This is a genomic window from Paraburkholderia sp. RL18-101-BIB-B (assembly GCF_046026985.1).
Taxonomy (GTDB): Bacteria; Pseudomonadota; Gammaproteobacteria; order Burkholderiales; family Burkholderiaceae; genus Paraburkholderia.
Window position 1 is genome coordinate 230,414 of the sequence record NZ_JARESV010000005.1, and the last position, 57,671, is coordinate 288,084.

Genomic DNA, 57,671 nt, shown 5'->3' on the forward strand with positions numbered 1-57,671 from the left:
CCCCGCGCCTGCAACATAGCAAGTCGTGCGGCGTGATCGTGCTGACCGCGGCGAATGGCGGCGACGCCAATGCGCTGATCGCGCGCTGGAAGCTCTGCGACGGCGAGACGTTATCTGTCGCGCTGAATCTCTCGAAAGAGAACGTGGCGTGCGCCGAAATTCCGGCCGGCAAGGTGATTTTCGAAACGCCGCCACGCGTGCGCGAACAGATCGACGTCAAGGTGTTGCCGCCGTACACGTTCGTCGCGTGGCTGACCGGCGACGTCTGCGACTACGCCATCGGCCACGATGCTCGCATTGCGGGCCAACAGGAGCGCCACGCGTGACTACCCGACGCCCTAACAACACGATCGTCACTCTCGCCTCGCGCGCCGGCTTCGAGGTGGAGTGGCAGGACGCGCACCATACGACGCAGCATGTGCCTGAGACCACACTCGCCGTGCTGCTCGAGCGGATGGGTTTGCCGTGCGGCAACGCCACGCAAATCCGCCAAAGCACTGCCGCGCTGGAAGCAGAATTGTCGGGCCGCAAACTTCCGCCGCTGATGACCGCGGAAGTCGGGCGCGGCATTGCCTTGCACGTCGCGGCGATCAAATCCGGCATCCATTATCGGATCGAGCTTGAAAGCGGCTCGATCATCGACGGCAGGTTTACGGCGCCCAAAGGTGAGGAAGCGTTGCTCGCACCGATCGACGAGGCCGGCTATCACACGCTCGTGATCAACGATCAACGCGTGACGCTGGCCGTGGCGCCGCCGCGCTGCTATACGGTCGCCGACGCCTGGCGCACGCTGCACAACGACGATGACACCGGCGACAACAGGACCACGCCGCCGCTGTGGGGCATCGCCGCGCAGTTATACGGCTTGCGCCGCACCGGCGACGGCGGCATCGGCGACTATTCGGCGCTTGCGCAAATCGCCGTCGGAAGTGCGAAGCGTGGCGCGCATGCGCTCGCCGTCAGCCCGACTCATGCGATGTTCAGCGCGGAGCCGGAGCGCTTCAGTCCATATTCGCCGTCGTCGCGTTTGTGGTTGAACGTCACGCATATCGATCCCGCCGCCGTGTTCGGCGCGGATGCGGCCCATGCCGCGCTCGAAGCCGCACAGGCCGGCGACACATGGTCGAAACTCGAACGCTTGCCGCTGATCGACTGGCCGAACGCGGTCGTGCTGAAGCTGAAAGTCTTGCGCACGCTGTACGAGCATTTCTGCACGCACGAACGCGTGCAGCACACGCCGCGCGCGCTGGAATTTCACGGCTTCTGCGAACGCGCCGGGCGCGCGCTCGAAGATCACGCGCGTTTCGAAGCGCTGCAGGCGGCGCAACTCTCGCAAGAAGGCGGCAACGGACATTGGCGCAACTGGCCCGAGGCATTGCGCGATCCGCGCAGCCCGGAAGTCGAAGCCTTCGCCGAGGCCAATCGTCATGAGGTCGATTTTCATCTGTTTCTGCAATGGCTCGCCGCCAAGGGTTTGTCGCACGCACAACATGCGGCGCGCGATGCCGGCATGGCCGTCGGCCTGATCGCCGATCTCGCGGTGGGATGCGATAGCGCCGGCAGCCATGCATGGTCGTATCGCGACGACATGCTGCAAGGCGTATCGGTCGGCGCGCCGCCGGATCTGTTCAACCAGGCCGGCCAGGCGTGGGGACTCACCACGTTCTCGCCGCGCGCCATGCGCACGCAGGGCTTTTCCGCTTTCATCGACATGTTGCGCGCGGCGTTCGCGCATGCCGGCGGCATCCGCATCGATCACATTCTCGGCTTGCGGCGGCTGTGGCTCGTACCAGAAGGCGAAAGCGCGCGTAACGGCGCTTATTTGCGCTACCCGCTCGAAGACCTGCTGCGTTTGATCGCGCTCGAATCGTGGCGGCATCGCGCGATCGTGATCGGCGAAGATCTCGGCACCGTGCCGCCCGGTTTTCGCGAGCGGCTAGAGGAGCACGGCATCGCCGGGATTCGCGTGCTGTGGTTCGAGGGCGCGCACGACGGCAAAGGATTCAAGCCGCCTTCGGCTTGGGATCGCAATGCGGTCGGCACGACGACCACGCATGATCTGCCGACGGTCGCCGGCTGGTGGCGCGGCAGCGACATCACGTGGCGCAACAGGATCGGCCAGACGATGGCGCGCGCTGACGGCCGCGATCCGGAGGAAGCGGCCCAGGAAGTGCGCGCGCAAGACCGCGCCGAGTTGTGGCGCGCGTTCCAGCAAGCGGGCGTGGCCGCGCCCGACGTCGCGGCGCCGCCGCCCGACCGCGCGCCCGTGGACGAAGCGCTCGCCTTCGTGGCCGCGACGCCCGGCCCGCTGGTCACGTTTCCGCTCGAGGATCTGCTCGCGCAAGTCGAGCAGCCGAATCTGCCCGGCTCGATCGACGAGCATCCGAACTGGCGGCGCCGCGTGAACGTGCCGATCGACGAACTGTTCGAGGACGACACTTTCTGCGACCGGCTGCTCGCGGTCGATCGCGCGCGCCGCGCCGCGACCGCCCCGGTTCCTTCCGCCAACGCTTCTTCGGAGCCTGATACGCCATGACCGTCCCGCGCTCCACGCTTCGCCTCCAGTTCCACCGAGGCTTCACCTTCGACGATGCCGCGAAGCACGTCGATTACTTCGCCGCGCTCGGCATCAGCCACGTGTACGCGTCGCCGATTACGACGGCCGAACCGGGCTCGATGCACGGCTACGACACCGTCGACTACACTCAGGTCAGCGCCGAGTGCGGCGGCGAGGCGAGCCTGAAGCGCCTCGTCGATAAACTGCGTGCGCATAACATGGGGCTGATCATCGACACCGTGCCCAATCATATGGGCGTCGGCGGATCGAGCAACGCGTGGTGGCTCGACATCCTCGAATGGGGCCGTCATAGCGCTTATGCGCGGCACTTCGACGTGGACTGGCATTCGCCCGATCCCGCCTTGCGCGGCAAGGTGCTGGTGCCCACACTCGGCGCGCCGTACGGCGAGGAACTCGCGGCAGGCCGCATCGCGCTGCATTTCGCGGCCGACATCGGGCGCTTTTATATCGGCTACGGGCCGCACGTGTTTCCCGTGTGCCCAACCGATTACGCGTCGATTCTGCAAAGCGCCGACCGCGCCGATCTCAACGCGCTCGCCGAGCGCTTCCACGGACTCACGACGCAACCGACCGATCATCCGCGCGCCGCCGAAGGCCGCGACATGCTGCGCGAGTTCGTCGCACAAAACGGTGCCTCGGCGATCGAAATCGCGCTGCAGGCGTATGCCCCTGACGATCCGGTGACGCGTGACCGACTGCATCGGCTGATCGAGCGGCAGCACTTCCGCCTGGCGTGGTGGCGCACCGCGTCCGACGAGGTGAACTGGCGGCGGTTCTTCGACATCTCCACGCTCGCCGGTGTGCGCGTGGAACGGCCCGAAGTGTTCGAGGCCGTGCATGCGCTGCCTTTCCGTCTGTACCAGGAAGGCGTGGTGGACGGCTTGCGGATCGATCACGTCGACGGCCTCGCCGAGCCGCGTGAATACTGTCAGCGTTTGCGTCAGCGTCTCACGGAACTGCGCGATACCGCGCCGTATGTGGTGGTCGAAAAGATTCTCGGCCGCGGCGAACCGCTGCGCGACGATTGGCCCGTGGACGGCACGACCGGCTACGATTTCATGAGCGACGTCGGCGCGTTGCTGCACGATCCGGCGGGCGCCGAACCGCTCGCGCAAACGTGGGCCGAACTGACCGGCCGCAGCCCCCGTTTTGCAGACGAAGCGCTAATCGCGCGCCGCAAGATTCTCGCGGAAAACCTGTCGGCGGAGCTCGACCGCGCGGCGCGCGCGTTGCATCGCATTGCCCGCGATTCGCTGACCACGCGCGATTTCACCTTCACTACGCTGCGGCGTGTGTTGACCGAACTGGTCGTGCATTTTCCGGTGTATCGAATCTATCCGCAGAACGGTCTGCGTAGCGCGGCGGATAACGTTTATTTCGAGCAGGCTTTGGAGGGCGCGCGACGGACGCTTTCGCGCGCGGATCTTGTCGCGCTCGATCGCGTGAATGCGTGGCTCGGCGGTAGCGCGGAAGAACCGCCGCCCGGACGAAGCGGCGCACCACAGCAACAAGGCCAGAACGGCACACCGCCAAGCCATGCCGGTTCCGCGCGACGCACCGCGCAGACGCTGTTTTCACAACTGACCGCGCCGGTTGCCGCAAAGGCGGTCGAAGATACGGCGTGCTATCGCTATGGCCGGCTGTTGTCGCGCAATGAAGTCGGCTCGGACCCGGGCGAGTTCGCGCTGTCGGTCGAGGCGTTTCACGCGGCGAATCTGGAGCGTTCGCAGCACTTCCCGCACGCGATGCTCGCAACGGCCACGCACGATCACAAACGTGGCGAAGACGTGCGCGCGCGGCTCGCTGTGTTGAGCGAGATCGCGCAGGACTGGAGCGCGACGTTGCGCGCGTGGTCCACGTTGAATGCGCCGCATCGTCGCGCGTTCGATGGCAAACCCGTCATTAGCGTCGGCCAGGACACGACCTACCAATGGGCGCCCGGCCCCGCCGCCGAAGCAATGCTCTATCAAACACTAGTGGGCTGCTGGCCGCCGGATTTGCAACCAGACGATGAAGCCGGCGTGAAGGAACTGGCCGAGCGCGTCGCGCAATGGCAATTGAAGGCGCTGCGCGAAGCCAAACTGCAAACCAACTGGCTCGCGCCCGACGAAGGGTACGAGGCCGCCTGTCGCGATTTCCTGTTCGACATCCTCGCACCGCAGCGGCGTGACGGCTTCCTGAAGGCGTTGTCCGCGTTCGTCACGAGAATCGGCCGCGCCGGCGCGCTCAATAGCTTGCAACAAACCGTGTTGCGGCTGGCATCGCCTGGGATTCCCGATCTTTATCAGGGCACCGAGTTGTGGGACTTCAGTCTGGTCGATCCGGACAACCGCAGACCCGTCGATTTCGCCAAGCGCGAGGCGTGGCTCGTACAGACGCCGCCGTCGGAATTCCTGCCGAGCTGGCGCGATGGACGCGTGAAGCTCGCGGTAGTGCAGCGCGTGCTCGCGTTGCGAGCGCATTTGCCGGAGTTGCTGAGCCAGAGCGAGTATTTGCCGCTCGCCGTGCGCGGGAAGCACGCGTCGAGTGTAATCGCGTTTGCGCGGCGGCATGGCAATGCGTGGGCCGTGGTGATAGCGAGCCGGCTCGCGGCCGGCTTGCTCGGCGACGATGGCGATTTGCCGATGGTCGATCCCGCGAAATGGGAGGACACGGCGCTGGAGATGCCGTCCGATCTATCCGCGCGAGCGCTGTTCGACTGGCTGAGTCCCGCTGCGCCGAAGGTCGATGAAAACGGTCTGCTGTATCTGCGCGATGCGCTCGGCGCGATGCCGATCGCTGTGTTGGTGGAGGACGGCGTGCCGCGTAGTTGATCCTCTTGATCTTCTGGGCGAAGGCGGTTGGAGCGTATGTGCTCTGACCGCCTTTTTTATGGACCTGGTCGGAATGAGGCGTTATTCCGCTGAAGTGCTCTGCTCTTCGTGTCCCGCCACACGCGCCCTTTGTACAATCAGGATGTGAAGAATCAAGGGAAGCGCTGATGACGTGTTTCAGGCTTCCGTCGGCTAACCTAGCGTCCCGCTGCCCACAACAGTGAAAGTCCCGAAGACAACATCAAGCCGTCGACGACCAGTTTGAAGGTCGAGGGGCTCATACGAACCACAATCAGCCGCGCGGCAAACGAGCCGACCATGAGCGCAGAGCCGGTGATCAAGCCATCGATCACCACATGCAAAGGCAATGCGCCGAAATGATTGAAGACTGCGACTTTGGCGGCATAGACGGTCAAGGAGCCCGCCGCTTCGGTCGCGAGAAAAGCGCCCTTTACGAGGCCGTAAGACATGAACACCGGCACTGTGATCGGCCCGGTGGACACAACGATCCCGGTGAGAAAACCCACCACGCCGCCGATCAGGGAAAGCTGCCACAAAGAGAACTTGATATCCCGGCGCGCGAGCCAGCGCCGCGTGGGCACCATCGCGACGAAGAACAAACCCAACGCAATTTCGACCGCGTGCGGCGGCAACGCAAGCAGCGTGCGCACACCGAGTGCCGCGCCCGGCACGGCGGTCACGCAGTAGGCGCCGCACGCCCGCCAGTCGATCTCGCGCCACCACGCGAGGACCTTGCCGAAGTTGCCCATGATCGCGGCGATCGCCATGATCGGCACCGCCTGTTGCGGACCGAACAGCATCACGAGAACGGGCATCAGCATCATCGACGAGCCGGTGCCGACCACGCCGCTCAGCGTGCCGGCCAGCAACCCGACGCACAGCACCAACAGATATCCCATGTCGCCCCCGATGGTGTGGACGACAATTCTACCTGTGGCGTGTTGCAGCGCTATCGCGGCTTAGCCGCCTTCGTCATCGAAGGTTTTCGGATAGACGCGCACGAGCACGATCCGCGGCCCTTTCATCTTCTTGACGACGACGTCGAAGCGGTCGAACTCGACGCGCTGCCCTTCGGTGGGCAGATCGTTGAGCGCCTGAATCACGAGGCCGCCGACCGATTCGGCCTTGCCTTCGTCGATGTCGATCCCCAACGCGCGTTCCAGCGACACCACCGGCAAGCTGCCCTTGCCCATCAAGGTGCCGTCGTCCATGCGCGTCCAGTCGGCGTCGCCTTGACGGAATTCGTCGTGGATCTGGCCGACCAGTGCGCCGAGCAGATTGTCGAGCGTCAGGAACCCGATCGGCTTCGAACGCTTGTGGCCGACCAGCGCGAAGTGCGGCGCACCTTTGCGGAAGCGGCGAAACAGTTCGAGCGCCGGCATCTCCGGCGTCACGTACTGCACGGGCCGCGCGTATTTGGAGAGATCGTCGAGCGTGCTGCCCGCATGGCGGGCCAGCAACAGATCCTTCAAATGGATCATGCCGGCCACGCGTTCGCCCGATGCGTCTTCGAACAGCGGATAGCGGCTGAAGCGATGCCGCGCCACCACCTGCATGTTTTCGCGCAACGGCAGATCGCGCCGCAAACCGACCATTTCGTAGGCCGGACGCATGAGGTCCGACACCGTCATGCGCGAAAAATCCAGCGAGTGCGCGATCGTGTTCCACTCGTCCTGACTGTAGGCACCGTCCGGCGAACCCAGTTCCGTTGCGACGTTGGCGCGGCGGCCGCGCAGGATCAGCTTGAGTTCGTCGGTTGAGTAATGCGAGTCGTGGCCGTGATCGGCGTCGAGCCCGGCGAGTTTGAGCACGGCATTCGCGCTCGTATTGAGCACCCAGATCGCCGGATACATGGCCCAGTAGAAGCCGTACAACGGCGTAGCGGCCCAGAGCGAAACCTTCTCCGCCTCACGAATCGCCAACGACTTCGGCGCCAGTTCGCCCACCACGATATGCAGGAACGAAATACACGAGAACGCGAAGAACAGCGAAATGCCGTGGATCAGCTTCTCCGATTCCACGCCGAGCAGCGTGAAGAGCGGCGTGAGCAGTTCCGCGAAGGCGGGCTCGCCGATCCAGCCGAGTCCGAGCGACGCGAGGGTAATGCCGAGCTGACAGGCGGACAGATAGGCGTCGAGGCGGCCGTGCACCTTGCCCAGCAGCCGTCCGCGCATGCCGTGTTTGGCGGCAAGGCTTTGCACGCGCGTCTGCCGCAGTTTGACCAGACCGAACTCAGCGGCAACAAAGAAACCGTTGAGGGCAACGAGAAACAACGCACCGATAAGGGCGACGACCTGGATCAAAGCGAAAGGCTCCGGCAACAAAAGTTGTCAGTATAGAGGGTGAAAGCTCGGTGAAATCTGAATCGCGCAAACGAAGTGGCTGAGTCCAACCGTTCACTTTGGTGCTGTTGCGCTCAGCGGGATGCGTAGCGCAAGCGTGGCCGTAGCGTTGCCGCCCGGCTCGCTGCCGGCCGCGTCGACTTGCTCGAAACTGCCGCCGTGCGCTTCCGCGACGCGTTTGCACAGCGCCAGCACCCACGCGATGCGTTTCGCCTCGCGCGGCTCGCGCGCCTGCTTGCGGGCAAACGCTTCGAGCACATGGGGCAAGGCGGGATCCTGCAACGCGGCGCTGTTCGTGTCGTACGCGAGGCTGGCGTGCCATGCACTCGTGTCGGCTTTCGTGGACAGGACGACCGTGGCGCCTTCGGGGCTCGTTTCGACCGCGAACGTCAGCATCAGCCATAGCGCGGCGGCAAGGCGCTCGCGGTCGCCGTTGAGCTGCTCGGTGGCGAGTTGCGAGTCGAGCGTGACTTCCACACCGCGCGTCCGGGCCAGACCCGAGCGGACTTCTTCCACGGTTTCATCGAGCAGCGGATGCAGCGGGAACGAAGCGTAGGCGAGCGCCAGCGATTTGGTTTCCGCGCGCGTGGCGTCGACGATCGTCTCGAGCAACTTGACCTGCTGGTCCACGCCATTGCGAATGCCGGTGACGGCACGCTGCGCGTTGGGGTCGTTCGCGTCGAGCTTGCGCTCCAGCACGTACGCCCAGCTATGAATGGCATTCAACGGACCGCGCAGATCGTGCGACACCAGCGAGAGCACATGGTCACGCATGAACAGCGCGGTTTCCGCGCGGAGATGCGCGGTACGTTCGGATACGGCGAAGCCGGAAGGCACCGGCTTTTCGCCGGTAGTTCCGGTTGAAGACGTTGTCACGATCGAGCCCTCTCAGGCAGTGCATGATGATTGAAAGAAGCCCCATTATAGGCATGCCGTCCGGCGCCACCAGCCTGGCCGGACGGCCAATCAGCACGCAATCCGCGTGCCACGCGGCAATCCTCGGCATGCGGCGCCAACACGCCTACAATGTCGGTTTTTACGTTTTTGACCTGAGGAGCGACACATGTCGACTGTGACTACCGAATCCGGCTTGAAGTACGAAGACATCGTTGAAGGCACCGGCGCCGAAGCGGTGGCCGGCAAGACCGTCAGCGTGCACTACACCGGCTGGCTGACCGATGGCCAGAAGTTCGACTCGAGCAAGGACCGCAATGACCCGTTCGCTTTCGTGCTGGGCGGCGGCATGGTCATCAAGGGCTGGGACGAAGGCGTGCAAGGCATGAAGGTCGGCGGCACGCGCAAGCTGACTATTCCGCCGCAACTCGGCTACGGCGTGCGCGGCGCGGGCGGCGTGATTCCGCCGAACGCCACGCTCGTGTTCGAAGTCGAATTGCTCGGCGTCTAAGCTTTCGCAGTTCTGTCACCGCGCACCGTCGATGATCCACGCCGCCGTTACCGCTCCTACCGTTTCGCTGCGCCGCTACGGCGCGATCGAAGCGTCGGACGTGCACGACTTTCACCAGGTCGTGCTCGGGCTCGACGGCGCGATGGTGATGGCGGTGAACGGCGTCGCGCAACGGCTCGACGCCAGTACCGCCTGGCTCATCCCGGCGGGCGCGCGGCACGATTACGCCGGCGTCGGCGAGAACCGGCAGTTGGTGCTGGATTTGCCGGCCACTTCGCTGGCCGTGCCGGAGCGTTTGTTCGACCGCGCGCGGCCCGTCTCCGTGGAAGGCTCGCTTGCGCAACTCGTGCATCGCATCGCGGCGCACGCTACCGGCGGCGTTCTGGGCGACGATCTGGATACGCGGCGTTTTCATTGGGACGCAGCCGCGCGCCTCGGCGCGGCGTTGGTGGCCGATGCGGGCACCACGGCCGGCGCCCAGGCAGCCGGCGCGGGTCTCGACTTTGCGCGTATCGACCGCTGGCTGCGCGCGCATTTATCGGAGCCTTTGCGGATCGCCGACCTCGCCGCGCATTGCGGCTTCGGCATGCGGCGCTTTCATCAGCTTTTTATCGAGGCCTTCGGCGAGACGCCGCATCGCTATTTGCAGCGGCTGCGGCTCGATACGTCGATCACGCTGCTCGCCGACCCGCGCCTTTCGTTGACGGATATCGCGCTGGACATCGGCTTCGGCGATCAGAGCGCCTACACACACGCGTTCACACGGCGTTTCGGGCTGGCGCCCGGTCAGTGGCGCGCGTTGCGCCACTGAGTTTTCACTGCACACAGTTTCACTGCGCGAGCCGCCTGAGCGGCCCGCCTGTCCTTCATTGAGCCTTCGCTCGAACCTCGCTCAACCCGCGAGACCGCGCTCCAGATCGCCGCGGATATCGCCGGCATTTTCCAGACCGACTGCGAGACGAATCAAGCCTTCGCTGATCCCCGCCGCCGCACGCGCTTCCGGCGTCACGCGACCATGCGTGGTCGTGGCCGGATGCGTGATGGTGGTGCGCGTATCGCCAAGATTGCCGGTGATCGAGCAGATCTTCGTGTTGTCGATCACCCGCCATGCATTCGCGCGCATCTGCTCCGGCGTGTCGCCCTTCAGTTCGAACGAGAGAATCGCGCCGCCCGCCTTCTGCTGACGCATGGCCAGCGCGTGCTGCGGATGCGATTCGAGCCCCGGATAGAACACGCGATTCACGGCCGGATGCGTTTCCAGCCAGCGCGCGATTTCGAGCGCATTCGCCGACTGCTTTTCAACGCGCAGCGACAGCGTTTCCATGCCCTTGAGCAACACCCAGGCGTTGAACGCGGACAACGTCGGCCCGGCGCTGCGGACGAACGGGAATACCTTTTCCATGATGAACTGCTTCGTGCCGACCAGCGCGCCGCCGAGCACGCGGCCCTGACCGTCGAGGAACTTGGTGGCCGAATGCATCACGACGTCCGCGCCGAGCTTCAGCGGCTGCTGCAAGGCCGGGCTGCAGAAACAGTTGTCGACCACGAACAGCGCATTCGACGCCTTGGCGATCTTGCTGATCGCTTCGATATCGGCGACTTCGGTCAGCGGATTCGACGGCGTTTCGAGGAAAAACATCTTCGTCTCCGGGCGCACCGCGCTTTTCCACGCGTCCAGATCGGTCGGATCGACGAACGTGGTCGTGATGCCGAACTTGCTGAAGATCTGCGAGAACATGCCGAGCGTCGAACCGAACAGCGCCTGCGAGCTGACCAGATGGTCGCCCGCCTGCAACGCCGACATCACCACCGACATGATCGCGGCCATGCCCGACGCCGTCGCCATGCAGGCTTCGCCGCCTTCGAGCGCGGCCAGACGATCCTGGAACATCGAGACGGTCGGGTTCGTGAAGCGCGAGTAGGTGTAGTTGTCTTCGGAATTCTTGAATTTTTCGGCGGCATCCGCGGCACTCGCGAACACGAAGCTCGAGGTCAGGAAAATCGCTTCCGAATGCTCGTTGAAGTCGCTGCGCACCGTGCCCGAGCGGACTGCCAGCGTGTCGAAGTTCAGGGAGTCGTCCATGTTGGTTCTGGTTTCCAATGTTCCATGGCTGCGTTCGGCGTTTGCGTCTCAGATGAACTGGGACGCGCGTATCAAGCCGAACGGCAGCAACAAAAAAGCCCGCTTTTGCGTCGGCATAAGCGGGCTTCATGTGCGGGGGAAAGCTGGAGCGGAGGTAGATGAATGCGGCTTTTCCACCATTCGCTTTAGCTGTTTCGGGTTGCCCCGCGTCCGCAAGCTGAGTTCAAATCGACGCAAGCCGTCATGCTAACACGCTCCCGGCGCGGCGTGCAGCGCGCCACGCCGGGAGCGGCCTCATTCAAGCCGCGCTCAACCTACCGACAGTTGCAAATGCAGTTGCGAACGGGCCGGGCCGCCGCCGTCGATCGCTTCGCTCGCGGCGTCGCGGTCCGATTGCGAGGACGGTGCGAGACGCGCGGTTTCGATGCGGTCAAGGTACTCGGTCGTGACGTCGCCGGTCACGTAGTTGCCGTCGAAACACGACGCTTCGAATTCCTTCAGCGCCGGGTTGATATCGCGCACCGCCTGCTTGAGCGCGTCGACGTCCTGATAGACGAGGTGGTCCGCGCCGATCATGCGCGCGACTTCGTCGTCCGAGCGGCCGTGGGCGACGAGTTCACCGCGCGTCGGCATGTCGATGCCGTAGACGTTCGGGAACTTCACCGGCGGCGCCGCCGAAGCGAAGATCACCTTGTTCGCGCCGGCATCGCGCGCCATCTGCACGATTTCATGCGAAGTGGTGCCGCGCACGATCGAGTCGTCGACGATCAGCACGTTCTTGCCCTTGAACTCGATGCCCATGGCGTTCAGCTTCTGGCGCACCGACTTCTTGCGCACGGCCTGGCCCGGCATGATGAAGGTGCGGCCGACGTAACGGTTCTTGAAGAAGCCTTCGCGGTATTCCACGCCCAGTTTCTTCGCGACCTGCATCGCGGCCGGACGGGACGAATCGGGAATCGGCATCACGACGTCGATTGGAACGTCGGGCAGCTCGCGCTTGATTTTCTCGGCGAGGTAGTCGCCCATGCGCAGACGCACGTTGTAGACCGGCACGCCGTCGAGCACCGAGTCCGGACGCGCGAGATACACGAGTTCGAAAATGCAGGGGTTCAGGCTCGGGTTCGTGGCGCATTGCTGCGAGTGCAGATTGCCTTCGATGTCGATGAAAATCGCTTCGCCCGGCGCCACATCGCGCACGAACTCGAAGCCGATACCTTCGATCGCCACCGACTCCGACGCCAGGATCCACTCGACGCCTTCCGCCGTTTCCTGCTTGCCGAGGCACAGCGGACGAATGCCGAACGGGTCACGGAAGCCCAGCAGACCGTAGCCGGCGATCAGCGAGACGATCGCGTACGACCCGCGCACCCGCCGATGCACGCCCGACACAGCCTTGAACAGCGCGGCCGGATCGAGTTGCAAGCCCGAGCTGGAGAGCTGCAATTCGTGCGCGAGCACGTTGAGCATCACTTCCGTGTCGGAATTGGTATTGATGTGGCGGCGATCGATGCGGAACATCTCATCTTTCAGTTGCTGCCAGTTCGTGAGATTGCCGTTGTGCGCGAGGATGATGCCGAACGGCGCGTTCACGTAGAACGGCTGGGCTTCTTCTTCGCTCGACGCGGAACCGGCGGTCGGGTAACGGACCTGGCCGATACCGGTGGTGCCGGGCAGGCTGCGCATGTTGCGCGTGCGGAACACGTCGCGCACCATGCCGTTGGCCTTGTGCATGTGGAAGTTGCTGCCGTTCGCTGTCGCGATGCCGGCGGCGTCCTGACCGCGGTGCTGCAGGAGCAGCAGGCTGTCATAGATCAGCTGGTTGACCGGAGAGTGGGAAACTACGCCTACGATGCCGCACATGGCATGTCCTTCAAAGGTACGAAATTCGTCATGGCGGCCGCTGCCTGCGATGGTGTCCCGAGAGACTTCTTTCGGGGCGTTCGCGAAGCTACGCGACCGAACGTAAAGGCAGCCGGTTTGCGCCGGAGTCCTGCTGCGTCTCCCTAGCCACTCGCCTGATCGTCACACTCGGACGTAAGCAGCAAGCGTCTCGGGAAGCAGCGGTTTCATTACGTGCACGCCCTCGACCGCATAGGGCCGAAGCAGGGCGTTGCGCCAGAATTCCTGTTGGGGCAGTTCGGTCAAGCCAGCCAGGGCGACCAGAATCAGCACCAGAATGACCCCGCGCACGAGGCCGAACATCAAACCGAGCGAGCGGTCCACGCCGCTCAAGCCGGTTGCCTGCACGATGCGGCTCAAAAGGGCGTTCAGCACACTCGCCACCAACACCACACCGACCACCACCAATGCAAAGGCCAGCAGCCATTGGGTCAACGCGCCGCCCGGCCAGTTGGACGGGATGAACGGCACGATGTAACCGACAAAGCGGCAAGCAATGAAAAACGCCGCAATCCAGCCGATCAGCCCAAATATCTCCGACAAAAACCCGCGCCATGTGCCGCGCAGCGCCGACAAACCGATCACCGCCATTACAGCGTAGTCGAAGGCAGTGAACATCGCTGGCTTACTGTGCAGCGCCGCTGTTCGCGCCCGACGTCAAGCCGACCTCGCGAACCTTTGCGATGGCGGCGCTTGCCGCTGCACGGTCGGCGAACGGGCCGGCACGCAGCAACGTGAGCGTGGAGCCGTCAGCCTGCTTTCGATGTTCGGTATATGCGGGCACACCCGCCGCTTTCAACTTGGTGGCCCAATTGCGCGCGTTGGCGTCATTCGCGAAGGCGCCGAGCTGCACAGCGAAACGGCTGCCCGGCGGCGAAGCCGGCGTGCCGGAATTCGCGTCCGCGCTGGCGGCCGTGTTTGTGTCGTCCGAGCTTGGGGCTTGAGCAGCCGGTGCGGTCGCGGCGTTATGCGTGACCGGCGGTTTCGCCGCCGGCTTGGCAGCCGTTGCGGGCGCCGCAGGCGTAGTGTTGGCCGCCACGGACGGCGCTTGCGGTCTCGCCGCCGGCTTGGCCGCGGACGCCGCTGCGCTCGTCTCCGCGCTCGGTTGCTTCGCGGCGCTGGATTGGCCTTGCTTGGCTGCCGTTGCCGGCGCGAGACCGGATGCGGCGAGTGCCGCGTCTGGCGTTACAGGGTTATCGGGCGCCACACCGGCCTGCGTGTCTTCCGCGGCCTTGGCAAGCTTCGGCGCCGGACGGTTTGGAATGTCGATGGAGATGTCGTCTGTGACGGGCTTGGGGTGCGAGTCCAGCACCATCGGCAGGATGACGACCGCCGCCACGACCATCGCGATCGCGCCGACGAGGCGGCGACGCGCACGCTGCTTTTCCGGCAACGTAGGGTCGAGCAGCATCGCATCGGCGTCGACGGTGCGCTCCGTGCGGCGGGTTCGCCGCTCCACGCGCTCGCCACGGGCGGCCCGGGTGGAACTGGTATTTGCGCCGCGCCGGGTGGGCGCGTCGTCTTTCTTGCCGAACGAGAAAATTCCCATGAATCGCTTGGTTCGAGCCTGGCGCCCGTTCAGTGTTGCTGCGATTTACGGTAGGCCATCACGCCTGCTACCGTATAGAAACTGCCGAAAACCACGATTCTATCATTCTCTGACGCTCGTTTTAGCGCGTCTTGGAAAGCCTCTGCCGGTGTGGCGTAGCGCGTCACGCTGCTGTCGGCGCCCTCGCCCACGCCCTGCTCGCGCAAGGCCGCTTCGAGTTCTTCCGCGGACGCCGCCCGCGGCGTCGGCAAATCGGTCACGCACCAGTGATCGATTTCGCCTTTCAGGTGCGTCAGCACGCCGGCAATGTCCTTGTCGCGCATCGCGCCGAACACCGCGTAGGTGTACGGGAAGAAGCCCATGTTGCCGAGGTTTTGCGACAGCACCGCGGCCGCGTGCGGATTGTGGCCGACATCCAGCACGACGGCCGGCTTGCCCGGCAGCACCTGGAAGCGGCCCGGCAGTTCCACGTTGGCGAGGCCGAGGCGGATGTCCTGCGCCGACACCGGCAAGCGGTCACGCAGCGCCTCAAGACCGGCGAGCGCCGCCGACGTGTTGATCAACTGGTTCGCGCCGCGCAGTGCCGGATAGGCCAGCGCCGAACGCCGCAGGGTCGGGCCGACGTAGCTCCATTGCTGGCGCTCGCTGCCGGCTTGGCCCTCGTAGCGGAAATCGCGGCCGAACAGCCACAATTCGGCGCCGATTTTTTCCGCGTAATCGATCAGCGATTGCGGCGGCACCGGGTCCGCGCAGATCGCCGGCTTGCCCGGACGGAAAATGCCGGCCTTTTCGAAGGCGATTTTCTCGCGCGTGTCGCCGAGATACTCCGTGTGATCGATATCGATGCTGGTGATGATCGCGCAATCCGTATCGAGGATATTGACCGCGTCCAGGCGGCCACCGAGGCCGACTTCGAAAATCACCGCGTCCAGTCCGCGCGAAGCGAACAGGCTCATGATCGCGAGCGTCGTGAATTCGAAGTAGGTCAGCGTGACCGGTTCGGCGAGGCTCAGACGCGCGGCTTCGACGGCTTCGAAGTGCGGCAGCAGATCCGCGTCGCTCGCCATTTCGCCGTTCACCCGCGCGCGCTCGTTGAACGACAGGAGATGTGGCGACGTGTGACAGCCGACCGTGAACCCGGCGCGCAGCAGAATGGATTCGAGGATCGCGCACGTGGAACCCTTGCCGTTCGTGCCGCCGACCGTGATGACCGGACACGCGAACGACAACTGCATCGCGTCGCGCACCTGGCTGATGCGGGCCAGACCCATGTCGATGCCGACCGGATGCGCGGATTCAAGGTGCGTGAGCCACGCGTCGAGGGTGGGGAATGTGGTCATCGGGTGAATCGCGAGTGAATCGATTAGGCAGTGTTGCGAATGGGCGCGGCGCGAAGCGGTCGGCTGCGGCTGCGGCCAGAGCCTGATCCGGCGGGCACTTTATGCGCGAAAACCGCACCCGCCCGCGCTGGCCGCCGTCAGCAACGTCGCTGCGTTGCGAGACCGTGATTATCCCGGAAATGACAGCGCGCCGCTTGACCACTCACGCGGCGCGCTATTTTTACTGCTTTTCTGATGGCCGCCGCGCTTGATAAGCGCGACGACGGTTCACCGTAGTGTCTGCTTACGCGACGGCGTCAGCCGGTTGATGGCTCAACAGCGCCATCAATTGCGCGAGTTCTTCACGCAGCTTGCGACGGTCGACGATCATGTCGATCGCGCCCTTCGTCAGCAGGAATTCGGCGCGCTGGAAGCCTTCCGGCAGCTTCTCGCGCACGGTTTGTTCGATCACGCGCGGGCCGGCAAAACCGATCAGCGCCTTCGGCTCTGCGATCACCACGTCGCCGAGAAACGCGAAACTGGCCGATACACCGCCCATGGTCGGATCGGTCAGCACGGAGATGAACGGCAACTTGGCTTCGGCGAGCTTGGTGAGCATGGCCGTGGTCTTGGCCATCTGCATCAGCGACAGCAGACTTTCCTGCATCCGCGCGCCGCCCGAAGCGGTGAAGCAGATGAACGGCACTTTCTGTTCAAGCGCGTTCTGCGCGCCGCGCGCGAAGCGTTCACCGACCACCGAACCCATCGAGCCGCCCATGAACGAGAACTCGAAGCAGGCCACCACCACCGGCAGCGTGTGGATCGCACCGCCCATGACAACCATCGCGTCGGTTTCGTCGGTGTCGTCCATCGCCTCTTTCAGGCGATCCGGGTACTTGCGGCTGTCTTTGAACTTGAGCGCGTCGACCGGGACGATTTCCTGGCCGATTTCGTAGCGCCCTTCCGGATCGAGCAGGCCGTCGAGCCGCTCACGCGCGCCAATGCGCATGTGATGGTCGCACTTCGGGCAAACATGCAGATTGGCCTCGACGTCGTTGCGATACAGCACGGCTTCGCACGACGGGCACTTGATCCACAGGCCTTCCGGAATTCCCTTGCGGTTCTTCGGGTCGGTTTGTTTGATTTTCGGCGGCAGCAGTTTGTCGAGCCAGCTCATATTGAATCCTTCTCGGGTCTACGATCGCGCAAACGGCGGGACAAGCCCGCCGCTTACACTACAGAAGACAAAAATAACTGTTATCGGGCAGTCGCGACGCTATCCAGCGCCTCGCGCACTTCGGCGACGAAACGCGTAAGCGTCTCGGCAGCGGCTTCGGGCGCCGCCTGTTCGAGCAATTGCACGATACGGCTGCCGATCACAACGGCATCGGATACTTCGGCCACCGCACGCGCGGTTTGCGCGTCGCGGATACCGAAACCGACGCCCACCGGCAGGGGGACGCGCGACTTGATGGCCGGGATTTTACTCGCGATGCTGGAAACGTCCAGATTTGCCGCTCCGGTCACCCCTTTCAACGACACATAATAGACGTAGCCGCTGGCGATTTTGCCGACTTCCGCAATGCGCTCGTCGGTCGACGTGGGCGCGAGCAGAAAAATCGGATCGATGCCGGCAGATCGCATCTGTTCGGCGAAATTAACGCACTCTTCCGGCGGATAGTCGACAACCAGCACGCCATCCACCCCGGCTTCCTTCGCCGCCTTTGCAAAGGCCTCGGTACCCATGCGTTCGATCGGATTGGCGTAGCCCATCAGCACGACGGGCGTGGTGTCGTTGGTTTCGCGGAAGCGCTTGACGTCGGCGATTACGTGGCGCAGAGACACGCCATGCGCCAACGCGCGTTCCGACGATTGCTGGATCACCGGGCCGTCGGCCATCGGGTCGGAAAACGGCACGCCGAGTTCGATCACATCCGCGCCGCCGGCGGCGAGCGCATGCATGAATTCGACCGTGCGCGCGGGGTCCGGGTCACCGGCCGTCATGAACGGAATCAGGCCTTTCTTACCCTGGGCGGACAGCGCAGCAAACGTGTTCTTGATACGGGACATGGAATATTCTCGGATTTGGGTTACTGCGCAGCGTGCTCATTGCACGTCGTTCATTGCACGTCGCTCACTGCACTTCGGTCTGCCGTTGAGTTTTGGCTTTGACCCGACGCGCTATGGGCGGAGCGGCAGCCGCGCTGACGCGTTCGCGCGCGATCGCGCAGTAACTTTCGTTGATCTCATAGCCGACGAATTCGCGCTGCTGACGGGCGCAAGCGACTGCGGTGGTGCCGCTGCCCATGAAAGGGTCGAGCACGCGACCGCCCTTCGGACAACTTGCCAGCACCATCCGCTCGACAATTTCCAGAGGCTTCTGGGTGGGGTGCGCGACGCGCTCGGCATGCTGCCGATGCAGTCGCGACACCGACCAGACATCCTTTGGATTATAGCCAACCTCGAGCCACTTACTGCCCTCGAACAATTTACGCGAACGCGCCTTCTTCGTGGCGGCATCGTACGGGATGCGGACGGGATCGAGATCGAAGAAGTAATCCTTCGACACCGCAAAAAAGCCGATGTTATCGTGCACCGAGGTAAATCGGCGCACGGTTCCGCCCATGCTCGGCACACGCCGGTCCCAGATGATTTCGTTGATCATCGTGAGTTTTGTCTTCAGGAAGCTGAAGATTTCCGGCGCGTACTGCCAGGTGCAGAAAATGTAGAGCGAACCTGACGGTTTCAGCTTGGGAATAGCCAGTTCGAGCCAGCCACGCGTCCAGGCGAGAAAATCCTCACCCGTGCGCATGTCGGAGTCGTTGCCATAGTCCTTGCCGAGCCCGTAAGGCGGATCGCATACGATCAGGTCGATCGATTCGTCGGGAATGTTCGCTACATCGGTCAGAAAATCGCGGTTCAACAGCCGTATGCCGGCAGGCACCTGCGGCAACAGCGATGCACGCGCCTCGGCCGCCGTTACATTGGCGGCCGGTGTGGTTTCCGTGGTTACAGTCGCCGGCTGCGGCTCGTCGAACTCGTCACGCATCGTCGCGGCGCTCAGAACTGAATGCCCGATCGCTCAGCGACCGTATGCATGTCCTTGTCGCCGCGGCCCGACAGATTGACCAGAAGGTACTTGTCCTTCGGCAACGTCGGCGCGAGTTTCGCGGCATAGGCCAGCGCATGACTGGATTCCAGTGCCGGAATAATGCCTTCGATGCGGCAGCAATCGTGGAACGCCTTGAGCGCTTCTTCGTCGGTGATGCCGACATATTCCGCGCGTTTGCTCTCTTTTAGCCACGCGTGCTCAGGACCGACACCCGGATAATCCAGGCCTGCCGACACCGAATGGGTCTCGATGATCTGGCCGTTTTCATCCTGAAGCAGATACGTGCGGTTGCCGTGCAGCACGCCGGGACTTCCGCCGATCAGCGAGGCTGCGTGGCGGCCGGATTCAATGCCGTCGCCGGCAGCCTCGACGCCGATCAATTTCACCGAAGTGTCGTCAATGTATGGGTAAAAGATGCCCATCGCATTCGAACCGCCACCAACGCACGCAATCACCGCATCCGGCTGGCGGCCGACCAATTCAGGCATTTGCACCTTGCACTCGTCGCCGATCACACGCTGGAAGTCGCGCACCATCATCGGGTACGGATGCGGCCCCGCGACCGTGCCGATGATGTAGAACGTGTTTTCGACGTTGGTGACCCAGTCGCGCATGGCTTCGTTCAACGCGTCCTTCAAGGTCCGCGAGCCCGACTCGACGGGTATGACGGTCGCGCCGAGCAGTTTCATGCGATACACGTTGGCGGCCTGGCGGCGCACGTCTTCCGCGCCCATGTAGACCACGCACTCCATGCCGAACCGCGCGGCGATCGTGGCCGTGGCCACGCCGTGCTGGCCGGCGCCGGTTTCCGCGATCACGCGCGGTTTGCCCATGCGCTTGGCAAGCAGCGCCTGCCCGATCACGTTGTTGACCTTGTGAGCACCGGTGTGATTCAGATCTTCACGCTTGAGAAAAATCTGCGCGCCGCCAAGCATCTCGCTCCAGCGCTGTGCGTGATAAATCGGCGACGGACGGCCGACAAAATACTTCAGTTCGCGCTCATATTCGGCGACGAATTCCGGGTCTTGCTTATATTTTTCGTACGCCGCACGCAGCTCGTCGAGCGCGTGAACCAACGTTTCAGCGACGAACACGCCGCCAAATTGGCCGAAATGGCCTCTTTCGTCAGGCAAGTTATACATGGTGATCACTCTTCTCAGTGTGGCGCGCGGCTCTCGTGCGAGACAACCGCCGCGCCGGAATCATTCGGCGTCCGCTGCGCGCACAGCGCGTACGAACGCCGCCATCCGGGCGTGATCTTTCACGCCCTTGGCGCCCGGCGTTTCGATGCCGCTCGAGACATCGACCGCGTACGGGCGCACGCGATGGATCGCATCACTGACGTTTTGCGCGTTCAACCCACCACTCAAAACGGCCCGACGCGCGAGCTCTGCTGGAATAAGTGACCAATCGAAGACCTTCCCGCCGCCGCCGTATCCTTCGACATGGGTGTCGAACAGAAGGCCGCTGGCTGCTGAATAGCTAAGAGCCGATTTTACCAAATCGGCGGGCTGAGTATCCGCCGCAACGCGCAACGCGCGCAACCAAGGCAAACCCGCAACGCCGGCAAGCGATTCGCACTGTTCCGGCGTCTCGTCGCCGTGAAACTGCAACAGCGTGAGGCCGACGTTGCTCGCGACCTCGCGGATCCAGTCCGGCGTGGCGTTGACGAACAAGCCGACCACCGACAGGAACGGCGGCACGTCGTGCACCAGTTCGACCGCCTGCGCGACGCTGACCGAGCGCGGGCTCGGCGGGTAGAACACGAGGCCGATCGCGTCGGCGCCGAGGTCGATGGCATGGGACACGTCTTCCGGCTTGGACAGGCCGCACAGCTTGATGCGCGTGCGATGCGGCGCCGCCTGCTGCTGCGCGCCGGCGTGGGATTCGTTCGCGAGGGTTTCGGTTGCTTTCATGTTTGGGCTTGCTCGGTCCATACGGTACTCCACGGCACGCTGCCTGTCTGCGGCGCGGGCACGGCGAATTGCTCAGGATAGCCCACCTGCGCCAGATACAAGCCGTCGGGCATGAAGGTCGGCGCGGCGAAATCGCGATCACGGCTCGCGAGCACCTCGGCCATCCATTCGACCGGGCGACGGCCACGGCCGATGTAGACGAGACAGCCCATCAGGTTACGCACCATATGATGCAGGAAGGCGTTCGCCCGAAAACGGAAATGGACGAAGTCGCCCTGCTCCCGTACGTCGATCTGATACAGATGCTTGACCGGCGTTTTCGCCTGACATTGCGACGAACGGAACGCCGAAAAATCGTGCTCGCCGATCAGATGAGCCGCGGCCGCCCGCATCGCGCCGACGTCGAGCGCCGTATGCACCCAACCGGCCCGCGTCGCCAGCATCGGCGAGCGCACCGGATGAACGTACAGCACATAGTAATAGGTCCGCTCGAACGCCGAGAAACGCGCGTGGAACTCGTCGGGCATCGGCTTGGCCCACTGGATCGAGATGGTCTTCGGCAGGAACGAATTGGTGCCACGAACCCAGGACACGTCGGCGCGATCGAGTTCTGTGTCGAAGTGCACGACCTGGCCGAGACCATGCACCCCTGTATCCGTGCGGCCCGCGACGACGGTTTGCACCGGCGTCTGCGCGAACTCGCGCAGCGCCCGTTCGAGCTCGTCCTGAACGGTGTTGCGGTGCGGTTGCGACTGCCAACCGCAGAATGCCGAACCGTCGTACTGGACGCCCAGAGCAATACGCTTCACGACAACGGGGCGAGCGTCGAGAGCAACGCGCGGGCCTCGGTGCGCGTACCCGGATCGTTCGTCTCGATCACTTCGTTGATGAGCGCGCGCGCGCCGGACAGATCGCCGAGTTCGATGTACTCGGCCGCCAGTTCGAGCTTGTTGCGAGCGATGCGGCCGAGATCGTTCTGCGTGAACGCCGGCAACGGCTGGGCCGGGCTCGGCGGCAATTCGAGGTCGAAATCGAGCTTCAACGCGCCGAAGCCGGATGCGCCGAAGCCCGTACCTAAACCCGCACCCAGGCCCGCGACGGCCGCGTGGCCTGCGGTGCCGGCGGTGATTTCGTCGGCGATATGCGGCGCGTCGTCGTCCGGCTGGGGTAACGGCGCGGCATGTTTCGCCGTGAATTCCGGCGATGCCACCGGTTGGGTCGACAGTGAGGCGGGCACTTGCAGGGCGTCTGCGGACGACTCGACGCGCGGGGGCAACGGCATGTCGAGGCTGCCGAACGCATCGACGGCGTCGCGCGGGAATTCGGCCGGCACGGCTGCGGGCGCGGACTGGGGTTGCGCTAGCGGTTCTTCAGGCTCGAGCTTCGGTGCGGCATTGGATGGTGCCGTTTGGGCCGATTGGTGCGGTTCATACGACGGTTCGGTGTGCGCTTGCTGCGTCTCACCCGCCAGCGGCGCGGTCGGCACCGGTGCGTCGCTGTACGGCTGGCCGAACGCCGAAATCGTGTGCGGCTCGACGGAAGGTTCCTGCGGCACAGCCGGCACGTCGTCCCATTGCAGACGATGGGCAGGTTCCTCGTGCAGGAAGGCTTCGTTGACGGGTTCGAGCGGCGCCAGCGGCAACGCCTCGGCGCCGAGTTCCGCAGCGGCGGCAAGGCTCGCGGCCGTGGTCGCGCTATCGAAGTCGTCGTGGTGCGGAGCCGGGAGAGGTTCGGGAGTGAAGCCACTCTGAGCGGATGGAGCGGTGTTCGAATCCAATTGCGCGGGTTCGACGGACGCGGGTGTTACGTCGCGCTCTTGCGAGATGTGGTCGGGTAAGGAGAAGGTTGCGTGGCCTGCGGGATGTTGTTCCGCTACACGTTCTGCGATTGCGCGTTCTGTTGCTGCGCGCTCTGCCGCTGCTTGCTCCGCTGCCGTGCGTTCCGCCGCTGCGCGCTCAGCCTCTGCTCGCTCCGCTGCCATGCGTTCCGCCGCTGCGCGCTCAGCCTCTGCTCGCTCCGCTGCCGTGCGTTCCGCCGCTGCGCGCTCTGCCTCTGCTTGCTCCGCTGCCGCACGTTCCGCCGCTGCGCGCTCTGCCTCTGCTTGCTCCGCCGCCGCGCGTTCCGCCGCAGCACGCTCTGCCGCAGCCCGTTCTTCAGCCACACGTTCCGCCGCCGCTTTCTCCGCCGCCTCGCGCGCAGCCGCCCGACGAATCTCCGCGTCGCGCTCCGCCGCCACACGCTCCGCCATTTCACGCGCCGCCGCGTCACCTTCGGCAGCTTCACGTTCCGCAGCCGCCAGCGCCGCCGCATTTCCCACGGCCGCATCATCGCCGGCGTCCGACGCTTCGCGCACCGGAACCTGCTCGCGCGTCGAAACGATGTCCTGCGGACCCGTTGCGCGCGCGGACACCGCCGCATCGCCATCCGTCGACGCAGCTTCCGCCGCCGCACGTTCGCGCTTACGCCGGCCCATACGCAACGCCGCCAGCAGCGCCACCAGCGCCGCGCCGACCGCCGCCGCCACACTCAACTCCGTCTGCGACATGCCGGCATCATTCGACGTCGATGCCACCGGCGTAGCGCCATGACTCGGCACAGCCGCCACTGAGGACACGCCAGCTGCCGGCTGCGCGACATTGTTCGACGCGGTGCCCGTAGCAGGCGGGGTCCCGCCGATGCCATGCTTCTGCAACTCCATCAGCACGCGATTCTTCAGCGCGAGCAATTGCTGCAAGCTCGACACCTGCGCGCGCGGTTGCGACGCCGGCTGCGCGGCGGTCGTCGCCGGAGTCGTTCCCGCACCAGCCGCGGATGCGCCTTCAGCGGCCTCGCTAGCCGAGGGCTGAATCGAACCGGTCCACTCATGGGTGCCGCTGGCCGGCAGTGCCGCCGCCTGCGATCCCGCGACCGGCGCCGATGAAGCCGTGCCACCAGGCGCCACCGAGCTTGCCTCAGTGGCCGCACTGGCCATCGCCGAAACAGCAGGCGCGGCCGCCGTCGCCGCGCGAGCCGCAGCGCTTGCTGCGCTTGCCGCCGCCGCGTTGACCTGCGCTGCAGCACTCGCCGCGTCGGTCGCCGACGCTGCATTCGACGTGGAAGCAGGCGCAGCCGCGGAAGCCGCCGTCGCAACACCCGCCGCCGACGCAGCCAGCGCGCCCGACGCATCCAACACGGGCACCGTCAGCACCGCGCCCAGCCGCAACCGGCTCGGGTCGTGGCTCATGAAGGCATTCGGGTTCGCATCGAACAATGCGCGCGAGGCGCGCGCGAGCGTCGCTTTGTCGTGCGACTGCGTGACGGCAATCGCCACGTCGTTCAGCGACTGCCCGGGCCGTACCGTCACTTGACCGCCGTTCGCGTACGAAACGGAGGCGGCGTCCGGCGCGCTCGCGGCATCGCCCGGCGCGGCGAGCGCGCTGCCCATGCCGGCACCCGCCAGCGCGAGAGCCGCAGCCGTGGCAGCGGCCAATCGGCCCGCACCTCGATGAATGAACATAGCCCGAAGGGATGAGAGTCGAAGGTTCATCGGGACTCCTGGCGCGTCAGCGCGCAGCCCTTTTTTGCGGTTGGAAAGAGACAAGATAATCGGAGCACACAATGAAAAAAGCGCCGCGCAAGCGCGACGCTTCTTGAGTTTTCTACGCGTCGTGAGCGCGTAGTTTACTTTACTTGTCGAGCACAATGCGAAGCATGCGACGCAGCGGTTCCGCCGCGCCCCACAACAACTGATCGCCGACCGTGAAAGCCGACAGATATTCGCCGCCCATCGCCAGTTTGCGCACGCGGCCGACCGGCACCGTCAGCGTACCCGTCACCACCGCCGGGGACAGATCGCGCATCGACGCTTCACGCTCGTTCGGCACGACCTTGACCCAGTCGTTGCCCGACGCGAGGATGCTGTTCACTTCGTCGAGCGGCACGTCCTTGTTCAGCTTGATGGTCAGTGCCTGCGAGTGGCAGCGCATTGCGCCGATGCGCACGCACAGGCCGTCGACCGGAATCGAACCCGGCGTGCCCATGGCGGGCTTGCCGAGAATCTTGTTGGTTTCCGCGCCGCCCTTCCACTCTTCCTTCGACATGCCGTTGCCGAGATCCTTGTCGATCCACGGAATCAGCGAGCCGGCGAGCGGCACGCCGAAGTTGTCGGTCGGCATACGGTCACTGTTCATCGCGCTCAGCACGCGGCGGTCGATGTCGAGAATCGCCGACGACGGATCCGCCAGGTCTTCCTTCGCCGCACCGTACAGCGTGCCCATTTGCTGCAGCAGTTCGCGCATGTTTTGCGCGCCCGCGCCCGAAGCGGCCTGATAAGTCATAGCCGTCATCCAGTCGACGAGGTTTTCGCGGAACAGGCCGCCGAGCGCCATCAGCATCAGGCTAACGGTGCAATTGCCGCCGATGAAGTTCTTCTGGCCCTTGACCAGCGCGTTCTTGATCACGTCGAGGTTGACCGGATCGAGAATGATGACCGCGTCGCCCTTCATGCGCAGCGACGACGCCGCGTCGATCCAGTAGCCGTTCCAGCCCGCGGCGCGCAGCTTCGGGAACACCTCGTTCGTGTAGTCGCCGCCCTGGCACGAGATGATCGCTTCGCACTTCTTCAGGTCGTCGATGCTTGTCGCATCTTTGAGCTTGGTCTCGTTTTTGGCGAACGACGGCGCGTTGCCGCCCGCGTTGCTGGTGCTGAAAAACACCGGTTCGATAAGATCGAAATCGCCTTCCTGCTGCATGCGTTGCATCAGGACGCTGCCGACCATGCCGCGCCAACCTACGAGACCTACGTTCATGACTTCATACCCTTCGAATGGAAACTTCCCCGCATCTTTGCCCGCAGTGACCGCGCGGGGAAGATGAGCGGGCACGACGGACGATCAGCGCTTCGTGATCGTTTTCGGGGTAATCGTTTTAATGGAAGCTTTGGCGGTAATGGCGAGCTCAACCACACGGGCCGTTTTGCCGTGCAGTGTCGAAATCGAGGAGATTTGAGCTGTGTGCGCCATCGCTACAATATACACGAAAACCGGAATCCGGCGACGTCAATGTCCGCCGCTGCCGTCCGTATTGCGCGCGAATCGACCTCTTTCGAGGCCAATTCGCGTTTTAAAGGCCGTTTGTCGACCTGACTGCCACTTGACTTGCCTGCATTACTTGCCTGCTTTTACAGCGCTGCAACGACCGCGTCGCCCATCGCGACGGTGCCGACCTGCTTGCAACCCGGCGTGAGAATGTCGCCGGTGCGATAGCCTTGTTCGAGCACCTTTTTCACGGCGTTTTCGATACGATCGGCCTGCTCCGCCTTGTTCAGCGAATAGCGCAGCATCATGGCCGCCGACAGAATCGTGGCGAGCGGATTCGCGACGCCCTTGCCGGCAATGTCCGGTGCCGAACCATGCGACGGCTCGTACAAGCCCTTGTTGTCCTTGTCGAGCGAGGCGGACGGTAGCATGCCGATCGAACCCGTCAGCATGGCCGCTTCGTCGGAGAGAATGTCGCCGAACATGTTGCCGGTGACGACCACGTCGAACGCCTTCGGCGCCTTCACCAGCTGCATCGCGGCGTTGTCGACGTACATGTGCGACAACTCGACGTCAGCATATTCCTTCGACACGTCGATCATCACGTCGCGCCAGAACTGCGAGGTTTCGAGCACATTGGCCTTGTCCACGCTCGTCAGCTTCTTCTGACGCTTTTGCGCCGCCTGAAACGCGACGTGCGCAATGCGGCGCACTTCGGGCTCCGAGTAACGCATCGTGTCGAAGCCTTCCTTCGCGCCTTCGAACAGCCCGTCCGGCGACGAACGCACGCCGCGCGGCGCGCCGAAATAGATGTCGCCGTTCAGTTCACGCACGATCAGGATGTCGAGGCCCGAGACGATCTCTTCCTTCAACGACGACGCGCCGGTGAGTTGCGGATAGCAGATCGCCGGACGGAAGTTCGCGAACAGTTGCAGGTGCTTGCGCAGACCCAGAATGGCCTGCTCCGGGCGCAGCGCGCGTTCGAGCGAGTCGTATTTCCAGTCGCCGACGGCGCCGAACAGGATCGCGTCGGCTTCTTTCGCCAGCGCCAGCGTCGAGTCGGGCAGCGGGTGGCCCTTCGCTTCGTAGCCCGCGCCGCCAACCGGCGCTTCTTCGAGTTCGAACTTTTCGCCGAGTACATTCAGGACCTTGACGGCTTCCTTGACGATTTCGGGACCGATGCCGTCGCCCGGCAAGACTGCGATCTTCATGCGAATTCCTTGATGTTTGCTTCGAGAGTGAGAGTGCCCCCAGACCTGTCGCTTCGCGTCAGGCCCCCCGCGGGGGGCAAGAAAACTTGGGGCGCCCCGACGTTTTCTTGCGAGCTTGAATCAACGAGCGGGCCTCAGAGACCCTACGCGCTTAACCGACGATGCGGTGATTCAGCCAAGGCTGCTTCGTAATGCGCTCTGCTTCGAACTGGCGAATCTTGTCCGCGTGACGCAGCGTGAGGCCGATGTCGTCGAAGCCGTTCAGCAGGCAGTACTTGCGGAACGCCGCGACTTCGAACGGATATTCGGTGCCGCCGTCCGACGTGCGCACGACTTGCGCCTCGAGATCGACTGTCAGCTTGAAACCGTTGAACGCATACGTCTCGTTGAACAGGTGATCCACTTGCTGTTCGGTCAGCACGATCGGCAACACGCCGTTCTTGAAGCAGTTGTTATAGAAAATGTCGGCGAAACTCGGCGCGATCAGCGCGCGAAAGCCGTATTGCTCCAACGCCCAGGGTGCGTGCTCGCGCGAGCTGCCGCAACCGAAATTCTTGCGCGCCAGCAGCACCGAAGCGCCCTGATAGCGCGGCTGGTTCAACACGAAATCCGGATTCAGCGGACGCTTCGAATTGTCCTGACCCGGCTCGCCGTGGTCGAGGTAGCGCCATTCGTCGAACGCGTTCGGACCGAAACCCGTGCGCTTGATCGACTTCAGGAATTGCTTCGGAATGATCGCGTCCGTGTCGACGTTCTCGCGATCGAGCGGCGCCACGACGCCGGTGTGTACGATGAATTTATCCATGACGCTTGCGCCTGTTTCAAGACCGGGCGATGCGCGCGGCGGCCGGAAAGCCGCTCGGCGCATGGCCGGCAAAAATCAAAAACCGCTTATTTATCAGCGTGGTTGCTGATCGAATTGCCGAGGTGCGACATGTCCTCGCCGAATCCGTGCACCGTGTTGCAACCGGCCAGACCAAGCAACAGCCCAGCCAGGGAACCGAGCGCGAAGCGGCGCAATAGAGTGGTGCGACTCATGTTCTTCATCATGCGTGTTTATCCAAGCTTGCGAATATCGACGAAATGCCCTTCGATGGCCGCAGCCGCAGCCATCGCGGGGCTCACGAGGTGGGTACGGCCACCGGCGCCCTGACGACCTTCGAAATTACGATTCGACGTGGACGCGCAACGTTCGCCCGGATCCAGCCGGTCGGCGTTCATGGCGAGACACATCGAGCAACCCGGTTCACGCCATTCGAAACCGGCATCGGTAAAGACCTTGTCGAGGCCTTCACGTTCCGCCTGTGCCTTCACGAGACCCGAACCCGGCACTACCATGGCCAGACGGATGTTCGGCGCCACGCGGCGGCCCAGCTTCTTCACGACGTAAGCCGCGGCGCGAATGTCTTCAATGCGCGCGTTGGTGCACGACCCGATGAAGATTTTATCCGGCTTGATCGACTCGATCGGCGCGTTCGGTTCGAGCGCCATGTATTTCAGCGCGCGCTCCATGGCGTCGCGCTTGACCGGGTCTTTCTCGCGGTCCGGATCCGGCACGCGGCCGTCCACGGCCGTGACCATTTCCGGCGACGTGCCCCACGTGACTTGCGGCACGATCTCCGCTGCGTTCAGTTCGACCACGCGATCGAACTGTGCGCCTTCGTCCGACTTGAATTGCTTCCAGTATTCGACCGCGTGATCCCACTCCACGCCTTCCGGCGAGAACGGGCGGCCCTTCAGGTATTCGACCGTAGTATCGTCGACCGCGACCATGCCGGCTCGCGCGCCTGCTTCGATCGCCATGTTGCAAACCGTCATGCGGCCTTCCATGGAGAGCGCGCGAATCGTCGAACCGCCGAATTCGATCGCGTAGCCGGTGCCGCCTGCCGTGCCGATCTTGCCGATGATGGCGAGCACGATGTCTTTCGCGGTGCAACCGCGCGGCAGTTGCCCTTCGACTCGGACCAGCATGTTCTTGCTCTTCTTCTGCAAGAGCGTTTGCGTGGCCAGCACGTGTTCGACTTCCGACGTGCCGATGCCATGCGCCAGCGCGCCGAACGCGCCGTGCGTGGACGTGTGCGAGTCGCCGCAGACGATCGTCATGCCGGGCAGCGTAGCGCCCTGCTCCGGCCCGATGATGTGCACGATGCCCTGACGCAGATCGTTCATCTTGAACTGCGTGATGCCGTAAGCGTCGCAGTTCGAATCGAGCGTGTCGACTTGCAGCTTGGAAACCGGATCGGCGATGCCGTGGCTGCGGTCCGTGGTCGGGACGTTGTGGTCCGAGACCGCCAGGTTCGCGCTGATGCGCCACACCGGACGCTCAGCCAGCTTCAGACCTTCGAACGCCTGAGGGCTGGTGACTTCGTGCAGCAGGTGACGGTCGATGTAGAGAATCGTCGTACCGTCTTCTTCCGTGTGGACCACGTGTGTGTTCCACAATTTGTCGTAGAGAGTCTGTGCCATGGTATGCGGGGTAGTATTGACTGCGGGCTGACCGTGTCGGTCGATTATGCCACGCAGCGCCCCGCCTGGGCCGCTCAACTAGGGAGAAAACCGATAAAAAACAGGGAGTTGGGTGGTAGTGTCGATACCTGTATTGGCGTTACCCGGCAAGAGCGCACCCGTCCCCCGCCTGCTGCACTGCCGCGCAAATGCATGCTCAGTGCGCGGGACAAGAAGCTGTAAACAAAACGCCCCGACGGAAAACCCGTCGGGGCGTCTTTATCAGCAGACTCCGTCCTGACTCGCAGCGCACGCAGCCACTACGAATTAAGCGGACTCAAACCTGATCAACGTTGCGCGATCGGCTTGGCTTCACGTTGCGTGTCGCCGATGAACAGCTGACGCGGACGGCCAATCTTCTGTTCCGGATCGGCGATCATTTCGTTCCACTGCGCGATCCAGCCGACCGTACGTGCCATCGCGAAGATACACGTGAACATCGAGGTCGGGATGCCCAGCGCGCGCTGCACGATGCCCGAGTAGAAGTCGACGTTCGGGTACAGTTTGCGCGACACAAAGTATTCGTCTTCCAGTGCGATCTTTTCCAGTGCCATGGCCAGCTTGAACAGCGGGTCGTCGTGCAGGCCCAGCTCTTCCAGCACTTCGTGGCAGGTTTCGCGCATCAGCTTCGCACGCGGATCGTAGTTCTTGTAGACGCGGTGACCGAAGCCCATCAGCTTCACGCCCGAGTTCTTGTCCTTCACCTGCTTGATGAACTCAGGAATGTTGTCGACCGAGCCGATTTCTTCCAGCATGTTCAGTGCGGCTTCGTTCGCACCGCCGTGCGCCGGGCCCCACAGACACGCGATACCCGCTGCGATACACGCGAACGGATTCGCGCCCGACGAACCGGCGAGACGCACGGTCGAGGTCGACGCATTCTGCTCGTGGTCCGCATGCAGGATCAGGATACGGTCGAGCGCGCGCACCAGCACGTCGTTGACCTTGTACTCTTCGCACGGGTTCGAGAACATCATGTGCATGAAGTTCGCGCTGTACGACAGGTCGTTCTTCGGGTACGCAAACGGCTGGCCGATGCTGTACTTGTACGCCATCGCCACCAGCGTCGGCAGCTTCGCAATCATGCGAATGGCCGACACTTCACGGTGACGCGGATTGTTGATGTCGAGCGAGTCGTGATAGAACGCCGACAGCGCGCCGACTGCGGCGACCAGAATCGCCATCGGGTGCGCGTCGCGACGGAAACCACGGAAGAAGAAGTGCATTTGCTCATGCACCATCGTGTGGTTCGTGACCGTCTTCACGAATTCAGCATTTTGCTGTGCGTTCGGCAGTTCGCCCTTCAGCAGCAAATAGCAGGTTTCGAGGAAGTCGGCGTTTTGCGCGAGGTTGTCGATCGGGTAGCCGCGATACAGCAGCTCGCCCTTGTCGCCGTCGATGTACGTGATCGCCGAATTGCAAGCCGCCGTCGACATGAAGCCCGGGTCGTACGTGAACTTGCCGGTCTGGCCGTACAGTTTGCGGATGTCGATCACGTCCGGGCCGAGAGTGCCCTTGTAAATCGGCATTTCAACGCTCGGCGAATTGTCGCTGAACGATAGCGTGGCTTTAACATCTGACGGGGTCATAGCACATCCTCAATCGAAGTATGGAAACAGGGTTTCGATAATTGCACGCCTGGGACAACGGACAAGCGCGGACAAGCAGCGCTCAAGCCGGTCATGCCGGTCAGGCATTACGCAGCAGCTCCAGCACCCGGATCACATCCGGGTCGGCAAGGTCGCCTTCCGGTTCCTTGCGCACGAGCAGCAAGTCCATCAGGTCGTTATCGCTCAGCTCGAGCAGCCGTGTAAGTGCGCCCACGTCAGCATCGCTGAGGTCATGCTCATATCGGCCGAAAAAACGTTCAAAGATCAGATCGTTTTCCAGCAGGCCCCGCCGCGCGCGCCAGCGAAGGCGCGCGCGGCGGAGAGGGTCGGACTGATGCGATGTTGATTCCATCTCAGACCGCGCGGCGAACCATCAATTCCTTGATCTTGCCAATTGCCTTGGTCGGGTTCAGGCCCTTCGGGCAAACGTCGACGCAATTCATGATGGTATGGCAACGGAACAGACGGTACGGATCTTCCAGGTTGTCGAGGCGTTCGCCCGTCGCTTCGTCGCGGCTATCCGCGATGAAGCGATAGGCTTGCAACAGGCCTGCCGGGCCGACGAACTTGTCCGGATTCCACCAGAAGCTCGGGCACGAAGTCGAGCAGCTGGCGCACAGAATACATTCGTACAGGCCGTCGAGCTCGTCGCGTTCTTCCGGCGACTGCAGACGTTCCTTTTCCGGCGGCGGCGTATCGTTGATCAGGTACGGCTTGATCGAGTGATACTGGTTGAAGAACTGCGTGAAATCGCAGATCAGGTCGCGCACGACGGGCAGGCCCGGCAGCGGACGCAGCACGATCTTTTGCGGCAGGTCGTTCAGGTTCGTGAGGCACGCCAGACCGTTCTTGCCGTTGATGTTCATTGCGTCCGAACCGCACACGCCTTCACGGCACGAGCGGCGGAACGACAGTGTTTCGTCGACAGCCTTCAGCTTGATGAGCGCGTCGAGCAGCATGCGTTCGTGCGAGTCGATCTCGATCTCGTACGTTTGCATGCGCGGCGCTGCGTCCTTGTCCGGGTCGTAGCGGTAAATTTCAAATGTACGCTTTGCCATTTCTGAATTCCTTTGACTTGTGCCTTAGAAGGTCCGCGCTTTCGGCGGAACCGATTCGACCGTCAGCGGTTGCATGTGAACCGGCTTGTAGTCGAGGCGATCGCCTTCGCTGAACCACAGCGTATGGCGCAGCCAGTTTTCGTCGTCGCGATGTTCGAAGTCGTTCTGCGCGTGCGCGCCACGGCTTTCCTTACGCGCTTCGGCGGAAACCATCGTGGCGCGGGCCACTTCAATCAGGTTCTCCACTTCCAGCGCTTCGATGCGGGCCGTGTTGAACACCTTCGACTTGTCCTTCAGGTAGATGTTGTCGACGCGGTTAGCCACTTCCCGAATACGCTCGACACCCTTGGCCAGCAACTCCGACGTGCGGAACACGCCAGCGTGGGCCTGCATCGTGGAACGGATCTCAGCCGCAACGTCTTGCGAGTATTCGCCCGACGAGGACTTCTCCAGCTTGGCCAGACGTGCCAGCGAGAAATCGGCGGCGTCTGCCGGAAGCGGCTTGTGCTCCTTGATTTCCTTCACGTGCTTGACGATGTGGTTGCCGGCCGCGCGGCCGAACACCACCAGGTCGAGCAGCGAGTTCGTGCCGAGACGGTTCGCACCGTGCACCGACACGCACGAGCATTCGCCCACTGCGTAGAAGCCGTTGACCGGCTCTTCGTGACCCTTCGACGTGCCCACCACCTGACCGTGGATGTTCGTCGGTATACCGCCCATCTGATAGTGGATGGTCGGCACAACGGGGATCGGCTCCTTGATGCAATCGACGTTCGCGAACTTCAGCGCGATTTCGCGGATCGACGGCAGACGCTTCATGATCGTCTCGGCGCCGATGTGCGACAGGTCGAGCAGCACGTGATCCTTGTTCGGACCCACACCACGGCCTTCCTTGATTTCCTGGTCCATCGAACGCGACACGAAGTCACGCGGCGCCAGATCCTTCAAAGTAGGCGCGTAGCGTTCCATGAAACGCTCGCCGTTCGAGTTACGCAGAATGCCGCCTTCACCGCGCACGCCTTCGGTAATCAGCACGCCCGCGCCGGCCACGCCGGTCGGGTGGAATTGCCAGAATTCCATGTCTTGCAGCGCAATACCCGAACGCGCCGCCATGCCCAAGCCGTCGCCGGTGTTGATGAACGCGTTGGTCGATGCCGCGAAGATCCGGCCCGCCCCGCCCGTGGCGAACAGTGTGGTCTTGCCTTCGAGGATGTAGACGTCGCCCGTTTCCATTTCCAGCGCGGTCACGCCGAGCACGTCGCCGTCGGCGTCGCGGATCAGATCCAGCGCCATCCATTCGACGAAGAATTGCGTTTTCGCAGCGACGTTCTGCTGATACAGCGTGTGCAGCAGCGCGTGACCGGTACGGTCAGCGGCCGCGCAAGCGCGTTGCACCGGCTTTTCGCCATAGTTCGCCGTGTGGCCACCGAACGGGCGTTGGTAAATCGTGCCGTCAGCGTTGCGGTCGAACGGCATGCCCATGTGTTCGAGTTCGTAGACGGCGTTCGGTGCTTCGCGGCACATGAACTCGATCGCGTCCTGGTCGCCGAGCCAGTCGGAACCCTTGATCGTGTCGTAGAAGTGGTAGTGCCAGTTGTCTTCGCTCATGTTGCCGAGCGATGCGCCGATGCCGCCTTGAGCAGCGACCGTGTGCGAACGCGTCGGGAACACCTTGGACAGCACGCAGACCGACAGACCGGCGCGCGCGAGTTGCAGCGAAGCGCGCATCCCCGAGCCGCCTGCGCCGACGATAACCACGTCAAACTTGCGACGCGGCAGAGAATTCTTGATTGCAGCCATTCTTTTACACTCTCCAGAGAATCTGCGCAGCGTAGCCCGCACACGCGAGCAGCCAGACGATCGTCAGCGCTTGAAGCAACAGGCGGATGCCAACGGGCTTCACATAGTCCATCCAGATGTCGCGGATACCCACCCACGCGTGATAGAACAGCGAGAGCAGCGTGACGAACGTGGCGAGCTTCATCCACTGCGTGGCGAAGATCGACGCCCAGCCGTCGTACGAGAAATCGCGCGCGCCGAAGAACCACGCGAGCAGGATCACCGTGTAGATCGCCATGACGGCGGCGGTAATGCGCTGCGCCAGCCAGTCGCGCAGACCGTAGTGAGCGCCGACAACGAGACGCTTCGAACCGATTCGGTTATTAGCTGACATTTTTTAGAATGCTCCGAACAGTTTTGCCGCGAATGCGATGGTGAGCAGCGACGACACGACGAGAACGACGATGGAAGTCGATTTGCCTTTTTCCTTCGTGACCGCGTTGTGGTTCGTGTCCATCACGAGGTGACGGATGCCGGCGCAGAAGTGAAACAGGAAGGCCCACGCCAGAACGAGCGTGATGAGCTTGACGATGATGTTGGAGAGGAAACCTTTGAAGACTTCGAAACTAAGTTCCGATGTCAGACTCTGATCGAAGAGGTACAGCAGGAACGGAAGAAAAACAAAAAGCAGACCACCGCTCAAGCGGTGCAAGATCGATACTCGCCCCGCTAGCGGGAGACGGTATGCCGTCAATATCTGCCCGATACCGATGTTCCGGAATTCCGGCCTCGGTTTTTTTACGGCTTCAGCCATGCTAGACCCCTACTATGTAGTCACACTAATCCGCAATTTTAGCGCCTTTTTATATCGCGCTGCAGCGAAAACCACGACAGGTCCGTTACAGCGCGCGCGATAAAGGCGCTTTCAAACAGGCGCACGTGTGGGACGCAGCGCCCTCATTCAGCCCGATTCAGCTTAGATCGTTCTGATAGTAGTACCCGGTTGTGACATACCAACCACGGCGCACTTCGACCGGCCGGTCTCCATAGGTATAGGACACGCGCTCGACCGATAGCAGCGGAAAACCCGCCGGCACATGCAGCAGATCGGCGACGGAAGGCTCAGCCGCCACCGCGCGAATCTTCTCCGTTGCGCGGATCATGCGGGTGCCGAATTCCGTCTCGAACATCGCGTAGAGGGGACCTTTATACTCCGACAGCCGCTCGAGCGTCAGGCCACGGAACACGGCGCCGGGCAACCAGATTTCATCGAGTACGGTGACTTCGCCGTCGAACTGCAGCAAGCGCTTGATCAAGACGACCGGATCGGCCGGTTTCAGATCGAGTTGCCGGGCGATGTCCGCCGAAGCGCGCAAGCGCCGGCATTCAAGCAGGCGGCTGACGTGCGGGTGTTCCGCGCCGTCATCGGCCAGCAATCTGAGGAACCGAAACTGGGCGCGGTCTTCGTTGTGCGTTGCAACAAACGTGCCCTTGCCCTGGCGGCGCACCAGCAGGTTGTCGGCGGCAAGTTCGTCGATCGCTTTGCGCACCGTCCCCTGACTGACCTTGTATCTGGCCGCCAATTCGACTTCACTAGGAATGATCTCGCCTGGCTTCCACTCGCCGCTTTCGAGGCTCTGCGTGATCAACCCCTTGATCTGCTGGTACAAGGGGCTGAAAGTGGGCGACGTGGCCGGAGGCGCAGTGGGTACACCCTCGCCCGCGACCCCTTGGCCGCTCGGATTCGTGGTGTTCGCCGGGTTCGAATTCATCCGCGCATTTCATCATAAAGGGCTAGGCCGCGTCTAGGGTTTTCCCCGCAATAGATATGTCTTATATAAGACATAAGATAATGTTGACTTTGTGTCTGACGACTCCTACACTCCTTGTCGAGCAAGGGTTTGCGGGTTTTTCGGCGGCTGTTTTGATGCAGCGCCGCGACGCACCGGCAGCCACTGTGCACCATGCTGTTCCCACGCAGTTCAGGTTTCGATTTCGCCGCCATTCGTTGGTCAGACGCTTGCCGAAACGCGCTGTTTGCAGGAGCCCGCACCGTGCAGCGGCTACCCGGCGCTTCATATTCCGCTCCCGTGCTGTAGTGCAGATTTCCGGCATGGCGGTCTTGCCGCAACGCGCCGCTCGGCCTCGGCAATTGGCGAGGCAGTCCGCGACAGTGAATTCCGCCGTGTTTCACAACGCTTCGCTGAACGCGCATATAGAATGGCGTTTTCCCTAGCGTCTAACGCATCGTCCTGGAGATTTCTCAATGGCTAAGCCCGCAAAGCGCGTTGCCGTCACCGGCGCCGCAGGTCAAATCGCTTACTCCCTGCTGTTCCGCATCGCCAATGGCGACCTGCTCGGCAAGGATCAGCCGGTGGTCCTGCAATTGCTCGACCTGCCGCAAGCGCAAGGCGCCGTCAAAGGCGTCGTGATGGAACTGGATGATTGCGCATTCCCGCTGCTGTCGGGCGTCGTGATCACCGACGATCCGGAAGTTGCATTCAAGGATGCAGACGTGGCCCTGCTGGTCGGCGCGCGTCCGCGTTCGAAAGGCATGGAGCGTAAGGACCTGCTGTCGGCCAACGCCGAAATCTTCACGGTTCAGGGCAAGGCGCTGAACAAGGTCGCGAGCCGCGACGTGAAGGTGCTGGTGGTCGGCAACCCGGCCAACACGAACGCTTACATCGCCATGAAGTCGGCGCCGGATCTGCCGAAGAAGAACTTCACCGCCATGCTGCGCCTGGACCACAACCGCGCGCTGTCGCAACTGGCCGCCAAGTCGGGCAAGCCGGTCGCGTCGATCGAAAAGCTGGCTGTGTGGGGCAACCACTCGCCGACCATGTACCCGGACTTCCGCGTTGCAACGGCAGAAGGTCAAGACCTGACCAAGCTGATCAACGACGAAGAATGGAACCGCAACACGTTCATCCCGACCGTCGGCAAGCGCGGCGCGGCGATCATCGAAGCGCGTGGCCTGTCGTCGGCAGCGTCGGCGGCCAACGCTGCAATCGACCACGTGCGTGACTGGGTGCTCGGCACAAACGGCAAGTGGGTCACCATGGGTATCCCGTCGGACGGTTCGTACGGCATTCCGGAAGACATCATCTACGGTGTGCCGGTCACGTGCGAAAACGGCGAGTACAAGCGCGTTGAAGGTCTGGAAATCGACGCGTTCTCGCGCGAAAAGATGGACGGCACGCTGAACGAGTTGCTGGAAGAGCGCGAAGGCGTTCAACACCTGCTCGGCTAAGCGGCTGATGCAAACGAACCGGAACTCGTGAGACAACGCCAGGCCGCCTTTCAGGCAGCCTGGCACGATGCGAAATGTCCGGGGGCGCTCACAGGCGCCACCGCAGCGGGTTCCGTTTTTTACGTGCGAATGCTGCTATTCGCATCTGATTCGAGCGCGTTTTGCTCAGTTGCCGTGACGGTCCGGCAGAGCGCGCCCGAATCAGATTTCTCCAAACACTACCCACGCCCCTGACGCCGAAGATGCGCGCCCTCACACCCGCCGAAGTGCTGTTTGACGGCGAAGTGCCGCCCGCTGTGCTGCCTGCCTGCGATCACTACGCCGGCAGCGAAAAGCTGATGCTGAAATCGTTGGCATTGCAGCAGCAATTGGGCCCCGTGTTCGACATCACGCTCGATTGCGAAGACGGCGCGCAGGTCGGCCGCGAAGCGCAGCACGCCGAACTGGTCGCCTCGTTGCTAGGCAGCGAGTACGACCGCTTCGGCCGCGTCGGCGTGCGGATTCACGACTTCGATCACGCGCACTGGCGCGACGACGTCCGTCTCATTCTGCGTGCCGCGAAGCGAGCGCCTGCCTACATCACCCTGCCGAAAATCCGCAACGTCCCCGATGCCGCCGAAATGGTCGCGTTCATCGAGGCGACGCGGCGCGAGCTCGGCATTGCGCAACCGGTGCCGGTGCAGTTGCTGGTCGAAACGCACGGCGCGCTGACGCGTGTGTTCGATCTGGCCGCGCTGCCCGGCGTGGAAGCGCTGAGCTTCGGCTTGATGGACTTCGTCTCCGCGCACGACGGCGCGATTCCCGATACCGCCATGCGCTCGCCCGGCCAGTTCGATCATCCGCTGGTGCGGCGCGCGAAGCTGGAAATCTCGGCGGCCTGCCATGCATACGGCAAAGTGCCGTCGCACAACGTCAGCACGGAAGTGCGCGACATGAGCGTGGTCGCCAACGACGCTGCGCGCGCCCGTAACGAATTCGGCTACACACGCATGTGGAGCATCCATCCGGCGCAGATCGAGGCGATCGTCGCCGCATTCGCGCCGCGCGACGAAGAGATCGCCACGGCCACCGACATCCTGCTGGCCGCGCAGTCCGCACAATGGGGCCCGACCCGCCATCACGACACGCTGCACGACCGCGCCAGCTATCGCTACTACTGGTCGGTACTGCGCCGCGCGCAAGCCACCGGTCGCGCCGTCCCGCAAGACGCCGCGCCGCTTTTCACGAAAGTGGGCACTGACGTGCAAGCAGGATCATGAGCATGAAAGTCGCTGCGGCAATCAGCGCGGCTGCGGTGAGCGGCAAATGCGCACGCCGCCAGGCAATCGAAGCACGGCATCATGTGGCGCTGCAGACGGCGAGCGTCGAACGCATGGGTCAATCAGAAGCATCGAGCAGGCACAAAGGAGATTGCGGGAGATGAGCGAGACGACGCAAACCGCCGGTGCACAAGGCGGCAACGAACCCCAAAGCGGCTTCAAACCGAAGAAATCCGTCGCCCTGTCCGGTGTGACGGCCGGCAACACGGCGCTCTGCACGGTCGGCAAGACCGGCAACGACCTGCACTACCGCGGCTACGACATTCTCGATATCGCCAGCGCCTGCGAATTCGAAGAGATCGCGTACCTGCTCGTGCACGAAAAGCTGCCGACCCAGGCCGAACTGACCGCCTACAAGACGAAGCTGAAAGCGCTGCGCGGCCTGCCCGCGAACGTCAAGGCCGCGCTCGAATGGATTCCGGCCGCCGCCCATCCGATGGACGTGATGCGCACCGGCGTGTCGGTGCTAGGCACCGTGCTGCCGGAGAAGGACGATCACAATCTGCCGGGCGCGCGCGACATCGCCGACAAGCTGATGGCCTCGCTCGGCTCGATGCTGCTCTACTGGTATCACTACTCGCACAACGGCAAGCGCATCGAAGTGGAAACCGACGACGATTCGATCGGCGGCCACTTCCTGCATCTGCTGCACGGCGTGGAGCCGTCGAAGGCGTGGGTCGACGCGATGCACGTGTCGCTGAACCTGTACGCCGAGCACGAGTTCAACGCATCGACCTTTGCGGGCCGCGTGATCGCGGGCACGGGATCGGACATCTATTCGGCCATCACCGGCGCGATCGGCGCGCTGCGCGGGCCGAAGCACGGCGGCGCCAACGAAGTCGCATTCGAGATCCAGTCGCGCTACCAGACGCCGGACGAAGCCGAAGCGGACATCCGCCGTCGCGTCGAGAACAAGGAAGTGGTGATCGGTTTCGGCCACCCGGTGTACACGATCTCCGACCCGCGCAACAAGGTCATCAAGGAAATCGCGAAGAAGCTCTCGAAGGAAGCGGGCAACAGCAAGCTGTTCAATATCGCCGAGCGGCTGGAGTCGGTGATGTGGGACGCAAAGAAGATGTTCCCGAATCTGGACTGGTTCAGCGCGGTCTCTTATCACATGATGGGTGTGCCCACGGCCATGTTCACGCCGCTCTTCGTGATCTCGCGCACGGCCGGCTGGAGCGCGCACATCATCGAGCAGCGCGTCGACAACAAGATCATCCGTCCGAGCGCGAATTACACCGGACCTGAGAATTTGAAGTACCTGCCGCTAAATAGGAGAAAATAGCGGTCGCTGTGCGCTTTCAAAGCGCGTGCAGTTCAACCACGCGGTCGCCAGGACCGGTAGCCCGCGGAATGTTTAACTGAAACTAGATAGAAAGGTTTTCTCCATGAAAAAGCTGATGATCGCCGCCGTGATTGGCGCCCTGTCCACGACGATGCTGTCCGTCGCGACTGACGCCGCCGCGCAAACGGCGACCACCACGAAGCCGGCTGCCAGCGCTGCGCCGAAAAAGCCGCAGCCGAAGCGCCTGATCAAGCGCAAACCGAACCCGGCCAAGGAAGCGAAGGTCGATCCGGTACCGGAAGGCGCGGAAAAGTGGTCGTGCAACGAAGGCCAGGCTTTCGAACTGAAGGGCGACATGAAGCGTGACCAGATCGTCACGGTTCACTGGGCTAACAAAAATTACAATCTGCCGCGCGAAGCGACGACCACGGGGGCAGACCGCTTCCACGATGCCGCAACGGGTATGGACCTGGTCGTGATCCCGACGAAGGCGATGTTGTTCTCGGACAAGGACAGCTCGCGCCTGGCCGACGAGTGCAAGACGGCAGCGATGCAGCAAGGCGCACCGGCTCCGACGCAATCGAACGCGATCGACAAGACCAGCAACTAATCATCGTCATCAGGAAAGCTCTCCGATGTCCGCTCCGATTTCCAACGTGCGACCCGATCCGGACCCAGTCCTGGCCGATATCGTCGATTACGTTCTGGATTATCAGATCGATAGCAGGCTCGCGCTGGAAACCGCGCGTCACTGCCTGATCGATACGCTCGGCTGCGGACTCGAGGCGCTCACCTACCCGGCGTGCACCAAGCTGATGGGACCGATCGTGCCGGGCACGATCGTCCCCAACGGCGCGAAGGTGCCGGGCACGTCGTTCCAGTTGGACCCGGTTCAGGCCGCCTTCAACATTGGCGCCATGATCCGCTGGCTCGACTTCAACGACACCTGGCTTGCCGCCGAATGGGGGCATCCGTCGGATAACCTCGGCGGAATTCTGGCGACGGCCGACTGGCTCTCGCGCAGTGCCATCGCAGCGGGCAAAGCGCCGCTGGCGATGAAAGACGTGTTGATCGCCATGATCAAGGCGCACGAAATTCAAGGCTGTATCGCGCTCGAAAACTCCTTCAACAAGGTCGGGCTCGATCATGTATTGCTGGTGAAGCTGGCGTCGACCGCGGTGGTCGGCCAGTTGATCGGCCTCACTCGCGACGAACTGACCAACGCGGTGTCGCAGGCGTTTGTCGATGGGCATGCGCTGCGCACGTACCGCCACGCGCCGAATACCGGCTCGCGCAAGTCGTGGGCCGCGGGCGATGCGACCTCGCGCGCCGTTCGTCTCGCGCTGATCGCGAAGACCGGCGAGATGGGCTATCCGTCGGTGCTGACGGTGAAGACGTGGGGCTTTTACGACGTGCTCTTCAAGGGTAACGCGTTCCAGTTCCAGCGTCCGTACGGTTCGTACGTGATGGAAAACGTGCTCTTCAAGATTTCTTTTCCGGCAGAATTCCATGCGCAAACCGCAGTGGAAGCCGCGATGAAATTGCACGCGCAACTCGCGGCTGAAGGCAAACGCATCGAAGACATCAGCAAGATCACGATCCGCACGCACGAAGCCGCGATTCGCATCATCGATAAAAAAGGACCGCTGAACAATCCGGCCGACCGCGATCACTGCATTCAGTACATGATCGCCGTTCCGCTGATCCACGGCCGGCTGACGGCCGCGGACTATGAAGATTCGATCGCGCAGGACGCGCGGCTCGATGTGCTGCGCGCGAAGATGGAATGCGTCGAAGACGCGCAGTTCACGAAGGATTACCACGATCCGGAGAAGCGTTCGATCGCCAATGCACTGACGATCGAATTCAACGACGGATCGACATTCGACGAAGTCGTAGTCGAATACCCGATCGGTCATAAGCGTCGTCGCGAAGACGGGATTCCGTTGCTGGTCGAGAAGTTCAAGACCAACCTCGCGCGCCGCTTTCCGGTCAAGCAACAACTGGCGATTCTCGACGTGTCGCTGGATCAGGCAAGGCTCGAAGCCATGCCGGTCAATGAATACGTCGATCTGTACGTCATCTAGTTAAGTACTGTAGTTCCGCGATCAAACCAAGGAAAACACCATGGCCCACAACCTCCACAAAACGCTCAAGGAATTCGACAGCGGTTCCGGCAAAGGCAAGTTCTACTCCCTGCCGCAACTCGGCAAGGCACTGAACATCAAGATCGACCGCCTGCCGGTTTCGATCCGAATCGTGCTGGAATCGGTGCTGCGTAACTACGACGGCAAGAAAATCGCCGAAGAACACATCGAGCAACTCGCGAACTGGAAGCCGACCGCCGCGCGCGTCGACGAGATCCCGTTCGTGGTGTCGCGCGTCGTGCTGCAAGACTTTACCGGCGTGCCGCTGCTCGCCGACATCGCGGCAATGCGCGGCGTCGCGAAACAAATGGGCAAGGATCCGAAGTCGATCGAACCGCTGGTCCCGGTCGATCTGGTCGTCGATCACTCGGTGCAGATCGATCACTTCCGCGAAAAGAACGCGCTCGACCTGAACATGAAACTGGAATTCCAGCGCAACAACGAGCGCTACCAGTTCATGAAGTGGGGCATGCAGGCATTCGACACGTTCAAGGTCGTGCCGCCGGGCGTCGGTATCGTTCACCAGGTGAACCTGGAATACCTCGCACGCGGCGTGCACAAGAAGGCTGAAGGCGCGGACACGGTGTACTACCCGGATTCGCTGGTCGGCACCGATAGCCACACCACCATGATCAACGGCATCGGCGTGGTGGGCTGGGGCGTGGGCGGTATCGAGGCGGAAGCCGGCATGCTCGGCCAGCCTGTGTACTTCCTGACGCCGGACGTGGTCGGCGTGAACCTGAAGGGCAAGCTGCGCGAAGGCGTGACGGCAACCGACCTGGTGCTGACTGTCACCGAACTGCTGCGCAAGGAAAAGGTTGTCGGCAAGTTCGTCGAGTTCTTCGGCGAAGGCACGCGCTCGCTGTCGCTGCCGGATCGCGCGACGATCGGCAACATGGCGCCGGAATACGGCGCGACCATGGGCTTCTTCCCGGTCGACGAGAAAACCATCGACTACTTCAAGGGCACGGGCCGCACGGACGCGGAAATCTCGGCCTTCGAGAAGTACTTCAAGGCGCAGAACCTGTTCGGCGTGCCGAAGGAAGGCGACATCGACTACACCAAGGTCGTGACGCTGGATCTGGGCACGGTCGCACCGTCGCTGGCAGGCCCGAAGCGCCCGCAAGACCGTATCGAAATCGGCAATGTGAAGTCGACGTTCAGCGACCTGTTCTCCAAGCCGGTTGCGGAAAACGGCTTTGCGAAGAAGGCCGAAGACCTCGACGCGCAATACACGACGAGCAATGGCGTCGACGTGAAGAACGGCGACATCCTGATCGCCGCGATCACGTCGTGCACGAACACCTCGAACCCGAGCGTGCTGCTGGCCGCCGGCCTGCTGGCGAAGAAGGCTGTCGAAGCCGGCCTGACGGTCGCTCCGCACATCAAGACGTCGCTGGCGCCGGGATCGCGTATCGTCACCGAATACCTGACGAAGACCGACCTGCTGAAGTACCTCGACAAGCTCGGCTTCACGCTGGCCGCTTACGGTTGCACGACCTGTATCGGTAACGCGGGCGATCTGACGCCGGAACTGAACGAAGCGATCACGAAGAACGACATCGTCGCGGCAGCGGTTCTGTCGGGCAATCGTAACTTCGAAGCGCGTATTCACCCGAACATCCGCGCCAACTTCCTGGCCTCGCCGCCGCTGGTCGTCGCCTACGCGATCGCCGGCAACATCACGCGCGACCTGATGACCGAACCGGTCGGCAAGGGCAAGGGCGGCAAGGACATCTACCTGGGCGACATTTGGCCGACCAGCGATGAAGTCAACGACCTGCTCAAGTTCGCGCTGGACGCGGAAGCGTTCCGCAAAAACTACGCGTCGCTGACCAAGAAGGGCGACCTGTGGAGCAAGATCGAAGGCGAGGAAGGTCAAGTCTACGACTGGCCGAAGTCGACCTACATCGCCGAGCCGCCGTTCTTCGGCAAGGACTTCTCGATGACGCCGGCCGACAGCATCGCAGCGGTGAAGGACGCGCGCGCACTGGGCATTTTCGGTGACTCGGTCACGACCGACCACATCAGCCCGGCTGGCTCGATCAAGGAAGACTCGCCGGCAGGCAAGTGGCTGAAGGAAAACGGCGTGCAGAAGGCCGACTTCAACAGCTACGGCTCGCGCCGCGGTAACCATGACGTGATGATGCGCGGCACGTTCGCGAACGTCCGGATCAAGAACCTGATGATCCCGACGAAGGCAGACGGCTCGCGCGTGGAAGGCGGCCTGACGATTCATCAGCCGAGCGGCGAAAATATGTCGATCTACGACGCAGCGATGAAGTACATCGACGCCGGCACACCGACCGTCGTGTTCGCGGGCGAAGAGTACGGCACGGGCTCGTCGCGTGACTGGGCTGCGAAGGGCACGCAACTGCTGGGTGTGAAGGTTGTGGTCGCGCGCAGCTTCGAGCGGATTCACCGTTCGAACCTGGTCGGCATGGGCGTTCTGCCGCTGCAGTTCAAGGGCTCGGATAGCGTGCAATCGCTCGGCATCACCGGCGAAGAAACGTACGACATCGAAGGCCTCGGCGCGGACTTCAAGCCGCAACAGGAAGTGACGCTGGTGATTCGCGGCAAGGACGGCAAGGAAAAACGCGTGCAGGTGCTGCTGCGTATCGACACGCCGATCGAAGTCGACTACTACAAGCACGGCGGGATTCTGCCGTTCGTGCTGCGTTCGCTGCTGGCTGCTTAAGGTATTCGCTTACCTGTACAGTAGCTGCGAGCTGTTTTGCAGGAGCTGCGTCCTGTGGAGGACGCAGCTGACTTTAAAGCCCGACCGGTGGTCGGGCTTTTTTTGGCTGCTTACTTTTTGGGCGCTATTTGCCGGCGCCGCTTGTGCCGAAGGCTTCAGGGTCGTCGGTGATCCGACGCTGCGTTAGGTGGGCGCTCCAGTCGGTATCTTTCGGCACCGGGATGCGAGCCCGCGTCGTGATGTTCGCGCGCCGTTGCTGGGCCGCCCAATCGAGCAATGCGGCGCGCTCCGCTGTGTCGGTTGCGGACGTAGGGCGCGCGGTCCAATCGGGTTGTTGCGACGTGGACGGTTGTCCGGGTCCGGATGGCTTGGCCGTGTGGCTTGGTGCCGGGCGTTCGTCCGCTTGCAGTTTGCTGAGGTGTGTGACTGGGACCCGATGGCGAGGCTTTGCGGCTTGGCTTGCAGTGTCCTGATGCATAGACACTCGGGCGGTTGGACGCGGCACAAGGCTTTCGACATGCTGCGGCTTCGGTGGCTCGCGAGAAACCTCGCTCGCCTTCGCTGTGTTTGGCGTAGGAACAGCGATGGGACTCGTCGCCTTCGGCGAACTAGCGGCCAAGGGTATGCTTCGCGCGATCGCGCGGGTGAATTCGACCGGCGGCTGTGCCGGTTTGGCACGCTCGCGTGGATCAGGCGCCATCGTACTTCCGTCTGCCGACGCAACCGGCTGCGTTATCGACTTAGCCGCAGCCGTAGTCGTGGCTGTCGTCCTGTCGGCATCGTGCGTCGTACAGGTGGCCAGCAGCCAGGCCAGTGCAATGCTGCAGCCCGCGAAGATCGCCGCTCCCAGCATATGATCCGAACGGGTCGACCTCGGGCGCACTTGACCCATATTCAGGTAGTACCTGGCTTCGGCCAACTGCTCCGCAAACCGATGAGAATGGTCGCGTTGCGCCGGCAGTTTGTAGAAAAAAAGAAACTTCACACCGGGTGGTACTGGTCCACGACGTGCTGGCGGCGACGGGTGTTGTACCGCATCCTGGATTGCCTGTTGTGCAGCGGTGAGTGGCGCGGGTTGCGGTTCGCGTTGTGCCATGGTCTGGACCTGCCGACGCCTTGAACCGAAAGGCGGCGGCAAGACATCGAACGGCCGCGGAATTGGAAGCGCCAAGTCGCCTTCGATCAAGGCAAGCGGTCGATTCATTGTGAGGTGCTCCGGTATGCGCGCGACGTTGCGTCGAGTTGCGTGACCAGGGTTCTGGCGCGCGCCGTTAGCGCGTCGATTGAGCCGGTGCTGTGTTCCAGGGGCGACGTACTCGCACGCCGCAACGCCTCCATCAAACTGCGCGCACCGACGAGGCCCACTGCTCCGCTCAACCGATGCAGCACGCTATGGAAATGATCGAAGTCGCCTTCACGATGCAAGGCGTTGAGACGCTCGAGGTCTTCATTCATTGCCTCACGCCAGTTGTTGAGAAACGCGTGAAGATCGACTCCCTCTTCGGATAGAGCATCCAGATAACGGCTTTCAAAGGGCTCAAACGAGGCGCTTGCGGAAACGTCCCGTGGCTGCGTGGTGTTCCGAAGAAAAGGCGCTTGTGCATTGCCGCTAGCCGTTCCCGCGGATGGCTCCTGTTGTTCGACGGCGAACAGCGCGTTGAAGGTCGCGCGAGGGCCCTTCTCTGAACTGGTCGCGATGGAAAGCTCGCCGTGCATGCACTGCGCCAGTAGTGTGCAGAGTGGCAAACACGCGTCGGCGTCGGCGAGTCGCTTGGCTACCTGTGAGTCACCAGCGACTGGAGCCGAAGGCTGCGACGGCGCGACGGCAGCATGCTTATCCGCACCGCCGACCACGCTGATAAAGATACGTTGCGAGCCCGAATTCAACGACTGCGCCCACACGACGAGCGAAATCTCTCCCTGCGCGCTGAGTTGGACCGTTCGGTTGAGCAAATGGAAAAGGACTTGGCCTAACCGGGCACCGTCGGCGCGAATCGTTTCGGCGACAGTGTGGTCGACGTTCGCACGCAGGTGCAAATCGCGACGAGATGCAAACGAGATGAGCAATGCGAAAACACCATCGATGAGCTCGCGCAGGTTCGTCGCGCTCTCTTCGAGGACAAACGCGCGAGATTCTACAGGCGCGGCATCCAGCAGATCTTTAAGCGTTTGGCTCCATGTGGACGCAGAGGAACGAGACAGACTCGCAGTATTCATAGCCCACAAACCTACTCGACCAAACGGTGCAAAGTCGCGAACTCGATGAGACCTGCTAACGACGAAAGGCCGAGTTTCTCCTGGATACGGCTTTTGTATGTGCTGACGGTTTTGTCGCTGATAAACAAGGCATCCCCAATCGCCTTATTCGACATGCCTTTCGAAAGCATCTGCAGAATCACGAGCTCCTTATCCGACAGCAGCCCGATCCTGGCTTCTTCACCTCCCTCCCCAGCAGCGAACGCCATACCGCCGCCATTAGTCGTCACCGGGAACACGGTATAGCCTGCCAGCACCGCCTCTACCCCGCGCATGATCTCCTTCATTTCCTGCGACTTGCCGACGAAACCATGCACGCCCGAGCGCATCGCGCGCGGCGCGAACGTCGCCGGATCGTGACTCGACAGCACCATCACGCGAATCGGCGGATGAACGAGCTTGAGTCGGGGAATCACATCGAGTCCGCTGATGCGCGGAATGTCGAGATCCAATATGGCGAGCTCTGGCGTGTGTATGCGGGCCATCTCGACAGCGCTCTGGCCGTTATCGGCCTCGATCACTTCTTCAACGCCAAGCAATTGCACGAGCTGCATTTTGATGACCATACGAAACGCAGGATGGTCGTCGATAACCAGAATAGTTGACACTTTTCTTAATCCTCCTGAATACACGCTTTGCGACATTGATCGTTGGCAGCGTCAAGGTCGAAGACGCATAGATCTGTGCGGCACGCTTGCTAGCTTTCCACCCAAGGGCACACTACGGGGCCACCGCGACGAGTTCAATCTCGACGCGTCGATTCGGCGCGAGGCATCGCATCAACACATCTCGCTTCGTTTGCTGGCAGTCCACCAACGGATTCTCACTGCCTCTGCCCTGCGCGGTCATCGGCAAGCTCACGCCGCGCGCTCGCAAATACCGCTCGATTGTGTACGCGCGCTGCATGGACAAACCGATGTTGTAAAACTTGTCGCCGAGGCGGTCAGCGTAGCCGGTGACCTTCAACTCACACATGGCAGGAATCTTCTTCAAACGCATTGCCACGTCGTTCAACTGTCGTTTGCCGGCGGGCAATATCGCGGCGGCGTCACCGCCGTTGAAACGGAAAAGAGAATCGGTCTTTAACGCGATCGTCCGCGGCGAATTCGCAGCTGAGGCGGAGGCAGGACCACGTGCGGGCGCCGGAGCGGACGTCGGCGTTTGTACAGCCTGCTTGCATTGCAGCGCAGTTTCCGCCGACTGACGCAAGTTGTCCTGCACTTCAGGCAGGCGTTTCTCGGCGTTGGAGAAACTGCGTCGCCATGCGTCATGCCCGCTTTGCATCAGCTCGACTTCGGCACAAGCAAGCGGCGGCAGCGCCTGCGGACATTGCGCAACAGCGGGATCCGACTTGATGGTATTGACGATCTTCCAAAGATCGGGGCGCACCGTGGACACGGTACGCAGCGCGGGATTGACAGCCGATAACGGCGCACCGTTCTCGAGGCTCATCGTGATCATGGCTGCCTGGCCAATCGCTTCTTCGACGAAGCCCCAGTGATCGTCGGCTTGCCGCGCCTGTTGAGCGGCATTGATCCAGCATTGTGCCTTGGCTTGAAAATAGCCGTTCTTATCGCCCGGCAAACGGTCGAGCCGCGTCTGCAGTAGTGCCAACGCCGTGCCGCTGCTTACGACCGGCGCGTAGGTGCTGATCCATTGTGAGTTGACCGCGCCCGCGGCTTCGTCCTGAGTGACGCCGAATCCGCTATGCAATAGGGTGGCGTCTTGAACGCCAAGCCGGTCACGCGCGCCGTGGTCCGCGCAGGCCGTTAAGGCTAGCGCGCACACAAGCACCATTAGCTGGTGTTTCATTGATTCCCCGCGTCGAGCGCATCTTCTTATCGAGGGCTACGAGTATGAAGATATGCTGATGCATAGGGAATGGGAGCAATCTTAGATTAGCGTCAGGAAAATGTTAATTGTGATGCGTTTCAAATAAAATCTGTCATCAGCAGATACTCAGACCTTGACTGCCCGCGCTGCATTTCGCCCACGCAGCCACTCGAGCGCCAGTAACAGGCTGGTGGAAAAAATAATCAGAATGGTCGCCAGCGCGGCGATGGTCGGGCTGATATTTTCGCGGATACCGGTGAACATCTGTCGGGGCAACGTAGTCTGATCCGCGCCCGCCAGGAACAGCGTCACGACGACCTCATCGAATGAAGTCGCAAATGCGAACAGCGCGCCCGAAATCACGCCCGGTGCGATTACCGGCAACGTGATACGGAAAAACGTCTTCACCGGATTTGCGCCCAGCGACAAACTCGCCCGCACCAGGTTGTAGTTGAAGCCCTGCAAGGTCGCCGCCACCGTCGTCACGACAAAGGGAACGCCGAGCGACGCATGCGCGAGAATCAGACCGATGTAGGTATTGGCCAACCCAAGCGGTGCAAAGAACAGGTACATGCCGACGCCGACCACCACCACCGGCACGATCATCGGCGAGATCAGGATCGCCATGAGCAGCCCTTTGCCGCGGAAGTTCGCCTTGGTCAGTCCGATTGCCGCCAACGTCCCAAGCACGGTCGCAACCACCGTCGCCGAGGGCGCGACGATAAAGCTGTTCTTGGCCGCCATGCGCCATTCATCGGACGCGATCAGATTCTGATACCAGCGCAACGACCAGCCCGGAATCGGATACACCAGAAATGTGCTCGACGAAAACGACAGCGGCACGATCGCCAGCACCGGCAAGATGAGATACAGGAGCGTGAGCACCGCCAGCGCACGCAACGCGAAATACCACACGCGTTCGACGAAAGACGTATGCGGCGCGAACAAAGGCTTGGCAAGTTTCATCGCAATAGACTCCGTTCAGCCGAGGCTCAGTGACGAACGCGTGAAGCGCCCGTAAATGACGTACAGCACCAGCGTCGCGGCGAGCAGCAAGCCGCCGAGCGCGCACGCCATGCCCCAGTTGATGGTCACGTTGGTGAAGTACGCGACGTAGTAGCTGACCATCTGATCGTTCGGTCCGCCGAGCAAGGCCGGCGTGATGTAGTAGCCGATTGCCAGAATGAACACCAGCAACGCGCCTGCGCCGATGCCCGGATAGGTCTGCGGTACATACACACGCCAGAACGCGGCGAACGGATGGCTACCGAGAGAAATCGCGGCGCGCTGATAGGTCGGCGGGATCGACTTCATCACGCTATAGAGCGGCAGGATCATGAACGGCAGCAGAATGTGCGTCATCGAAATATAGACGCCGGTCCGGTTGAACAGCAGCGCCAGCGGATCGTGCAACAGCCCGCTGCCGACCAGCGCCTTGTTCACCAGCCCTTCGCTTTGCAGAATCACGATCCATGCCGCAACGCGCACGAGGATCGAGGTCCAGAACGGAATCAGCACGAGAATCATCACCAGATTCGCGCGACGTTCGGACAGCGTCGAAATCCAGTAGGCGAGCGGATAACCGAGTAGCAGCGCGAAGAACGTCACTGCCGCGCCGATCACAAAGGTGCGGCTGAACACGGCGAGATAAATCTGTTGATCAGGGTCGGTCGGAATGATGTGACCGAACGCGTCCTGTTTGTGGTCCAGCGAAGCCAGCAGATAAAACGGCGAATACGCGCCGGAATTTTTCGCGATGGCTTGCCAGTACGCGACGTCGTTCCAGCGTTCGTCAAGCTCGGCGAATTTCGCGTGCATCTGGGCGGGCGTCAGTTGCAAGGGCTTGCTGTTGTCGTCGACAAACGGCATGGCGCGCGCGGATTTGGCGACCAGCGAACGGTAGCCCGGAATCTCCACGTTCAGGCGTCGTGCGAGTGCGCCCATGCCGTCGCTGTCGGCGATCGCGGCGAGGTCGACAGCCAGCGCGGCATACGCGGTATCCGGCGGCGGTGTCTTGCGATCCCACGCGCTCAACGACGCCAGCGTATGCGGCAGCGCGTTGACGACTTCGGGATTTTGCGCGGCGCGCGTGAGCAGCGCGCCGATCGGCACGACAAAAATCAGCAGCAGAAAAATCGCGAGCGGCGCGATCAGCAGCAGGGCCATGGCCCGCTTCCTGGCTTCCGCGGCCTTCAGCTCGCGCTTGAGTCGGCCACTTGATTCAGGCGTCGAATCGGCAGCGATCGTCATCGTAGTCACACCTGTCTCCTGCTTTACCTTGGAAGCGCGCGCACTTGGGTACTGCATGCGCGCGCGTCATTTCACAACTCGAAGGCGCGGCGGCATCGAACCCACCACGCCCTCACACAACACTAACTACTTCGAAGCCCACGACGAAAACCGCTGCTCCAACTCATCGCCATGATCGGTCCAGAACGCCAGGTTTTGCAGCACCGCATTCTTCCCATTAGCCGGCGAGTTCGGCAGATTCGCAAGCGTCTTCGGATCGAGCGCCTTGATAGCCGCCACATTCACCGGACCGTACGCGATGTTGTGCGCATAGTCCTGTTGCGGCTTCGACGAAATCGAATAGGCGATGTACTTCTCGGCCAGCGCCTTGTTCGGCGTGCCCTTCGGAATCGCCCAGTAGTCGAGGTCGTAGATGCTGCCGTTCCACACCACCTTCAGGTTCTTGCCTTCCTTCTGCGCGGCGTCGATCCGGCCGTTATACGCAGTGGACATCACCACGTCGCCCGCGACGAGGAATTGCGGCGGCTGCGCGCCCGCTTCCCACCACTGGATGTTCGGCTTCAGTTCGTCGAGCTTCTTGAACGCGCGGTCCTGGCCTTCCTTGTTGGCGAGCACCTTGTAGACGTCCTTCGGCGGCACGCCGTCGGCCATCAGCGCGAATTCGAGGTTGTAGCGTGCGCCTTTGCGCATTGCGCGCTTACCCGGGAATTTCTTCACGTCCCAGAAATCGGCCCAGCCGGCCGGCGCCGTTTTCAGCTTGTCAGCGTTGTACGCGAGCGCCGTCGACCACACGAAGAAGCCCACACCGCAAGTTTGCGGTGCTTCGGGAATCAGATCCGCCTTCTTGCCGATCTTCGACCAGTCGAGTTTCTCGTACAGCCCTTCATCACAGCCACGGCCGATATCGCCCGATTCGACTTCCACCACGTCCCAGTTCACATGCTTGGCTTCGACCATCGCCTTCACTTTGGCCTGCTCGCCGTTGTATTCGACGGCGGTGACTTTGTTGCTGGTCTCCTTTTCGAACGGCTGGTTGAATGCAACCTTTTGCGCGTCGCCATTCGCGCCGCCGAAATTGACGACCGTCAATTCGGCCGCATTGACTTGCGCGGCGCCCAGCGCGAGCGCCACAGCACCGACAGCGATGGCGCAGCGCGATTTCCCGATCTTGCTCATGGTGTGTTGCTCTCCTTTGGTGGTGTGCTTCATACGTTCAGTGCGACTTTGTTATGTGCTGCTTGACTTGCCCTGCCTGCGTCGAACATCTTGCGCGTTCGACGCGTTCACGCCCCTGCGAAAACCCGCAGATGCTCGGGTGCGAATTCGAGTGCGACCGGTGCGCCGGGCGCGAAGGTGTCGAGCACGCCGGTGCCGAGCGGCACCTTCACGAAGCACTCGTCCTGTTGCGGCAGACCACAACGCATGCGCACGTGGTCGCCGAAATAGATCAGCCCGCGCGCTTCACCGGCGAGCGCATTGGCGCCCGGCCGCGACAAACCGTTGGCGAGCTTCATGCGCTCGGGCCGGATGCACGCGACCGCCGGCGTACCCGCTTGCGCGCCGCCGATATTGCGGCCGGTGAGGCGCGTGCCGTCAATCAGGTGAAATTCGCAATACTCGCCGTCGACATTCGCGATCGTGCCGCGCAGCTTGTTGCTGTCGCCGATGAAGTTCGCCACGAACTCATTGCACGGCGATTCATACAGCCGGTCCACGGTATCGAGCTGCTGCACGATGCCTTTATCGAACACGGCGACGCGATCGGACATGGTCAGTGCCTCGCCCTGATCGTGCGTGACGTACACGAACGTGACGCCGAGTTTCTCGTGCAATGATTTAAGTTCGTACTGCATGTGTTCGCGCAACTGTTTGTCCAGCGCGCCGAGCGGCTCATCCATCAGCACGAGCTTCGGCTCGAACACCAGCGCGCGGGCAAGTGCGATACGCTGCTGCTGGCCCCCGGAAAGCTGCGCCGGATAGCGCTTTGCGAAGCTCTCCATGCGCACCATCTTGAGCGCGTTATTCGTGCGATGCGCGCGCTCTTCCGCCGAAATCTTGCGCACGGTAAGCGGATACGCGACGTTCTGCTCGACCGTCAGATGCGGAAACAGCGCGTAGTTCTGAAACACCATGCCGATGTTGCGCTTATGCGGCGGCACGGTATTGAGCAGCGTGCCATCCAGCCAGATTTCGCCGCCGGTGGGAAATTCAAAACCCGCCAGCATCATCAGACAGGTGGTCTTGCCCGAACCGGACGGCCCGAGCAGCGTCAGAAATTCGCCCTGATAGATATCCAGGTCGAGCTGTTTGACGACCAGCGTTTCGCCGTCGTAGGTCTTTCGCACACCTCGAAAGCTGACGATCACGTCTTCGGTTTTCATCGTCCAAGTCTCCTCTGCGGTCCGGCTGGCTCCCGTGCAAAGCAGCGGGATTGCAGCAATTGCGTGGCTCACTATAGACCGTTACGGTTCTACAATATGGAACCATTTCATTATTCCGGATAGAACCACTTGGACACCGTGATTTTGTCGGATTGGCTTGTCGCGCGGCTCGACCGCGCGGCCGCCGAACCGGTCTACCGGCAGACGTTGCGGCTCATGCAGCAGGCTATCCTGACCGGCCAGCTGCCGCCGGGCACCAAGCTGCCCAGCTCGCGCACGCTCGCCGAAGACCTCGGCATTGCGCGCAACACGGTGCTGCACGTCTACGACCAGTTGACCGCCGAAGGCTATGTGATCTCGACCACCGGCAGCGGCACCTACGTCGCCGACACGCGGCCGGACACGGCCGCGGTGAATATGCGCAGGAAGCCGGCCGTGGCGAGCGTCGACAAAGAAGGCAGTACAGCCAGGGAAAGCCCCAAGCCGCCAAAGCGCGACCTCAGCGATCTGTCGACCCGCGGACGCCGTCTGATCGACAAAGCCGGCGTTTCCGCGAAACAGTGGGGCGCGTTCATGCCGGGCGTGCCCGACGTCGCGGAATTTCCGGCGCGCACGTGGAGCCGTCTGCAGGCGCGTTTGTGGAAGGAAGCCAATCCCGATCTGCTCACCTACGCGCCCGGCGGCGGCTACCGGCCATTGCGGCGGGCGTTGTCGGACTACCTGCGTGTGGCGCGCTCGGTGAACTGCACGCCGGACCAGATCATCATCACCACGGGCATTCATCAGTCGATCGATCTGGCGGTGCGTCTGTTGACCGATGTCGGCGACCGCGCGTGGGTGGAAGAACCGTGCTATTGGGGCGCACGCAGCGTGCTCCAGTCATCGGGGATTACCCTTGTGCCGGTGCCGGTGGATGACGAAGGCCTGAATCCGCGCGAACAGGATCTGCAACAGCCGCCGCGGCTCGCACTCGTCACGCCGTCGCATCAGTATCCGCTCGGCATGGTGATGAGCCTCGCGCGCCGTCGCACGCTGCTCGAATACGCGCGCCAGCATAACGTGTGGATCATCGAGGACGACTACGACAGCGAGTTCCGCTACGGCAGCCGTCCGCTCGCGTCGCTGCAAGGACTCGACGACGCCGGCCAGGTGATCTATGTCGGCAGCCTGGGAAAGATGCTGTTTCCGGGCTTGCGGATCGGCTACATGATCGCGCCGGAGCATCTGGTGGACACGTTCCGCACGGGCGTCGCCGAGCTGTATCGCGAAGGTCAGTTGATGCAGCAGGCGGTGATGACCGACTTCATCATGGACGGCCATCTCACCTCGCACGTTCGGCGCATGCGCGCGCTGTACGGCGAACGCCGGCAGATTCTGATCGACGCGATCACCGCGCGTTTCGGCAACGAACTGCCGGTGATGGGCGACGAGGCCGGTCTGCATCTGGTGCTCGGCCTGCCGGATCACGCGAACGATCGCGCGGTGACGGCCGCCGCTTACGACGCCGGCGTAATCGTGCGCCCGCTCGCAAGCTATTACAGCAGCGATACGCCCGCGCGGCGTGGACTGCTGCTCGGATATGCGTGCGTGCCGAACGACAAGATCGGCCCCGCGTTCGACACGCTCGCGCGCGTGATCGAGCAAACCGCGTTGAAGGCGCCGACGCGCGCCGCTTGAGCACACGCCGCCGCGAGCATGCGCGGCCGGCGACGGTGCACTCAACGTTCAACGTTCTATGTTCAACACAGCGCGCTCAAGAAAAACACCGGATTCTGCCTGACGCACGAAGCGCCAGGCCTCACCACGCTCACTTCAAGCCGAAGTCGACCCGCGTCGTCGCGCCCTTATCCTTGATGCCGTCGGCATTCAGCTTAGGCGCGACGATAAACACGCGGCTGCTGTCGATCTTGCCGTCCAGATATTGCTGCACGCTCTGCGCGCGCTGTTGTGCGAGCTGGCGCAGGCTGGCCTCATCGATCGGGGCGTTGGCGGCGAGCGCGCTCTTCATGTCGTCGTCCGGCAAGCTCTTGGTCAAGCCGACAAAATTGCGCGGCTTCTTGAAGTCCGCCGACTTGTAGGCCTTGCTCAGATACTTGTCGTAGTCCTTCGGGTCGACGGTGACGGTCGACAAGTCGACGCTCTCGCCGTTACCCACCACGTCCTTGATCTTCTGCTGCTTGACGAGGCGGTCCACATAGCCGGTGCGCAACGCGGGTTCGTCGACGGCCGGATCGACGCGGCCGATCAGGTCCATGCGGATCGACGGTTTATCGGACAGCGCCTTCACGATCGTGTCGAGTTTCTGGGTGTCGGCGTCGGTCAGTTTCGCCGAGCCGGGTTCGAACTCGACATAGCCCAACTCCTCGCCACTGCCGCCGAATGCGTTGGCGATCAGCGAGAACGGCGCGGTCACCGCCTTCTGGAGCAGATTGAGCACGGCATGCCAGATCAGGCCGCCAATACTGAACTCAGGATTCGCAAGCGAGCCCGACACCGGCAGGTTCACGTCGATCTCGCCGCGCGAATTCTTCAGCAGCGAGATCGCGAGACGCACGGGCAGCTTGGTCGCCGTATCGTTGTCGATGTGATCGCCGAACGTGAGCTGGTCGATGAAAATATGATTGTTCGCGTCCAGTTGATCGTTCGCCAGCTTGTAGTGCAGATCGACGTTCAGCTTGCCCTTGGTGATCGGATACCCGGCATATTTCGACGAATACGGCGTGAGATTGGTCAGTTCGATATCGTGCGCGACCGCTGTCAGATCGAGCGCCGGCTTCGCAATCAGCGGATTGACCGTGCCGCGAATCGACAACGGACCATTGGCCGCCAGTTTCGCGGCGATGTCGACTGGCGCAGCCGTGGTCGATTGCGTGCCGAACGCGCCGACCGTGCCCTGAATGCCGACCAGATTCGCCGTGAAATTCGGTTTGATGAAGTTGTCGGTGTACGTCACGCGGCCCTGTTGCAGCACCAGTTGACCGAAGTGGAGCTTGACCGGGCTTTGCGGCGGCGTAGCCGCCGTCACCGTGGCGGGCGCGGTCGACGAGGCCGGCGCAGGCGCAGCCGCGACTGTCGATGCCGCTTGCGGTGTCAACGGCACGGGCTCGGCGCCGCTCTTGTCGCGCGTCAGCGATTGCGCTGCGCCGCTTTCATGCGCGACGACGTCCTTGAGATTAAGCTTGCCCTGCGCGTCGAGCAGCACGCGTCCATAGAACTTGGTGAACGTGACGCGGCCCGCGTCGACCACCGTGCCGTGCTCGTCGTAGTCCGCCTTAAGGTTGGACAACGCAAGCGAGCCCCATCCCGCGAACGGATCGGAGGTCGCCTTGTCGAGCATACGGACTTCGACGAGCGCCACGTCGCCGTGATAGGTCGCTTTCAGCGACTTCGCCTGATTCAACGCGAGGTCGCCGTTCGCATTGAGCAGCGCGCTCGCGATCACCGCATTCAGCTTGCTGCCGAAGTACGGCTCGAAGGCCGCCGCGTCGAGCCGGTTGGCGTTCACCTTGACGGCCACCTTGAGCGGCGTCGCCGTGACGTCGCCCTTGACGCCGAGTGTGCCCTTCTTGTTCAGCGTCGCCTGCAGATCGACCGGCAGCGGACGGCTCAGGTCGTCGCTGATGTTCTGCACCTTTAGCTGCAGCGGCGTGATGTTCAGCTTCACCGGCTGCGGCGTGGTGTTGTCGATGAAATTGGCGGTGGCGTCCTTCAGAGTCAGCTCGCCGATCTTGTAGTGCCATGCGGGCCCTTCCGCCTGCGCCTTCTTGACCGCGTGAATCGCGGTGCGCCGCTGCGCCGCTTCGTGCTGGCCGGCAAGCGCCGCGAGGTTGATGCTACCGTCTTTCAGACGCTGCGCGTCGACCGCGAGGCCGGTCGTATCGACGCTGGCGATCTCGGCGGTGCGCGCCGCCAGATCCACCTGCTTGAGCTTCACGCTGCCTTGCGCGAGCGAGATCAGCGGATCCTTGCTCTCGCGCGTCCCGACTTTCAGCGATTGCAGGTCCAGTTGCGAATCGGTGACCATCACCGCAACC

At 62.6% G+C, this 57,671-nt stretch carries 49 protein-coding genes (2 of these 49 running past the window's edge); 14 read left to right on the plus strand and 35 right to left on the minus strand.

The genetic code is table 11. The annotated features are described in order from the left end of the window. The 3 genes in view from treZ to treY are tightly spaced (each overlapping or abutting the next) and all read left to right on the plus strand, a layout consistent with a single transcriptional unit that may run on beyond the window. Window positions 1-326, plus strand: partial view of a malto-oligosyltrehalose trehalohydrolase gene (gene treZ / locus P0D73_RS11670; RefSeq protein ID WP_408285027.1) — the 3' end only. It extends 1,597 nt beyond the left edge of the window; 326 of the gene's 1,923 nt are visible here — the last part of the coding sequence; the start codon falls outside the window, past its left edge; it ends in the stop codon at window positions 324-326. Then, a complete protein-coding gene (gene malQ, locus P0D73_RS11675) occupies window positions 323-2,536 on the plus strand; it encodes a 4-alpha-glucanotransferase (protein WP_408431426.1) in 2,214 nt (737 codons plus the stop codon). Before treZ ends, malQ begins: the two co-directional genes overlap by 4 nt. Next, the gene (treY, locus tag P0D73_RS11680) at window positions 2,533-5,391 is read left to right on the plus strand and encodes a malto-oligosyltrehalose synthase (RefSeq protein ID WP_408431428.1); all 2,859 of its coding nucleotides are present in this window, start codon (window positions 2,533-2,535) and stop codon (window positions 5,389-5,391) included. The genes malQ and treY overlap by 4 nt, the downstream gene beginning before the upstream one ends. Before the next feature lie 197 nt (window positions 5,392-5,588). On the opposite strand, the gene P0D73_RS11685 is transcribed toward treY, so the two are convergent. From P0D73_RS11685 to P0D73_RS11695, 3 genes are all read right to left on the minus strand, one after another. Continuing rightward, window positions 5,589-6,311, minus strand: coding sequence for a sulfite exporter TauE/SafE family protein (locus P0D73_RS11685; protein WP_132383656.1), 723 nt, complete (start codon window positions 6,309-6,311; stop codon window positions 5,589-5,591). Between the two features lie 60 nt (window positions 6,312-6,371). Continuing rightward, the gene (locus P0D73_RS11690; protein ID WP_132383654.1) at window positions 6,372-7,715 is read right to left on the minus strand and encodes a hemolysin family protein; all 1,344 of its coding nucleotides are present in this window, start codon (window positions 7,713-7,715) and stop codon (window positions 6,372-6,374) included. Window positions 7,716-7,808: 93 nt separating this feature from the next. Beyond that, window positions 7,809-8,630 carry a sensor histidine kinase gene (locus tag P0D73_RS11695; RefSeq protein WP_132383652.1) on the minus strand — a complete coding sequence of 274 codons (822 nt, stop codon included), beginning with the start codon at window positions 8,628-8,630 and terminating at the stop codon, window positions 7,809-7,811. A gap of 187 nt (window positions 8,631-8,817) precedes the next feature. Here P0D73_RS11695 and P0D73_RS11700 point away from each other — a divergent pair, with 187 nt between their 5' ends. Together P0D73_RS11700 and P0D73_RS11705 are read left to right on the plus strand one after the other, a co-directional pair. Continuing rightward, the gene (locus P0D73_RS11700) at window positions 8,818-9,159 is read left to right on the plus strand and encodes an FKBP-type peptidyl-prolyl cis-trans isomerase (protein WP_027803023.1); all 342 of its coding nucleotides are present in this window, start codon (window positions 8,818-8,820) and stop codon (window positions 9,157-9,159) included. A gap of 31 nt (window positions 9,160-9,190) precedes the next feature. After that, the gene (locus P0D73_RS11705; protein WP_408431431.1) at window positions 9,191-9,970 is read left to right on the plus strand and encodes an AraC family transcriptional regulator; all 780 of its coding nucleotides are present in this window, start codon (window positions 9,191-9,193) and stop codon (window positions 9,968-9,970) included. A gap of 81 nt (window positions 9,971-10,051) precedes the next feature. Here the strand turns inward: P0D73_RS11705 and P0D73_RS11710 are convergent, their stop codons facing one another. Further along, window positions 10,052-11,242 (minus strand): O-succinylhomoserine sulfhydrylase, encoded by a 1,191-nt coding sequence (locus tag P0D73_RS11710; protein WP_408431433.1) that lies wholly within the window; start codon window positions 11,240-11,242, stop codon window positions 10,052-10,054. On the opposite strand from P0D73_RS11710, the gene P0D73_RS11715 reads away from it, so the two are divergent. After that, on the plus strand, window positions 11,241-11,492 hold the full coding sequence (locus P0D73_RS11715; RefSeq protein WP_408285012.1) for a hypothetical protein: 252 nt from the start codon (window positions 11,241-11,243) through the stop codon (window positions 11,490-11,492). The genes P0D73_RS11710 and P0D73_RS11715 overlap by 2 nt on opposite strands. A gap of 59 nt (window positions 11,493-11,551) precedes the next feature. Here the strand turns inward: P0D73_RS11715 and purF are convergent, their stop codons facing one another. From purF to P0D73_RS11830, 23 genes are all read right to left on the minus strand, one after another. Then, window positions 11,552-13,102, minus strand: a complete 1,551-nt coding sequence (gene purF, locus P0D73_RS11720; protein WP_408431435.1) for an amidophosphoribosyltransferase — start codon at window positions 13,100-13,102, stop codon at window positions 11,552-11,554. 162 nt (window positions 13,103-13,264) lie between these two features. Continuing rightward, complete coding sequence (locus tag P0D73_RS11725) at window positions 13,265-13,759, minus strand: CvpA family protein (protein ID WP_132383642.1); 495 nt, start codon at window positions 13,757-13,759, stop codon at window positions 13,265-13,267. Window positions 13,760-13,766: 7 nt separating this feature from the next. Beyond that, window positions 13,767-14,690 carry an SPOR domain-containing protein gene (locus P0D73_RS11730; protein WP_408431437.1) on the minus strand — a complete coding sequence of 308 codons (924 nt, stop codon included), beginning with the start codon at window positions 14,688-14,690 and terminating at the stop codon, window positions 13,767-13,769. Window positions 14,691-14,719: 29 nt separating this feature from the next. Beyond that, a complete protein-coding gene (gene folC, locus P0D73_RS11735; protein WP_408319210.1) occupies window positions 14,720-16,030 on the minus strand; it encodes a bifunctional tetrahydrofolate synthase/dihydrofolate synthase in 1,311 nt (436 codons plus the stop codon). Window positions 16,031-16,313: 283 nt separating this feature from the next. Then, the gene (gene accD / locus P0D73_RS11740) at window positions 16,314-17,186 is read right to left on the minus strand and encodes an acetyl-CoA carboxylase, carboxyltransferase subunit beta (RefSeq protein ID WP_012428630.1); all 873 of its coding nucleotides are present in this window, start codon (window positions 17,184-17,186) and stop codon (window positions 16,314-16,316) included. Between the two features lie 80 nt (window positions 17,187-17,266). Further along, the gene (gene trpA, locus P0D73_RS11745; RefSeq protein ID WP_132383636.1) at window positions 17,267-18,079 is read right to left on the minus strand and encodes a tryptophan synthase subunit alpha; all 813 of its coding nucleotides are present in this window, start codon (window positions 18,077-18,079) and stop codon (window positions 17,267-17,269) included. 64 nt (window positions 18,080-18,143) lie between these two features. After that, window positions 18,144-19,058, minus strand: coding sequence for a DNA-methyltransferase (locus tag P0D73_RS11750; RefSeq protein WP_408431439.1), 915 nt, complete (start codon window positions 19,056-19,058; stop codon window positions 18,144-18,146). Between the two features lie 11 nt (window positions 19,059-19,069). After that, window positions 19,070-20,263 (minus strand): tryptophan synthase subunit beta, encoded by a 1,194-nt coding sequence (trpB, locus tag P0D73_RS11755; protein ID WP_408181682.1) that lies wholly within the window; start codon window positions 20,261-20,263, stop codon window positions 19,070-19,072. Window positions 20,264-20,323: 60 nt separating this feature from the next. Continuing rightward, the gene (locus P0D73_RS11760) at window positions 20,324-21,037 is read right to left on the minus strand and encodes a phosphoribosylanthranilate isomerase (RefSeq protein WP_408181683.1); all 714 of its coding nucleotides are present in this window, start codon (window positions 21,035-21,037) and stop codon (window positions 20,324-20,326) included. Next, window positions 21,034-21,846, minus strand: a complete 813-nt coding sequence (truA, locus tag P0D73_RS11765; RefSeq protein WP_132383628.1) for a tRNA pseudouridine(38-40) synthase TruA — start codon at window positions 21,844-21,846, stop codon at window positions 21,034-21,036. Before truA ends, P0D73_RS11760 begins: the two co-directional genes overlap by 4 nt. Continuing rightward, complete coding sequence (locus tag P0D73_RS11770) at window positions 21,843-24,563, minus strand: FimV C-terminal domain-containing protein (protein ID WP_408431441.1); 2,721 nt, start codon at window positions 24,561-24,563, stop codon at window positions 21,843-21,845. Before P0D73_RS11770 ends, truA begins: the two co-directional genes overlap by 4 nt. A gap of 139 nt (window positions 24,564-24,702) precedes the next feature. After that, complete coding sequence (gene asd, locus P0D73_RS11775; protein WP_408431443.1) at window positions 24,703-25,824, minus strand: aspartate-semialdehyde dehydrogenase; 1,122 nt, start codon at window positions 25,822-25,824, stop codon at window positions 24,703-24,705. A gap of 371 nt (window positions 25,825-26,195) precedes the next feature. Continuing rightward, window positions 26,196-27,263: a 3-isopropylmalate dehydrogenase gene (gene leuB, locus P0D73_RS11780; RefSeq protein ID WP_106313336.1), complete on the minus strand. Its 1,068-nt coding sequence runs from the start codon at window positions 27,261-27,263 to the stop codon at window positions 26,196-26,198. A 151-nt stretch (window positions 27,264-27,414) separates the two neighbouring features. After that, complete coding sequence (leuD, locus tag P0D73_RS11785) at window positions 27,415-28,068, minus strand: 3-isopropylmalate dehydratase small subunit (protein ID WP_132383622.1); 654 nt, start codon at window positions 28,066-28,068, stop codon at window positions 27,415-27,417. An 86-nt stretch (window positions 28,069-28,154) separates the two neighbouring features. Further along, a complete protein-coding gene (locus P0D73_RS11790) occupies window positions 28,155-28,313 on the minus strand; it encodes an entericidin A/B family lipoprotein (RefSeq protein ID WP_408181688.1) in 159 nt (52 codons plus the stop codon). A 6-nt stretch (window positions 28,314-28,319) separates the two neighbouring features. Next, window positions 28,320-29,729, minus strand: a complete 1,410-nt coding sequence (leuC, locus tag P0D73_RS11795) for a 3-isopropylmalate dehydratase large subunit (RefSeq protein ID WP_132383618.1) — start codon at window positions 29,727-29,729, stop codon at window positions 28,320-28,322. 326 nt (window positions 29,730-30,055) lie between these two features. Beyond that, window positions 30,056-31,357: a citrate synthase gene (gene gltA / locus P0D73_RS11800; protein ID WP_132383616.1), complete on the minus strand. Its 1,302-nt coding sequence runs from the start codon at window positions 31,355-31,357 to the stop codon at window positions 30,056-30,058. Window positions 31,358-31,457: 100 nt separating this feature from the next. Further along, the gene (locus P0D73_RS11805) at window positions 31,458-31,730 is read right to left on the minus strand and encodes an FAD assembly factor SdhE (RefSeq protein ID WP_132383615.1); all 273 of its coding nucleotides are present in this window, start codon (window positions 31,728-31,730) and stop codon (window positions 31,458-31,460) included. A gap of 1 nt (window position 31,731) precedes the next feature. Next, on the minus strand, window positions 31,732-32,436 hold the full coding sequence (locus tag P0D73_RS11810; RefSeq protein ID WP_408177684.1) for a succinate dehydrogenase iron-sulfur subunit: 705 nt from the start codon (window positions 32,434-32,436) through the stop codon (window positions 31,732-31,734). A gap of 24 nt (window positions 32,437-32,460) precedes the next feature. Beyond that, the gene (gene sdhA / locus P0D73_RS11815; RefSeq protein ID WP_408177683.1) at window positions 32,461-34,236 is read right to left on the minus strand and encodes a succinate dehydrogenase flavoprotein subunit; all 1,776 of its coding nucleotides are present in this window, start codon (window positions 34,234-34,236) and stop codon (window positions 32,461-32,463) included. Window positions 34,237-34,240: 4 nt separating this feature from the next. After that, entirely contained in the window at window positions 34,241-34,609 is a 369-nt protein-coding gene (gene sdhD, locus P0D73_RS11820; protein WP_132383610.1) for a succinate dehydrogenase, hydrophobic membrane anchor protein, read from the minus strand. Between the two features lie 3 nt (window positions 34,610-34,612). Further along, complete coding sequence (gene sdhC / locus P0D73_RS11825; RefSeq protein ID WP_132383609.1) at window positions 34,613-35,029, minus strand: succinate dehydrogenase, cytochrome b556 subunit; 417 nt, start codon at window positions 35,027-35,029, stop codon at window positions 34,613-34,615. A 157-nt stretch (window positions 35,030-35,186) separates the two neighbouring features. Further along, window positions 35,187-35,987, minus strand: coding sequence for a GntR family transcriptional regulator (locus tag P0D73_RS11830; RefSeq protein WP_132383607.1), 801 nt, complete (start codon window positions 35,985-35,987; stop codon window positions 35,187-35,189). Between the two features lie 494 nt (window positions 35,988-36,481). Between P0D73_RS11830 and P0D73_RS11835 the strand changes: the two genes are divergently transcribed. The 7 genes from P0D73_RS11835 (at window position 36,482) to P0D73_RS11865 (ending at window position 45,774) form a co-directional block, all read left to right on the plus strand. Continuing rightward, window positions 36,482-37,465 carry a malate dehydrogenase gene (locus P0D73_RS11835; protein ID WP_132383605.1) on the plus strand — a complete coding sequence of 328 codons (984 nt, stop codon included), beginning with the start codon at window positions 36,482-36,484 and terminating at the stop codon, window positions 37,463-37,465. Window positions 37,466-37,707: 242 nt separating this feature from the next. Continuing rightward, window positions 37,708-38,724 carry an HpcH/HpaI aldolase/citrate lyase family protein gene (locus P0D73_RS11840; RefSeq protein WP_408177681.1) on the plus strand — a complete coding sequence of 339 codons (1,017 nt, stop codon included), beginning with the start codon at window positions 37,708-37,710 and terminating at the stop codon, window positions 38,722-38,724. A 160-nt stretch (window positions 38,725-38,884) separates the two neighbouring features. Beyond that, on the plus strand, window positions 38,885-40,072 hold the full coding sequence (prpC, locus tag P0D73_RS11845) for a bifunctional 2-methylcitrate synthase/citrate synthase (protein WP_408177680.1): 1,188 nt from the start codon (window positions 38,885-38,887) through the stop codon (window positions 40,070-40,072). Window positions 40,073-40,175: 103 nt separating this feature from the next. After that, window positions 40,176-40,682, plus strand: a complete 507-nt coding sequence (locus P0D73_RS11850) for a hypothetical protein (protein WP_132383599.1) — start codon at window positions 40,176-40,178, stop codon at window positions 40,680-40,682. Window positions 40,683-40,707: 25 nt separating this feature from the next. Beyond that, window positions 40,708-42,159, plus strand: a complete 1,452-nt coding sequence (locus P0D73_RS11855; protein ID WP_408177679.1) for a bifunctional 2-methylcitrate dehydratase/aconitate hydratase — start codon at window positions 40,708-40,710, stop codon at window positions 42,157-42,159. A 40-nt stretch (window positions 42,160-42,199) separates the two neighbouring features. Then, window positions 42,200-44,917, plus strand: coding sequence for an aconitate hydratase AcnA (acnA, locus tag P0D73_RS11860; protein WP_132383595.1), 2,718 nt, complete (start codon window positions 42,200-42,202; stop codon window positions 44,915-44,917). Window positions 44,918-45,501: 584 nt separating this feature from the next. Further along, a complete protein-coding gene (locus tag P0D73_RS11865; RefSeq protein ID WP_408313706.1) occupies window positions 45,502-45,774 on the plus strand; it encodes a hypothetical protein in 273 nt (90 codons plus the stop codon). Between the two features lie 343 nt (window positions 45,775-46,117). On the opposite strand, the gene P0D73_RS11870 is transcribed toward P0D73_RS11865, so the two are convergent. The 7 genes from P0D73_RS11870 to P0D73_RS11900 all read right to left on the minus strand — a co-directional run bounded on the left by P0D73_RS11870 (window position 46,118) and on the right by P0D73_RS11900 (window position 53,637). Continuing rightward, window positions 46,118-46,870 (minus strand): Hpt domain-containing protein, encoded by a 753-nt coding sequence (locus P0D73_RS11870; protein ID WP_408177677.1) that lies wholly within the window; start codon window positions 46,868-46,870, stop codon window positions 46,118-46,120. 275 nt (window positions 46,871-47,145) lie between these two features. Then, the gene (locus tag P0D73_RS11875) at window positions 47,146-47,781 is read right to left on the minus strand and encodes a response regulator (RefSeq protein WP_408177676.1); all 636 of its coding nucleotides are present in this window, start codon (window positions 47,779-47,781) and stop codon (window positions 47,146-47,148) included. A 112-nt stretch (window positions 47,782-47,893) separates the two neighbouring features. Beyond that, window positions 47,894-48,985, minus strand: coding sequence for an OmpA family protein (locus P0D73_RS11880; RefSeq protein WP_408177675.1), 1,092 nt, complete (start codon window positions 48,983-48,985; stop codon window positions 47,894-47,896). 147 nt (window positions 48,986-49,132) lie between these two features. After that, entirely contained in the window at window positions 49,133-49,972 is an 840-nt protein-coding gene (locus P0D73_RS11885) for an ABC transporter permease (protein ID WP_132383585.1), read from the minus strand. Between the two features lie 15 nt (window positions 49,973-49,987). Beyond that, a complete protein-coding gene (locus tag P0D73_RS11890) occupies window positions 49,988-51,265 on the minus strand; it encodes an ABC transporter permease (protein WP_342960207.1) in 1,278 nt (425 codons plus the stop codon). A 117-nt stretch (window positions 51,266-51,382) separates the two neighbouring features. Next, complete coding sequence (locus P0D73_RS11895; protein ID WP_408431447.1) at window positions 51,383-52,432, minus strand: ABC transporter substrate-binding protein; 1,050 nt, start codon at window positions 52,430-52,432, stop codon at window positions 51,383-51,385. 107 nt (window positions 52,433-52,539) lie between these two features. Beyond that, window positions 52,540-53,637, minus strand: a complete 1,098-nt coding sequence (locus P0D73_RS11900) for an ABC transporter ATP-binding protein (RefSeq protein WP_408177674.1) — start codon at window positions 53,635-53,637, stop codon at window positions 52,540-52,542. Window positions 53,638-53,766: 129 nt separating this feature from the next. Between P0D73_RS11900 and pdxR the strand changes: the two genes are divergently transcribed. Further along, window positions 53,767-55,314, plus strand: a complete 1,548-nt coding sequence (gene pdxR / locus P0D73_RS11905) for a MocR-like pyridoxine biosynthesis transcription factor PdxR (RefSeq protein WP_408431449.1) — start codon at window positions 53,767-53,769, stop codon at window positions 55,312-55,314. Between the two features lie 130 nt (window positions 55,315-55,444). Here pdxR and P0D73_RS11910 read toward each other — a convergent pair whose 3' ends face one another. Continuing rightward, window positions 55,445-57,671, minus strand: the 3' portion of a protein-coding gene (locus P0D73_RS11910) for a DUF748 domain-containing protein (protein WP_408431451.1). 1,520 nt of this gene lie beyond the right edge of the window; the window shows 2,227 of its 3,747 coding nt (coding positions 1,521-3,747); the start codon falls outside the window, past its right edge; its stop codon occupies window positions 55,445-55,447.

Excerpts from the sequence above, each read along its gene's own strand:
- leuD (WP_132383622.1), bottom strand. The coding sequence starts at position 28,068 with ATGGATAAATTCATCGTACACACCGGCGTCGTGGCGCCGCTCGATCGC.
- P0D73_RS11805 (WP_132383615.1), bottom strand. The coding sequence starts at position 31,730 with ATGGAATCAACATCGCATCAGTCCGACCCTCTCCGCCGCGCGCGCCTT.
- P0D73_RS11730 (WP_408431437.1), bottom strand. The coding sequence starts at position 14,690 with ATGGGAATTTTCTCGTTCGGCAAGAAAGACGACGCGCCCACCCGGCGC.
- P0D73_RS11705 (WP_408431431.1), top strand. The coding sequence starts at position 9,191 with ATGATCCACGCCGCCGTTACCGCTCCTACCGTTTCGCTGCGCCGCTAC.
- P0D73_RS11850 (WP_132383599.1), top strand. The coding sequence starts at position 40,176 with ATGAAAAAGCTGATGATCGCCGCCGTGATTGGCGCCCTGTCCACGACG.
- P0D73_RS11685 (WP_132383656.1), bottom strand. The coding sequence starts at position 6,311 with ATGGGATATCTGTTGGTGCTGTGCGTCGGGTTGCTGGCCGGCACGCTG.
- sdhC (WP_132383609.1), bottom strand. The coding sequence starts at position 35,029 with ATGGCTGAAGCCGTAAAAAAACCGAGGCCGGAATTCCGGAACATCGGT.
- P0D73_RS11885 (WP_132383585.1), bottom strand. The coding sequence starts at position 49,972 with ATGAAACTTGCCAAGCCTTTGTTCGCGCCGCATACGTCTTTCGTCGAA.
- P0D73_RS11855 (WP_408177679.1), top strand. The coding sequence starts at position 40,708 with ATGTCCGCTCCGATTTCCAACGTGCGACCCGATCCGGACCCAGTCCTG.
- P0D73_RS11790 (WP_408181688.1), bottom strand. The coding sequence starts at position 28,313 with ATGATGAAGAACATGAGTCGCACCACTCTATTGCGCCGCTTCGCGCTC.
- P0D73_RS11900 (WP_408177674.1), bottom strand. The coding sequence starts at position 53,637 with ATGAAAACCGAAGACGTGATCGTCAGCTTTCGAGGTGTGCGAAAGACC.
- P0D73_RS11770 (WP_408431441.1), bottom strand. The coding sequence starts at position 24,563 with ATGAACCTTCGACTCTCATCCCTTCGGGCTATGTTCATTCATCGAGGT.
- P0D73_RS11810 (WP_408177684.1), bottom strand. The coding sequence starts at position 32,436 with ATGGCAAAGCGTACATTTGAAATTTACCGCTACGACCCGGACAAGGAC.
- P0D73_RS11710 (WP_408431433.1), bottom strand. The coding sequence starts at position 11,242 with ATGGACGACTCCCTGAACTTCGACACGCTGGCAGTCCGCTCGGGCACG.
- purF (WP_408431435.1), bottom strand. The coding sequence starts at position 13,102 with ATGTGCGGCATCGTAGGCGTAGTTTCCCACTCTCCGGTCAACCAGCTG.
- leuC (WP_132383618.1), bottom strand. The coding sequence starts at position 29,729 with ATGGCACAGACTCTCTACGACAAATTGTGGAACACACACGTGGTCCAC.
- leuB (WP_106313336.1), bottom strand. The coding sequence starts at position 27,263 with ATGAAGATCGCAGTCTTGCCGGGCGACGGCATCGGTCCCGAAATCGTC.
- accD (WP_012428630.1), bottom strand. The coding sequence starts at position 17,186 with ATGAGCTGGCTCGACAAACTGCTGCCGCCGAAAATCAAACAAACCGAC.
- P0D73_RS11750 (WP_408431439.1), bottom strand. The coding sequence starts at position 19,058 with ATGCGTGACGAGTTCGACGAGCCGCAGCCGGCGACTGTAACCACGGAA.
- sdhD (WP_132383610.1), bottom strand. The coding sequence starts at position 34,609 with ATGTCAGCTAATAACCGAATCGGTTCGAAGCGTCTCGTTGTCGGCGCT.
- P0D73_RS11895 (WP_408431447.1), bottom strand. The coding sequence starts at position 52,432 with ATGAGCAAGATCGGGAAATCGCGCTGCGCCATCGCTGTCGGTGCTGTG.
- folC (WP_408319210.1), bottom strand. The coding sequence starts at position 16,030 with ATGACCACATTCCCCACCCTCGACGCGTGGCTCACGCACCTTGAATCC.
- gltA (WP_132383616.1), bottom strand. The coding sequence starts at position 31,357 with ATGACCCCGTCAGATGTTAAAGCCACGCTATCGTTCAGCGACAATTCG.
- sdhA (WP_408177683.1), bottom strand. The coding sequence starts at position 34,236 with ATGGCTGCAATCAAGAATTCTCTGCCGCGTCGCAAGTTTGACGTGGTT.
- P0D73_RS11715 (WP_408285012.1), top strand. The coding sequence starts at position 11,241 with ATGTTGGTTCTGGTTTCCAATGTTCCATGGCTGCGTTCGGCGTTTGCG.
- trpA (WP_132383636.1), bottom strand. The coding sequence starts at position 18,079 with ATGTCCCGTATCAAGAACACGTTTGCTGCGCTGTCCGCCCAGGGTAAG.
- P0D73_RS11725 (WP_132383642.1), bottom strand. The coding sequence starts at position 13,759 with ATGTTCACTGCCTTCGACTACGCTGTAATGGCGGTGATCGGTTTGTCG.
- P0D73_RS11840 (WP_408177681.1), top strand. The coding sequence starts at position 37,708 with ATGCGCGCCCTCACACCCGCCGAAGTGCTGTTTGACGGCGAAGTGCCG.
- P0D73_RS11760 (WP_408181683.1), bottom strand. The coding sequence starts at position 21,037 with ATGAAAGCAACCGAAACCCTCGCGAACGAATCCCACGCCGGCGCGCAG.
- asd (WP_408431443.1), bottom strand. The coding sequence starts at position 25,824 with ATGAACGTAGGTCTCGTAGGTTGGCGCGGCATGGTCGGCAGCGTCCTG.
- P0D73_RS11880 (WP_408177675.1), bottom strand. The coding sequence starts at position 48,985 with ATGAAACACCAGCTAATGGTGCTTGTGTGCGCGCTAGCCTTAACGGCC.
- P0D73_RS11835 (WP_132383605.1), top strand. The coding sequence starts at position 36,482 with ATGGCTAAGCCCGCAAAGCGCGTTGCCGTCACCGGCGCCGCAGGTCAA.
- P0D73_RS11865 (WP_408313706.1), top strand. The coding sequence starts at position 45,502 with ATGGGACTCGTCGCCTTCGGCGAACTAGCGGCCAAGGGTATGCTTCGC.
- P0D73_RS11700 (WP_027803023.1), top strand. The coding sequence starts at position 8,818 with ATGTCGACTGTGACTACCGAATCCGGCTTGAAGTACGAAGACATCGTT.
- trpB (WP_408181682.1), bottom strand. The coding sequence starts at position 20,263 with ATGTATAACTTGCCTGACGAAAGAGGCCATTTCGGCCAATTTGGCGGC.
- prpC (WP_408177680.1), top strand. The coding sequence starts at position 38,885 with ATGAGCGAGACGACGCAAACCGCCGGTGCACAAGGCGGCAACGAACCC.
- treY (WP_408431428.1), top strand. The coding sequence starts at position 2,533 with ATGACCGTCCCGCGCTCCACGCTTCGCCTCCAGTTCCACCGAGGCTTC.
- P0D73_RS11830 (WP_132383607.1), bottom strand. The coding sequence starts at position 35,987 with ATGAATTCGAACCCGGCGAACACCACGAATCCGAGCGGCCAAGGGGTC.
- acnA (WP_132383595.1), top strand. The coding sequence starts at position 42,200 with ATGGCCCACAACCTCCACAAAACGCTCAAGGAATTCGACAGCGGTTCC.